The organism is Wohlfahrtiimonas sp. G9077, assembly GCF_002252155.1.
Lineage (GTDB): Bacteria > Pseudomonadota > Gammaproteobacteria > Cardiobacteriales > Wohlfahrtiimonadaceae > Wohlfahrtiimonas.
On the sequence record NZ_NEFD01000005.1, the window covers coordinates 115343 to 173013 of the forward strand.

The 57671-nt window shown below is 44.4% G+C and carries 39 protein-coding genes (2 of these 39 running past the window's edge); 13 read left to right on the forward strand and 26 right to left on the reverse strand.

The features are described from left to right. The 4 genes from infB to B9T20_RS07815 all read left to right on the forward strand — a co-directional run. Positions 1-2677 carry the 3' portion of a translation initiation factor IF-2 gene (gene infB / locus B9T20_RS07800; protein WP_094490530.1) on the forward strand. It extends 17 nt beyond the left edge of the window, so 2677 of the gene's 2694 nt are visible here — the last part of the coding sequence; the start codon falls outside the window, past its left edge; its stop codon occupies positions 2675-2677. 15 nt (positions 2678-2692) lie between these two features. Next, positions 2693-3070 carry a 30S ribosome-binding factor RbfA gene (rbfA, locus tag B9T20_RS07805; protein WP_094490531.1) on the forward strand — a complete coding sequence of 126 codons (378 nt, stop codon included), beginning with the start codon at positions 2693-2695 and terminating at the stop codon, positions 3068-3070. Then, positions 3063-3977: a tRNA pseudouridine(55) synthase TruB gene (truB, locus tag B9T20_RS07810; protein WP_094490532.1), complete on the forward strand. Its 915-nt coding sequence runs from the start codon at positions 3063-3065 to the stop codon at positions 3975-3977. Before rbfA ends, truB begins: the two co-directional genes overlap by 8 nt. Positions 3978-4058: 81 nt before the next feature. After that, entirely contained in the window at positions 4059-4355 is a 297-nt protein-coding gene (locus tag B9T20_RS07815; protein WP_094490533.1) for a hypothetical protein, read from the forward strand. Positions 4356-4466: 111 nt separating this feature from the next. Here B9T20_RS07815 and eno read toward each other — a convergent pair whose 3' ends face one another. The 14 genes from eno to B9T20_RS07885 all read right to left on the reverse strand — a co-directional run bounded on the left by eno (position 4467) and on the right by B9T20_RS07885 (position 16852). Further along, positions 4467-5753, reverse strand: coding sequence for a phosphopyruvate hydratase (eno, locus tag B9T20_RS07820; protein WP_094490534.1), 1287 nt, complete (start codon positions 5751-5753; stop codon positions 4467-4469). 79 nt (positions 5754-5832) lie between these two features. Beyond that, positions 5833-6852 (reverse strand): aspartate carbamoyltransferase, encoded by a 1020-nt coding sequence (gene pyrB, locus B9T20_RS07825; RefSeq protein WP_094490535.1) that lies wholly within the window; start codon positions 6850-6852, stop codon positions 5833-5835. A gap of 65 nt (positions 6853-6917) precedes the next feature. Beyond that, the gene (locus B9T20_RS07830; protein ID WP_094490536.1) at positions 6918-8195 is read right to left on the reverse strand and encodes a citrate synthase; all 1278 of its coding nucleotides are present in this window, start codon (positions 8193-8195) and stop codon (positions 6918-6920) included. Between the two features lie 159 nt (positions 8196-8354). Further along, positions 8355-8597, reverse strand: coding sequence for a type B 50S ribosomal protein L31 (locus B9T20_RS07835; protein WP_008315982.1), 243 nt, complete (start codon positions 8595-8597; stop codon positions 8355-8357). Positions 8598-8697: 100 nt separating this feature from the next. Beyond that, the gene (rho, locus tag B9T20_RS07840; RefSeq protein WP_094490537.1) at positions 8698-9954 is read right to left on the reverse strand and encodes a transcription termination factor Rho; all 1257 of its coding nucleotides are present in this window, start codon (positions 9952-9954) and stop codon (positions 8698-8700) included. 167 nt (positions 9955-10121) lie between these two features. Continuing rightward, positions 10122-10793, reverse strand: a complete 672-nt coding sequence (locus B9T20_RS07845; RefSeq protein WP_094490538.1) for a DedA family protein — start codon at positions 10791-10793, stop codon at positions 10122-10124. A 15-nt stretch (positions 10794-10808) separates the two neighbouring features. After that, on the reverse strand, positions 10809-11492 hold the full coding sequence (lolD, locus tag B9T20_RS07850; RefSeq protein ID WP_094490539.1) for a lipoprotein-releasing ABC transporter ATP-binding protein LolD: 684 nt from the start codon (positions 11490-11492) through the stop codon (positions 10809-10811). Then, the gene (locus tag B9T20_RS07855; RefSeq protein ID WP_094490540.1) at positions 11485-12738 is read right to left on the reverse strand and encodes a lipoprotein-releasing ABC transporter permease subunit; all 1254 of its coding nucleotides are present in this window, start codon (positions 12736-12738) and stop codon (positions 11485-11487) included. The genes lolD and B9T20_RS07855 overlap by 8 nt, the downstream gene beginning before the upstream one ends. After that, a complete protein-coding gene (locus tag B9T20_RS07860; RefSeq protein ID WP_094490541.1) occupies positions 12731-13996 on the reverse strand; it encodes a lipoprotein-releasing ABC transporter permease subunit in 1266 nt (421 codons plus the stop codon). Before B9T20_RS07860 ends, B9T20_RS07855 begins: the two co-directional genes overlap by 8 nt. After that, positions 13996-14574 carry an SMC-Scp complex subunit ScpB gene (gene scpB / locus B9T20_RS07865; protein WP_094490542.1) on the reverse strand — a complete coding sequence of 193 codons (579 nt, stop codon included), beginning with the start codon at positions 14572-14574 and terminating at the stop codon, positions 13996-13998. The genes B9T20_RS07860 and scpB overlap by 1 nt, the downstream gene beginning before the upstream one ends. After that, positions 14571-15602 (reverse strand): DNA polymerase III subunit delta, encoded by a 1032-nt coding sequence (gene holA, locus B9T20_RS07870; protein WP_094490543.1) that lies wholly within the window; start codon positions 15600-15602, stop codon positions 14571-14573. Before holA ends, scpB begins: the two co-directional genes overlap by 4 nt. A 63-nt stretch (positions 15603-15665) precedes the next feature. After that, positions 15666-16133: a protein-export chaperone SecB gene (gene secB, locus B9T20_RS07875; protein WP_063455385.1), complete on the reverse strand. Its 468-nt coding sequence runs from the start codon at positions 16131-16133 to the stop codon at positions 15666-15668. Between the two features lie 25 nt (positions 16134-16158). Then, positions 16159-16410 carry a glutaredoxin 3 gene (gene grxC, locus B9T20_RS07880; protein ID WP_094490544.1) on the reverse strand — a complete coding sequence of 84 codons (252 nt, stop codon included), beginning with the start codon at positions 16408-16410 and terminating at the stop codon, positions 16159-16161. A gap of 10 nt (positions 16411-16420) precedes the next feature. Further along, positions 16421-16852 (reverse strand): rhodanese-like domain-containing protein, encoded by a 432-nt coding sequence (locus B9T20_RS07885; RefSeq protein WP_008315972.1) that lies wholly within the window; start codon positions 16850-16852, stop codon positions 16421-16423. A 162-nt stretch (positions 16853-17014) separates the two neighbouring features. Here B9T20_RS07885 and B9T20_RS07890 point away from each other — a divergent pair, with 162 nt between their 5' ends. Together B9T20_RS07890 and B9T20_RS07895 are read left to right on the forward strand one after the other, a co-directional pair. After that, on the forward strand, positions 17015-19978 hold the full coding sequence (locus tag B9T20_RS07890) for a sel1 repeat family protein (RefSeq protein WP_094490545.1): 2964 nt from the start codon (positions 17015-17017) through the stop codon (positions 19976-19978). A gap of 17 nt (positions 19979-19995) precedes the next feature. Next, positions 19996-20685 carry a DUF421 domain-containing protein gene (locus tag B9T20_RS07895; protein ID WP_094490546.1) on the forward strand — a complete coding sequence of 230 codons (690 nt, stop codon included), beginning with the start codon at positions 19996-19998 and terminating at the stop codon, positions 20683-20685. A 38-nt stretch (positions 20686-20723) separates the two neighbouring features. On the opposite strand, the gene B9T20_RS07900 is transcribed toward B9T20_RS07895, so the two are convergent. The 8 genes from B9T20_RS07900 to B9T20_RS07940 form a co-directional block, all read right to left on the reverse strand. Continuing rightward, entirely contained in the window at positions 20724-21446 is a 723-nt protein-coding gene (locus tag B9T20_RS07900) for an outer membrane protein (protein WP_094490547.1), read from the reverse strand. A 314-nt stretch (positions 21447-21760) separates the two neighbouring features. Beyond that, the gene (locus B9T20_RS07905; protein ID WP_094490548.1) at positions 21761-22612 is read right to left on the reverse strand and encodes a DMT family transporter; all 852 of its coding nucleotides are present in this window, start codon (positions 22610-22612) and stop codon (positions 21761-21763) included. A gap of 44 nt (positions 22613-22656) precedes the next feature. Then, on the reverse strand, positions 22657-23598 hold the full coding sequence (locus B9T20_RS07910) for a DMT family transporter (RefSeq protein ID WP_094490549.1): 942 nt from the start codon (positions 23596-23598) through the stop codon (positions 22657-22659). Between the two features lie 170 nt (positions 23599-23768). Beyond that, a complete protein-coding gene (locus B9T20_RS07920; RefSeq protein ID WP_094490551.1) occupies positions 23769-24986 on the reverse strand; it encodes an aminotransferase class V-fold PLP-dependent enzyme in 1218 nt (405 codons plus the stop codon). A 14-nt stretch (positions 24987-25000) separates the two neighbouring features. Next, the gene (locus tag B9T20_RS07925) at positions 25001-26092 is read right to left on the reverse strand and encodes a SufD family Fe-S cluster assembly protein (RefSeq protein ID WP_094490552.1); all 1092 of its coding nucleotides are present in this window, start codon (positions 26090-26092) and stop codon (positions 25001-25003) included. Between the two features lie 11 nt (positions 26093-26103). After that, positions 26104-26871, reverse strand: coding sequence for a Fe-S cluster assembly ATPase SufC (sufC, locus tag B9T20_RS07930; protein WP_094490553.1), 768 nt, complete (start codon positions 26869-26871; stop codon positions 26104-26106). Positions 26872-26893: 22 nt separating this feature from the next. After that, entirely contained in the window at positions 26894-28342 is a 1449-nt protein-coding gene (sufB, locus tag B9T20_RS07935; protein ID WP_094490554.1) for a Fe-S cluster assembly protein SufB, read from the reverse strand. A 10-nt stretch (positions 28343-28352) separates the two neighbouring features. After that, positions 28353-28805 carry an SUF system Fe-S cluster assembly regulator gene (locus B9T20_RS07940; protein WP_094490555.1) on the reverse strand — a complete coding sequence of 151 codons (453 nt, stop codon included), beginning with the start codon at positions 28803-28805 and terminating at the stop codon, positions 28353-28355. A 252-nt stretch (positions 28806-29057) separates the two neighbouring features. On the opposite strand from B9T20_RS07940, the gene B9T20_RS07945 reads away from it, so the two are divergent. After that, on the forward strand, positions 29058-29627 hold the full coding sequence (locus B9T20_RS07945) for a DUF1440 domain-containing protein (protein ID WP_094490571.1): 570 nt from the start codon (positions 29058-29060) through the stop codon (positions 29625-29627). Positions 29628-29845: 218 nt separating this feature from the next. Continuing rightward, positions 29846-43234 carry an ESPR-type extended signal peptide-containing protein gene (locus B9T20_RS07950; RefSeq protein WP_148138452.1) on the forward strand — a complete coding sequence of 4463 codons (13389 nt, stop codon included), beginning with the start codon at positions 29846-29848 and terminating at the stop codon, positions 43232-43234. 87 nt (positions 43235-43321) lie between these two features. On the opposite strand, the gene rlmKL is transcribed toward B9T20_RS07950, so the two are convergent. Next, a complete protein-coding gene (rlmKL, locus tag B9T20_RS07955) occupies positions 43322-45523 on the reverse strand; it encodes a bifunctional 23S rRNA (guanine(2069)-N(7))-methyltransferase RlmK/23S rRNA (guanine(2445)-N(2))-methyltransferase RlmL (RefSeq protein ID WP_094490556.1) in 2202 nt (733 codons plus the stop codon). A gap of 154 nt (positions 45524-45677) precedes the next feature. Between rlmKL and mfd the strand changes: the two genes are divergently transcribed. After that, positions 45678-49046, forward strand: a complete 3369-nt coding sequence (gene mfd, locus B9T20_RS07960) for a transcription-repair coupling factor (RefSeq protein WP_094490557.1) — start codon at positions 45678-45680, stop codon at positions 49044-49046. Positions 49047-49050: 4 nt separating this feature from the next. Here mfd and B9T20_RS07965 read toward each other — a convergent pair whose 3' ends face one another. Next, on the reverse strand, positions 49051-49893 hold the full coding sequence (locus B9T20_RS07965) for a hypothetical protein (RefSeq protein ID WP_094490558.1): 843 nt from the start codon (positions 49891-49893) through the stop codon (positions 49051-49053). Positions 49894-50018: 125 nt separating this feature from the next. Between B9T20_RS07965 and fbaA the strand changes: the two genes are divergently transcribed. Both fbaA and rlmB read left to right on the forward strand, forming a co-directional pair. Beyond that, on the forward strand, positions 50019-51095 hold the full coding sequence (fbaA, locus tag B9T20_RS07970; protein ID WP_094490559.1) for a class II fructose-bisphosphate aldolase: 1077 nt from the start codon (positions 50019-50021) through the stop codon (positions 51093-51095). A 73-nt stretch (positions 51096-51168) separates the two neighbouring features. Further along, on the forward strand, positions 51169-51915 hold the full coding sequence (gene rlmB / locus B9T20_RS07975) for a 23S rRNA (guanosine(2251)-2'-O)-methyltransferase RlmB (RefSeq protein ID WP_094490560.1): 747 nt from the start codon (positions 51169-51171) through the stop codon (positions 51913-51915). A gap of 29 nt (positions 51916-51944) precedes the next feature. Here rlmB and B9T20_RS07980 read toward each other — a convergent pair whose 3' ends face one another. Next, on the reverse strand, positions 51945-52205 hold the full coding sequence (locus B9T20_RS07980) for a hypothetical protein (protein WP_008315949.1): 261 nt from the start codon (positions 52203-52205) through the stop codon (positions 51945-51947). A 42-nt stretch (positions 52206-52247) separates the two neighbouring features. Then, positions 52248-53180, reverse strand: a complete 933-nt coding sequence (locus tag B9T20_RS07985; RefSeq protein WP_094490561.1) for a glyoxylate/hydroxypyruvate reductase A — start codon at positions 53178-53180, stop codon at positions 52248-52250. 219 nt (positions 53181-53399) lie between these two features. On the opposite strand from B9T20_RS07985, the gene B9T20_RS07990 reads away from it, so the two are divergent. Together B9T20_RS07990 and epmA are read left to right on the forward strand one after the other, a co-directional pair. Further along, a complete protein-coding gene (locus B9T20_RS07990; protein WP_094490562.1) occupies positions 53400-56684 on the forward strand; it encodes a FimV/HubP family polar landmark protein in 3285 nt (1094 codons plus the stop codon). Between the two features lie 55 nt (positions 56685-56739). Then, on the forward strand, positions 56740-57671 hold the 5' portion of the coding sequence (gene epmA, locus B9T20_RS07995) for an EF-P lysine aminoacylase EpmA (RefSeq protein ID WP_094490563.1). Its footprint extends 19 nt past the window's final position; the window shows 932 of its 951 coding nt (coding positions 1-932); it begins with the start codon at positions 56740-56742; its stop codon lies off the right edge, out of view.

Genomic DNA, 57671 nt, shown 5'->3' on the forward strand with positions numbered 1-57671 from the left:
AGAAAAAGCACCAAGCAAAATCACATTGAAACGCAAAACTCATACTGAATTGAAAGTTGCCAGTGCGCCCGGTCAAGCGCGCACGGTGGCCGTTGAAGTTCGTAAGAAAAGAACGTATGTAAAACGTGATGCAGCAGCAACTGTGGACTCAGAAGTTGAGAACACTAATGTTGAAACGATCGCAGAGCAAGAAAAACCTGAGGTGCAAGCACCAAAAGTTGCTCAAAAAGAGACACCAGTAACATCAGCGGCACCAGCCGCTGTTGCTCCATCTGCTGAACAAGTGGCCAAAGCGGCTGCAAAAGCAGAAGATGAAGCAAAACAACAAGAGCGTTTACGTATTGCAAAGGAACGTGCAGAAGCCGAAGAGCGTGCAGCTAAAGAAGCGGTTGAACGTCGTAAACAGCAAGAAGAACGTAAGCAAAACGAAGAAATTCAGAAAATTGCGGATGCAGCTCGTATGGCAAGTGAAAGTACAGTTTCTAAGGTACAAATTAGTTTTAACAATACCGATAAAACTGAAGATAAAAGTAAAAAGAAAGCATCAAATGCGCCGAAAGGACAAGGTCAACATCGACCAAAATCTGATGCCCGTTCACACAAAAGAGATGACAAGAAAGTCTCTAATGTTGTGGTAGAGAAAAAAGCGAAACCTGCTGCACCAACAAGTGCAGCCGCGCCTACAGCTGATGCTGTGGCCGATCGCGCAAAAGAAGCTGCGAAAGTGCATCGTAAGAGCCCTCGCGACTTAGATGATTTGCGTGAAGATGGCAAAAAAGCCTCAGGCAAGCGTGGTAAAGAGAAAGGTCGCACACATTTTGATTATGATGATGAAGATGGTGGTAATCGTCGTGGCGGTGGTAAAAAACGCAAAATGGCACAACCCACCAAGCATGGCTTTACGAAGCCTGTGGCCCCTCAGAAGGCTGAGGTTGTGTTAGGCGAAACCATCACTGTGGCTGATTTGGCACACAAAATGGCGGTGAAAGCTGCTGAAGTGATCAAAACCTTAATGAAAATGGGTTCAATGGTCACCATCAACCAAGTGTTAGACCAAGAAACTGCTGCGATTGTGGTGGAAGAAATGGGTCACTCTTACAAGCTTGTGAGTGAAAACGTGCTTGAAGAAGAGTTGATGCAAGGCTTTAATGAAAGTGATTTAGTGCCTGTTACGCGTCCTCCTGTGGTCACCATCATGGGGCACGTGGATCATGGTAAAACATCATTGCTTGACTACTTGCGTAAAGCACACGTTGTGAAAGGCGAAGCCGGTGGGATCACTCAGCACATTGGTGCGTATCATGTGACCACACCAAAAGGCGTCATTACTTTCTTAGATACACCAGGACACAGTGCGTTTACCGCAATGCGTGCCCGCGGTGCGAAAGTGACAGACATCGTTGTGCTTGTTGTGGCTTCTGATGATGGCGTAATGCCTCAAACCATCGAAGCAATCCAACATGCCCGCGCTGCGAATGTACCCATCATTGTGGCAGTGACAAAAATTGATAAGCCAACGGCGGATCGTGATCGCATTTTGTCTGAGCTCTCTCAACAAGGCATCATCTCTGAAGATTGGGGCGGTGAGAACTTATTTGCCTTTGTGTCTTCGAAATCCGGTGAAGGCATTGATCATTTGTTAGATCAAATCTTAGTGCAAGCTGAAATTTTAGAATTGACTGCTGTGGCAGAAGGTCCTGCACGTGGTGCAGTGGTTGAATCACGTTTAGATCGTGGTCGCGGTACCGTTGCAACAGTATTGGTTCAATCGGGTCTATTGAAAAAAGGCGACATCGTTTTAGCGGGCTTAGAGTACGGTAAAGTGCGTGCCTTGATCAATGAGAAAGGTCAGCAAGTGCCAGAAGCAGGTCCATCCATTCCTGTGGAAATCCTAGGTTTATCTGGGGTGCCAAATGCAGGTGATGAAGTGACTGTGGTGGCTGATGAGCGTAAAGCACGTGAAATTGCATTGTTCCGTCAAGGTAAATTCCGTGAAGTGAAATTGGCAAGACAACAAAAATCTAAATTAGAGAACTTGTTTGCCAACATCAGCGAAGGCGCAATGAATGTTGTGAACGTTGTGTTAAAAGCAGACGTACAAGGCTCTGTTGAAGCATTGATCAACGCATTAGAAGAGTTATCCACAGATGAAGTGTCTGTAAAAGTTGTGTCCAGTGGCGTAGGCGGTATCAACGAATCTGATGCACACTTAGCGGTGGCATCTGATGCGATTGTGATCGGCTTTAACGTCCGTGCGGATAACTCAGCGAAGAAAATCATCGAAGATGAAGGCTTAGCACTTCATTACTACAGCATCATTTATGATGTGATCGATGAGATCAAAACTGCCTTGATTGGTAAGTTAGCGCCTGAATTCAAAGAGAGCATCATCGGTATTGCCGAAGTGCGTGATGTGTTCAGATCACCGAAAATTGGTGCGATTGCAGGCTGTATGGTGACAGAAGGCTTGATCAAACGTAACAACCCAATTCGTGTATTGCGTGATAACATTGTGATCTATGAAGGTGCGTTAGAATCTCTCCGTCGCTTTAAAGACGATGTGAGCGAAGTGCGCATGGGCATGGAATGTGGTATTGGCGTTAAGAACTACAATGATGTTAAAGTGGGCGATCAGATCGAAGTTTATGAGCGCGTTCAAGTGGAGCGTACTCTCTAATTAGGAGGGAGAAACATGGCGAATATCTCAAGAACTCGTCGCATTGATGAGCAGCTAAAGCAAGAACTCTCTTTGTTGATTCGTAAAGAGATTGGTGATTCACGTGTCATGATGATCTCCATCACTTTAGTGAAAGTGGTGAGAGATCTCTCTCAAGCTAAAGTTTTGGTGACCTATTTAGGACCAACAGAAGAGCGCGCTGAAATGGTTGCGCTCCTCAATGAATATGCCTCGCTTTTCCAAAGAATGCTGGGCAAGGTCTTAAAATTGCGTAAGATCCCAAAATTTGAATTTGTATACGATGAACAGCTAGAGAAGGGCAATGAGTTATCAGCCTTGATCACAGAAGCTGTTCAAGAAGATGAAGCACGACACAAAGATCACGATGAGTAAAACAGCTAAAATCAAGCGCCGTCCATTGGATGGCGTTTTACTTTTAGATAAGCCAAAAGGCATATCAAGTAATAACATTCTGCAGAAGGTCAAATATTTATATCGCGCTGTGAAAGCCGGGCATGCGGGCACTTTAGATCCGATGGCCACAGGTTTATTGCCCATTTGTTTTGGGGAAGCGAGTAAATTTAACCATCAGCTTTTAAATAATCGCAAAACGTATCGTTTTACGTGTCGTTTAGGTGAGGCCACAAATACAGGCGATGCTGAAGGGGAAGTGATTGCCACTGCGGCCATTCCTGAGTTATCCACAGCCTTATTAGAAACGGCAATGGTGAACTTTACGGGTGACATTCAGCAAATTCCACCGATGGTTTCAGCATTGCATCATGAAGGTAAACGCCTGTATGAGCTTGCGCGTGAAGGCATTGAGGTGGCGCGCCCTGCTCGCGACATCACCATTGATGCATTGACGCTGATTGAGTTTGATGATCACAGCTTTACGGCTGAAGTGACCTGCTCAAAAGGGACATATGTGCGTGTGTTAGCCGAAGACATTGCCAAATCCATCGGTACGCTTGGACATTTAACGATGCTGCGCCGAACGGAAGTTGCGCCTTATTTTGCACCAACGTTGATTACGATGGAAGATTTAGAGGCTGCGCTTTTAGAGAATCGTGCAGATGAACTGTTATTGCCTGTTGATAGCGCGATTGCGGATTTTCCCATTTTGATTTTCAACGAGGAAGAGACGGCGCGCTTGAAAAATGGGCAAAAGATTGCGTTTCCCCATACGTTAGATGAGCAATTTTATCGTTTATATGCGTATGATCAGACCTTTTTAGGTTTAGGAGAACGTCATTTGCCCCATGTGATTAAGCCCTCACGCTTGATTCAAATACAATGACGGGACAGAATAATTTGTTATAATCGACGCCTATTGATTAATAATAACCGTTGCACGAGCGATGGAAACGAAGGAATAGATATGTATAAAAAATTATTCACCGTCGGCGCATTTTGTTTAGGTTTGACGACACTGGCATCAGCAGAAGATGCTGTGATTAATAAATGTGTGGCGAAAGATCACAAAACCATCGTATATACAGAGTTTGATTGCCCAGATCAGTATGAGAGTGCAACGGAGGGTTGGCTCAGTGAAACAAATGTCACAGATGCCAATCGCTTTGGGGATGAATCCCTCCTAGATTATGATTCAACAGGGACTGCCGCTCAGCGTTTAGAACAAGAGCCTGAGCCACCTCAATTACCGAAACCACAATAGGTAGTGTATGGGTCGCATTTTATGGGCGACTCAGCGCGAGCGTTTACTGGACATTTAAAGCCAATAAAAAAAACCTCTGAATTTTCAGAGGTTTTTTGTTTTTAAGTGAAATTAGAATTTCACGCTTTTAAATGCATCTTTACCTGCATAGACAGCGTTATCACCCAATTCATCTTCAATACAGATCAAACGATTGTATTTTGCAACGCGGTCAGAGCGGCACAATGAACCTGTTTTCAATTGTGTGCTAAGTGCTGCGGCAGCAAGATCTGCAATCGTTGTGTCAGCAGTTTCACCTGAGCGGTGAGACACAACAGAGGTGTAGTTTGCATCATCTGCCATTTTGATGGCATCTAATGTTTCTGTTAATGTACCGATTTGGTTGAATTTGATCAAAATAGAGTTGGCAATGTTTTTCTCAATGCCTTCTTTTAAGATTTTGGTATTTGTGACAAACAAATCATCGCCCACCAATTGGATTTTATCGCCCAATTTTTGTGTTAGGATGGCCCAACCTTCCCAGTCGGCTTCATCCATACCATCTTCGATGGTGATGATAGGGTAACGCGCAACCCAATCGGCTAAAAAGTCAGCAAATTCAGCAGAAGTAAAGGCTTTCCCTTCAGATTCTAAAACGTATTTACCATCTTTGTAGAACTCAGAAGATGCCACGTCTAAACCTAAAAATACATCTTTACCAGGTGTATAGCCTGCTTTTTCAATCGCAGCCATGATCACTTCTAAAGCTTCTTCGTTAGAAGATAAGTTCGGTGCAAATCCACCTTCATCACCCACTGTGGTTGCTAAACCACGCGCATTTAATACATCTTTAAGGGCATGGAAAATTTCAGCGCCACAACGCACAGCTTCTTTAAAAGAAGGTGCGCCCACTGGCAAAATCATGAATTCTTGTACATCCACAGAGTTATCAGCATGCGCACCACCATTTAAGATGTTCATCATTGGTACAGGCAATACATATTTTGTGGAGTCATTTAAATGGCGATATAAAGGTACGCCTTTTTCGTTAGCTGCAGCGTGTGCAACTGCTAAAGAAACGCCCAATAAAGCATTCGCACCTAAACGACCTTTGTTGTCTGTGCCATCTAATTCGATCAATACTTCGTCGATCGCTTTTTGATCATTGGCATCTAAACCTTTTAACGCAGATAAAATTTCGCCATTGATGTTTGCACAGGCTTTTAATACGCCTTTGCCACCGTAACGAGATTGATCACCATCACGCAATTCGATGGCTTCACGGGCACCTGTAGATGCACCACTTGGCACAGCGGCTGTGCCTTTGACACCTGATTCTAAGGTTGCTTCAACCCAGACAGTAGGATTACCACGAGAATCAATGATTTCGCGTGCCACTAAATTTTTAATCGCTGACATACCTTTTCTCCTAAGAAGTTTTCACTGATGAACGAATGCATTCGCGGCTAATTATAACCGATTCGACCATAAAACGTTATTAATGTAACGAATCGGCCGTGAACCAAGCTGTGGGCGTGATGGTTTTTTCAATCCCTTGATCCACCCCAAGCACCATGGCAAACAGTGCCATGCGCGCAGGCACGCCAGCATCCGATTGGCGGAAGATGGCCAAACGTGGATCACCATCTAAATCATTGCTCAGATCATTGGCATTTTCGCGGCTATCGCGGGGCAGTGGATGCATGATGATGGCATCTTTTAGGGCATATTCATCGATCAATGCTTGATTGATGCGAAAGCTCAACTCAGGTTGGCGCGTCTCTTCACCTTGGGTAAAACGCTCTTTTTGAATGCGTGTGGCATAAATCACATCATTGTTGTGGATACCATCTTTCAGTTGATCCGTCTCAATGACAGTGTGACCGCGTTCACGGGCAAATTCCACAATGTATTTTGGCATGCTTAAGAAATCAGGCGATGCAAAGGTAAACGTGATGTTTTGATAAAGGGACATGAGTTTAACCAATGAATGCACAGTGCGGCCATAACGTAAATCACCAATCATGGCAATGCGGCAATTGTCCATCGTTTTGCCATTGTGCTTGAACTCATTGTGAATGGTATAAGCATCTAACAGTGCTTGAGTAGGATGTTCACCTGCGCCATTGCCCGCATTGATGATGGGCGTATTGGTGGCACCTGCCATTTTATGAATGGCTTCTTCTTCAGGATGACGCACCACCACCACATCAAAGTAACCGGAGATGACACGCGCGGTATCCTCAATGGATTCACCTTTGACAATGGAGGAGAAGGAAACCCCAGTTGTGTTAGAAACTTTACCACCAAGGCGCATAAATGCTGCATCAAAGCTCAAACGCGTGCGCGTGCTGGCTTCAAAAAATAGACTGCCCATAATGGCGCCTTCTAAAACATTTGTGCGTGCTTTGCCTTGTGCCACAGGTTGTAAAATATCCGCAAGTTCAAACAAACGATTCAACGTTTGAAGATCAAATTGTTCGCAAGATAATACAGCCTGCCCGTATAGTGTGTTCATAGTTGTCCTTCTAAATATCACGTTTTCCAAAAAAAACCGCCATATCTGGCGGTTATTAAAATCAATTAAATGTGTCGGAGTGTGTGTCCGATGTAGCGTTGTCTTGGACGAGAGATTTTCATCTTCGGATCGGAGATCATTTCGTTCCAATGGGTGATCCAACCAACAGTACGCGCCAATGCAAAGAGCGGTGTGAACATGTGTGTTGGGAAACCTAACGCTTTGTAGATGATGCCTGAGTAGAAGTCGACGTTTGGATATAAGCGGCGTTCGATGAAGTATTCATCTTTCAATGCCATCTCTTCTAAACGTTTGGCCACTTCCATCAATGGATCATTACCATATTTTGCGAGCACTTCATCAGCAATGCCTTTGATTAAGCGTGCACGTGGGTCAAAGTTTTTATAAACGCGGTGACCAAAGCCCATCAAACGGAATGGATCTTCTTTATCTTTTGCTTTTGCCACGTATTTATTAACATTTTCAACCGTGCCAATTTCATTGAGCATGGTTAATACTGCTTCATTAGCACCACCGTGAGATGCACCCCATAAGCAAGAAATACCAGCAGAAATCGCGGCATATGGGTTCGCGCCAGAAGAGCCTGCCATACGTACGGTGGATGTTGATGCATTTTGTTCATGATCCGCATGTAAAATGAACAATACGTCCATTGCTTTTTCAGCAATTGGATCGATTTCATAAGGCGCACATGGGGAGCTGAACATCATGTTCAAGAAGTTACCGGCATATGACAATGAATTCGTTGGGTAAACAAGCGGCATACCGATTGAATGTTTGTATGCAGCCGCCACAATCGTTGGCATTTTTGAGATCAAGCGGTGCGCTGTGATCATGCGGTGCTCAGGATTGTGGATGTCTAATTTATCATGATAAAAGCCAGCCATTGATGCCACAGTACCGGCTAAAATTGCCATGGGATGTGAGTCATAACGGAAGCCTTGCAGGAAGACTTTTAAGTTTTCATGCATCATGCTGTGTGTCATGATGATGTTATGGAAGTCATTCGATTCTTTTGCATCTGGCAATTCGCCATTGAAGATCAAATAGCAAACGTCTAAGAAGTTTGATTTCTCAGCCAACTCTTCGATGGGGTAACCACGATAGAGTAATTCGCCTTTGTCACCATCTAAGTATGTGATGGCGCTTTCACAGCTTGCTGTCGATACAAAACCAGGATCGTAGCTGAATAAATTCAAGGTGCGATTCATAGCTGCAATATCAACAACATCATCACCATATACTGACTCGAGGATTGGAAATTCCCCTTGTTGTTGTGTACGGTTGTCAATATAGGTAACGCTATTTCTATTAGTTGTCATTTTTTCCTCCTTGTGATCTTAATTTTTTTAAGATCTAATCTATTTTAAACGTGTACTTGTGGTAACACATCCGACTAATATAAACGAGCTTGATCAACTTAGCAAAATTCTGATGCGCAAAAAAAAAGCATCGACTCGATGCTTTTCTTTTTGAACTGATTAACGACCGTATTTTTTACGGAAGCGATCAACACGACCTTCTGTATCCACGATGTTTTGTTTACCAGTGAAGAAAGGGTGTGATTGAGAAGAAACTTCAATTTTGTAAAGAGGGTATTCGTTACCATCTGTCCAAGTGATTGTTTCTTTAGTCGCGATTGTAGAACGCGTTAAAACTGCAAAGTCGCTAGAGCTGTCTTGGAAAACAACTGGGCGATAATTTGGATGACCTTCTGCTTTCATAATAAAAATCCAGTATAAGTAAAATAAAACGGCTGATCAAAAGCCTACTTAGTTTAAAATAGCACAATATTCTAACAAAAAGATATTTTTTGCGCAATACTTAGCGTTTCATTGCATCAAAAAATGCTTGATTTGTCTTCGTTTCTTTGAGTCGCTCTAACACGAATTCCATGGACTGAATTTCATCCATCGGATACAAGATTTTACGAAGAATCCACATTTTTGTTAAGTCGTCAGGATCGGTTAAGAGTTCTTCTTTACGCGTGCCTGAACGGTTGATGTCAATGGCAGGGAAAATGCGTTTTTCTGCCACTGAACGGTCTAAGTGCAATTCAGAGTTACCTGTGCCTTTGAACTCTTCATAAATCACTTCGTCCATTTTTGAACCGGTGTCCACAAGGGCTGTGGCGATGATGGTTAAGCTGCCGCCATTTTCGATGTTACGCGCCGCACCAAAGAAGCGTTTTGGGCGATGCAATGCATTGGCATCAACACCACCTGATAATACTTTACCCGATGATGGCACCACAGCGTTGTAAGCGCGGGCTAAACGCGTGATGGAGTCTAATAAAATCACCACATCGCGGTTGTGTTCCACTAAACGACGCGCTTTTTCGATGACCATTTCTGCCACTTGTACATGGCGCACAGCAGGTTCATCGAAGGTTGAGGCAATCACATCACCACGCACTAAGCGACGCATTTCTGTGACCTCTTCAGGACGCTCATCGATTAACAAGACAATCAAATAACATTCAGGATGATTGCTTTCGATGGATTGAGCAATGTTTTGTAGCATCACTGTTTTACCAGTTTTTGGCGGTGCCACGATTAAGCTACGTTGACCTTTACCGATGGGTGCGACCATGTCAATGAGGCGCGCTGTGATGTCTTCACTTGAACCATTGCCGCGCTCCATTTTCAGGAGTTCATTTGGATGAATCGGTGTTAAGTTCTCAAAGGCGACTTTGCGTGTGGAGTTTTCCACAGGCTCATAGTTGATGGTGTCGACTTTTGCTAAAGAGAAATATTTTTCATTGTCTTTAGGGGGACGAATTTTGCCTGAAACCGTATCGCCTGTGCGCAAGTTAAACTTACGAATTTGCGATGGACTGATGTAAACATCATCAGGACCCGCCATATAGGAGCTGTCTGCGCCACGCAAAAAGCCGTAACCGTCGTTAAGAATTTCTAACACGCCGTCACCGGTGATCTCGTCGCCATTTTTTGCGTGTGCTTTTAAAATGGAGAAGATCAAGTCATGCTTTTTAGCACGGGCTAAGCCTTCTAGCTGCATTTCTTGAGCGATGCGAATCAGCTCAGCAGCAGGCATTTGTTTCAATTCAGTTAAGTTCATAGAGTATTTTTTGAGGTAAACAATAAAAGATAAGGAATACAGTCGCTTAGCGAAGAATGAGGGCTAAGGACATCAATCTTGGGGATTATTCAGTTCAGAAAGGAAAACTGTTATTTTTTAGTGCTGCGAATTTTATAAGTTTTACAGCAACTTTGCAAATAATCTCATCAACTTTTCTGCTTTTCATCCGCCCGTCCATTGCGATGTTCTATGTAGGCTTTGCCGATTTCATAGAGCATCGGTAAAATCGAAATGAAGATAATGCCAAGGACAATGATGGAGAAATTTTGTTTGATCCATGGAATGGTACCAAATAAATAGCCCGCACCGAGCATTAAGAACATCCATAATAGCGCACCTAAAATATTAAAGGTGGCAAAAGTTTTATAAGTCATTTTGCTCGCCCCTGCAACAAAAGGTGCAAATGTGCGCACGATTGGCACAAATCTTGCGATCACAATAGTCTTACTGCCATATTTTTCATAAAAATGGTGGGTTTTTTCTAAATATTGTAATTTGAAAATTTTCGCCTCTTTTTTAAAGACTTTTAAACCAAAATAGTGGCCGATCTGATAATTGAGGGCATCGCCTAAAATCGCTGCCACCAACAGTGTGCCAAAGAGAATATAAATGTTTAATAATCCCATCGCCGCTAATGCACCGGCTGCGAACAATAATGAATCCCCCGGTAAAATGGGTGTGACCACCAAGCCTGTTTCACAAAAGATGATGGCGATTAAAATTAAATAGATCCAAAAGCCATATTGCTGCACAGCCACTTCGAGGTATTGATCTAAGTGCAAAAAAAGATCCACAAACTGCATGAAAAAATCGTACATGATGAGTCCTGTTATTTATTGTTCTTGAATGAGTTGATGATTCGCTAAACGAAAACGATGATCCATTTTATGGGCAAGGGTTAAATCGTGTGTGACCACCACAAGGGCAGTGCCGATCTCTTCATTGATCTCGCACATTAAATCAAACACAGCATGTGCATTGTCACTGTCAAGATTGCCGGTGGGTTCATCGGCTAAGACGGCCAAAGGCTCTGTGACCAATGCGCGTGCAATCGCCACACGTTGGCGCTCACCGCCCGATAGGGCAGAGGGCTTATGTGATAAACGGTGCGATAATCCCACGCGATTAAGCATTGATTTGGCGCGTTCTGTGGCCTCTTTGACACTCATGCCGCCAATGATGCAGGGAATGGCAACATTATCAACGGCTGTAAACTCCGGCAATAAATGGTGAAATTGATAAATGAAGCCTAAATAGCGGTTGCGCCAAACACCGCGGGCTTTTTCTGAGCCACGACTTAAGCAATGGCCATTGAGCCAAACTTCGCCTGATGTCGGTTGATCAAGCCCGGACAAAACATGCAGCAATGTACTTTTCCCTGAGCCGGATGCCCCAACAATCGCCACGCGATCTTTGGGGGCTAAGGTAAAATTTAGGGATTCAAAAATTTTGACCTCATTTTTATGGTCAATGTAGGATTTGGCCAAGTTTTTGGCCTCTAAAATCGGATCACTCATAACGTAATGCCTCAGCAGGTTGAGTTCTAGCGGCGCTCCATGCAGGATAGAGGGTGGCTAAACTGGCCAATAAAAATGCGATCAATGCGATCAATGCAATGTCGCCCACATTGATCACGGTGGGGATGTGGGAAAGCGGATAAACGCTCGGCTCAAACACAGTGTAACCCAAGAAAGATTCCAACCAACCGATCAAGCGATTGACATTGTTGGTGATGAGCAATCCCAAGCTTGTGCCAATGAATACGCCCCAAAAACCTATCACAATGCCTTGCACCATAAAAATGGCGAGGATTGAGCGAGGTGCCAATCCTAAGGTTCTTAAAATGGCAATTTCTGAGCGCTTATCATTGACCACCATCACAAGCGTTGAAACTACATTGAACACAGCCACTGCAATGATCAAGCTCATGATGACAAAAATGGTGCGTTTTTCTGTGTCGATCATTTTGGCAAGGGTGGCAAATTGATCCACCCAACTGTAGATGAGGATATCATTGTCCGCAAAATGATCCACAAGGTTCAATGCCGTTGGCCGCGCGATGCTTGGGTCTTTGAGTTTTAAACGAATGCCTTGGACTTCATTGCTTGGGATTTTAAAGATCTGATTGGCATCATCAATGTGAATGATGGCCATATTCGCATCATACTCATACATGCCAACGCTGAAAATATCCACTACGGTAAAGGCTTTTGTGCGCGGGATCACGGTTTCTGAATGGGGAGACACTTCAGGCGTAATCAGCATCACTTGCTCGCCGATGTGGGCATCTAACAGTTCGGCTAAATCTTTACCGAGGATGACATTGGCGCTGTCGCCATTTAAGGCATCAAAGTTTGGCAAGATGTCAGAAACTGCCGATTGATATGTGGGATTGATGCCCTCAATGCGCACAGGGCGCATTAAGCCATTGGCATTCATGAGCCCTTCACCATTGGTAAATGGCGCGCCTGCGATCACATTGTCATCGAATGTAGCGGTTTGATACAACGTTTCCCAATCATCAAAATGGCCACGCTCTGCCCGTTTGACGATTTTAAGATCATACGCCATCGATGCGCTCACCTCTTGAATGCCTTGCTGAAAGCCATTCATCACAGAGAGCACCACAATGATCGCCGTGAGCCCAAGGGCAATGCCGCCAATGGACACAAGGGAGATGAAGGAGATGAAGTTATTTTTGCGTTTTGCACCGGTGTAGCGCAGCCCGATGGCGAGACTTAAAGGTTTAAAGAGCTTAATCATAACGCAGTGCCTCCGCCGGTTGAGTTTGCGCCGCTTTCCATGCTGGATATAAAGTGGCTAAGCTTGCCAACCCAAAAGCGATGCCCGCCACAATGTAAATGTCGCTCCACACCACTTGTGAGGGGATTTCAAGCACATAAAACGCTTCGCCCACATTGCTGCCAAAAAAGGATTCCACAGCGCTGACGATGTGATTAACATTAAAGGCAATGAGTAAACCGAGCCCCATGCCAATCAGCGCACCAAAAAATCCAATGAACGTGCCTTGCACCATAAAGATTACCATGATCTGCATCGGAGACATGCCAAGGGTACGCAAAATGGCAATTTCGGGGCGTTTTTCTGTCACCACCATCACTAAAGTCGACACCACATTAAAGACTGCCACCGCCACAATGAGGCTCATGATGGTGAACATGGTGAGTTTTTCAATTTCGATCATTTTAAAGAGGGTTTTGAACTCATCAATCCATGTGCTGACGCGGTAATCATCCCCCAGTTTTTGTGCTAAGCGCTCGGCAGTTTCTCTAGCCATCATCGGATCAGTGAGTTTAAGGCGCACGCCTGAGACACTGTTTTTCGGGATCTGATAAATGCGTCCGCTGTCGAATGCATTCATGATGCCCATCGTGGAATCATATTCATATTGTCCTAAGCGAAAAATGCCCACCACCGTTAAGCGCTTCATGCGTGGAATGGCGCCGGCAGCAGTCACTTGGATTTTGGGCGTGATCAATGTGACATGATCGCCCACACTGGCACCTAAAGACAATGCTAAATCTGTGCCCAAAATGATGCCAAATTCACCAGGTTGCAAAATGGAAAAATCGCTTGCGGTGATGAAATCTGCGGTGATTTTATCGCTGATGGTGGAGACTTCATCCTCATAATTAGGATCAATTCCTTGGATTTTAATCGGGGCAAATTGTCCATTGGCTGCTAAAAGCCCTTCGCCATTATTAAAAGGTGCGCCGGCAATGATATTAGGCTCATAGCGTACAGCGTCATACACTTTCTCCCAATCTTTCACAAAACCTTGTGGCTGAGGATTGGTGATGGCAATGTCATAGGCCATTGCTAAATTGCGCGCTTTGACTTCATTTTGAAAGCCATTCATGACAGAGAGCACCACAATCATGGTCATCATGCCTAAGGCAATGCCACCGATGGAGATGAACGAGATAAACGAGATGAAATTTTTTTTGCGTTTAGCCCGCGTGTAACGCAGGCCAATGTACAGCGACAAAGGGCGAAACATCATTCCTCCTCAGCATCGAGTGATAACGCCATGTGTTCAGCGGTGGATTCTAATTTTTCAAGCTCGATGAGCGGTGGCAGCTCACTCAATTGCTTGAGATTAAAGTCATCCAAAAATTGTTTGGTGGTGCCATATAGATTTGGGCGCCCCGGCACTTCACGTTGACCGAGCACTTTAATCCATTCGCGTTCAAGCAGCGTTTTGATGATGTGACTGCTGACGGCAACGCCGCGAATCTCTTCGATGTCTCCGCGGCTGATGGGTTGACGATAAGCGATTAAGGCGAGCGTTTCGAGCAAAGCTCTGCTGTAGCGTTGAGGCTTTTCATCAAATAAGCGGGAAACCCACGGTGAGAATTGTTGTGGCACTTGGATGCGATAACCTGAAGCAACTTCAACGAGCTCAACGCCGCGACCTTCTAATTGGTATTTCAGCGCGGTTAGGGCTTCTTTAATGGCCTCAGTGCTGGGCTGCTCATGCAATTCAAAAAGAGCTTGAATATCTGTGATTTTTAACGGGGTGCAAGCGGCGCTTAAAATGGCCTCAAGCAGTACATTTAATGGCGGTAATGCATTCATAGATTGATCTCTGCACTTAACGGAAGAAGACGTTTGCCGGCAAAGGCAAAGGCGGTGCGCATGATGGCATTCCAAGGATTTTCATTCAATTGACCTTTTGTGGCCAAATCAATTTGAACCACCATGCGGGTTAAATGGCGGATGCGCTGTGGACTTAAACGATTGAGGGCTTGGCGATACATGGCTTTTTGGCTGCCCCAAACGTCATTGAGTGCCATCTCCATTGTGGCGCCTTGTGCCATTTTGCTTTGCATGCGATGGATGAGGCTGATCTCTTTATGCAGCACCCAATTGACTAAAATGGGCGCATCACCCTCTGAGCGTAAACTCTGCAAAATTCGATAGATGCGGGCAATGTCTGCCGTCAGTAGTGCAGAACTTAAATCAAATGCCACAAAGTTTGAGTTCTCGCTGCTAAGCTCAATGATCATCTCATGGGAAATGGGCGCATTGCCATATAAAAATTGTAACTGCGTTAGCAATTGTTCAATGGCTAAAAAGTTGCCTTCATTGTGGGCGCTGATAAATTGCACCGATTCAGGCAGCAAATTGACCTGCAATTGACGGGCGCGCTCTTGAATCCATTGTGGTAATTTGGTGTGATCTGGCGGAAATACTGTGATCAAGCAACCATTGCGCTCCACCATTTGCACCGTTTTATTTTTTTGGGCATTGCGATCAAGCTTTGGCATGGTGATGAGGTAAAAAAGATCCGAATGGGTTTGATCTAAACACTCATAGAGCTGCTTGAAAGTTTTGGCATCGGACTTTTGGGTAAAGCGTAATTGGATGAGTTTTTCTGTCGAAAAAAGGGACAAACTTTGGCCGGTGGTTAAAATGTGCGACCAATCAAATTTATTGTCCACATCAAACACTTCACGTTCATAGCGCCCTAAACTCATGATGGCATTTTTGATGGTCTGCTCTGTGTTGAGCATCAACGCCGGTTCATCGCCTGTGATGAGACAATAGGGCAGGCGAATGATTTTGGGTAATTCTTTGGTAACGAAGTCCTGAGCAATCCGCATAATTTTTCATTCTCAAATAAAGAAAAACCCTCAAAAAGAGGGTTTTTGTGAATGCATGATGGCTTATGCATTCCCTTCAGCTTGCATCTGTTCTAAACGTTGTGCATAGAGCAAATCAAAGTTCACAGGGGCTAAAGTCAATGGCGGGAAGCCTGCTTTTAACACCATAGAATCTAATGTTTCACGCGCGTATGGGAACAAAATGTTCGGGCAAAATGCGCCTTCCATGTGGCTGCGTTGTTCATCGCTAAAGCCTTCAATGGTGAATACGCCTGCTTGCTCGATTTCCACTAAGTACAATACATCATCGCCGACTTTAGCAGTCACAGTTAAACGTAAGGCAACTTCTGTCAAACCATCGTCGATTTGTGTGGCTAAGTTTGCTAACTGCACAGAGATCTCTGGCGCGGTTTCATTTTTAAAACACGCAGGTGCATTTGGCACTTCAACAGAGATGTTTTTATTGTATAACTTATGAACGTTAAAGATTGGACCTTCGTTCGCTGCTGCGTTTGCTGCATTCTCAGACATACGTTTTCCTTTATAAAATGGTGAATTATTTTGCTAAGAGTGGATCTAAGCCGCCTTTGGCATTTAAGGCAACAAGGTCATCACAACCGCCAATGTGTTGATCATTGATGAAGATTTGTGGCACTGTGTCACGGCCTGAGCGAGATTTGCTCTCTTCCCATAATTTAGCATCTTGATTCACATCATAGATGGTCACATCCGCGCCTTTGCTTTTTAATAACTCTAATGCACGTTTGCAATATGGGCAAGAAGGCATGTAATACATTTCAACTGACATTGTTCAACTCCTATTTTTTAGATGATTCAACAGGTAAATTTGCTTGTGTCCAAGCATTGATACCACCTTGAAGTGAAAAGAGGCTCACATCAGGATGCTCTTTACGTAATTTTTCCACAGCCGCTGTTGAGGCAGATGCAGAGTCACAATATAAAACGATCACTTTATTTTTCAATGCGCTGCTGGTGGTGACTTTTGTGGATAATTGGTCCACTGGCATGTGTACTGCGCTTGGAATGTGGGCTCTTTTATAGGCATCAGCATCACGGATGTCTACAAATACCGCTTGATCGTCATTAGACAATTGTAACGCTTTCACAGAAGAGATCAAAAATGCTTTGGTTTTGATTGATTTTAATTCATTTAAAATGATCAGGACAAATACGATGGTTAAGCCTGCAAACCAGATCAATTCAGCACGAAAGAATTCCAAAAAAGTCATAATGGTGAGATATCCTTAAGATCATACAAAAGTTATAAATGCCTTATTCTATCAGTAAACTTTATAAAAGAGTGAGAATAAATCGCAAAGCGCGCGATTTCAATTTGCGCAAAATGTGCCACAATGGCAGCTGTTTTTTATGAAATTTTAAGGCTTTGATTTATGATCCGTTCGATGACGCAGTATGCCGCATTGTGTTCGCTTTTGAGCGTTCCTTATATGACGCTCAATCTAGCAGTGGCCGATCATGGTTCGGTGCCCACGCTTTTACATGCATCAAGCCTTGCGATCTCTGCGTTAATTTTAGAGGATGCATCCATGGAAAAAACATTGCGCCGTGCGGACAATGGCCATTTAAAGTCTATGTTAAAGGCTGCGCGCATTTATCATTTTGGTGATTTTGATCAGGACATTGAGTCCGACATAATGATGGCACAATATTGGTATGAGCGCGCGATCACAGAACATCCTAAAGATTATCGTGCATATTATGAACTCGCTGAATTGCTGCGCATCTCATCACCAAATGATCCTAATTTACTGTCCTATTATCAAAAAGCCACACAATTGACGGATACGGACATCGATGTCTTGTTATTTGCTGCGCGCTTTTTTGCAGAGCGTGGCTTAGATCAGCAAGCTTTGACGCAATATGAACGGGTCATTGCCCTCAATACCAGTGAATCGAGCACCTATTATGCCAAGCTCCGCAGCGCCCATCTCCTTAAATATGGCGGGCAGGGCATTCAAAAAAATCCTGTCAAAGCCCATCAATATTATCTAGAGATCGTTGCCAATAATTTTAATGATGCCGAGAGTTTTTATGAACTTGGGGATGATTATCAGCATGGCATTGGCACGGCTGTGGATCTGACGCAAGCAAAAAATTATTATCAGCGCTCATTTGATGGGCGGGCACGTTTGCCGCTCGGTCAATTATTGCTGCAATCTACGGATGAAGCACAGCGCGCAGAAGGGGTTGAGCAGGTGATTGCTGCAATGGCATTGCCAGAAAATCGCCAAGCGGTGACGGACATTTTATTGCCATTACGCACCGAATATCCAAAAGTGGCGGCATGGCTGTATGATCAAGCCGTTTATTCAGATCATCGCAATGGTTTTGATGCCCGTGCAGTGTTAAAAGAGGGCTGTGCGGCAAATGATCCGGATCACTGTTTTTATGAAGCACTGTGGCAACTTGGCAACCGCGTGTATGAAAAAGAGGGCTTTGCCCGCATGCTCGCGTTTGCAACAGCGAATGATGCGCGCGCAATGGCAAAGTTGATTGAGCATTATCATGATCAAAATGATGCACGCAATGAACTCAAATGGCTGAAAGCACGCGCAGAGCTGTTACAGACAGAAGAAGCCTATGAAGCGGTGGCCTATTTTTATGTCAATGAAATGGATTACGATGAAGCCGTAATTTGGTATGGCAAAATTGATGCGCCATCTGAGGACATTGCCAGGAACTTTCAGCATGCCAAAAATGAAGCGGCATATTTTAAGCAGCGCGCCATTGCCGCAAAAACTGATTGGGAAGATGCAGAATTTATGGCAAGCATTTATCAGCGTCAAGGGCGATTTGATCAAGCCATTGCCATGCTTGAGCCTTGGGCACAGACGAAAGAGACCGCAGGGTACTTATTGGTAGATGCGCTTGATCGCTCGCAAATCCCTGAAAACTTACAGCGCGCCACACAACATCATTTAAAGCGTGCAAAAGCAGGGGAAGACGCTGCATATTATGAGTTGTATCAGCGATATGTACAAAACATTGATCCTACCATTACGCGGGAAGATGTGGTGGCATGGATGCAAGATTGGCAAGCGCTCGATGCGGATCAAAGCCGCTATTATATTGAGGAGCTTGAAGCTTATGATGAAGCCCTCAAACAGCAAGATTTAGAAACATTGGCCAAAGCGTATCAATTTGGCTCTGGCATCCGAAAAGATGAGGCAAAATATTGGGCGCTCCTTGAAGAACTCAGTGCCCAAAACAATCAATGGGCATTGCAAACCTTGGCCTATGCTTACTATTATGGCGAGATTGAACCCCATGATTGGTCTAAAGCGGTGGCGCTGTATCAAAAGCTCAACGAACCTGATGAGGAAGCGACAGCGATCATGGCAGATTATGAGCGTTATTTTGTGCCTGCCGAACAAGGTGATGATGCAGCAAAGACAGCGTTAGGGCGCTATTATGTCACCACTGAACCCTTTAAAAGTCGCCCAGCGGATGTTAAAAAAGGATTGGCATTACTCAATCAAGCGGCAGCGGCTGGTAATGGTGATGCGATGCTGAGTTTGGCGGATTATTATGGTTATGAAGATTATGCGCCTTATTTACAATTAAAATGGTTGGAAGCTGCGGTGGATGCAGGCAATCACGAAGCAGCATTGAAATTGGCACAGCTTAAAATCATGCGCATGATGTATCCATTGGTCAATGAGGCTGAGCAAACGGGCATTGAAGATTTATTGACCTTTGCTGCACAAAAGCTTGAGGCGGCCAATGAAGCTTTGGTGGATTTTTATCTGTTGATGCATCAAGATGAACGAGCAGAAGCGCTGCTCGACACATTGCCATTAGCGACACAGCAATCATTGTATCCGAAGCTTGGAGAGTTTCATGCCACCGATACAGATGAACATGCGAGTCACTTTAACAAAGCGGCGCTCTATTATGAGAAGGCCTATCAAGGCGGCGATTTATTGTATGGCATTAAACTTGCTGAACTCTATTGGCAAGGGGATCAAACATTGGTGCGCAACCAGCAACATGCAACGGCACTGATGAATGAGGTGTTCAGCGCCATTATTGATGCAAAAGATCCTGAAACATTGTATTTATCGGACAATATTGTAGAGTCATTGTTACGCCTGAATCGCGAAGATGCTTTTGCACGTGCATGGCTTAAGCGTTTATCCATTGAGGGCAACAGTTATGCAGCATCGCAATTGGCACAACTGTATGCCAAAGAGAAAGATTATGCGAGCGCTTATCTTTATGCCAAAGTGGCCGACCATTGGTTTGCCGATGATTTGGCCAGCCATTTAACGATGGATGTGATTGAGGCTTTAAATGAGCGTGCAGCACAATTGGCCAAAGCAAGAGATTATTAAGCTTTAGAAGGAGCATCATGTTTGATTTGAGTTTACATATGCAAAGTTCCATGGTCATTAAATTGGTGGTGGGCATGATTTGCGTGTTGGCATTTTTACGGATTTCCGGTAAATCGCAAATGTCACAAATGACGCCCACCGATGTGGTGAACTCTTTTGTCATTGGTGCCATTGTGGGCGGCACCATTTATGCGCCTGCATTGTCTGTGTGGCACATGGTGTTTGGCATTGTGGTGTGGACAATCATCAACCTTTTCATTCATAAACTTACGAAAATCCGCTTTTTCAGTGATCTGTTTTATGGTCGCGTGGTGTTTTTGGTGAAAGATGGCAAGCTTGATGTTAAAGCGATGAAGCAAAATAAAATCAATGCAGAGCAATTGACGGCTAAGCTTCGCGAGCAGCGGATTTTTAGCCTATTAGATGTGGATGATGTGCGCTTAGAAACCGATGGGCAGTTTACTGTATTTTTGAAAACAGAAGCATGTTTAGGCTTTTTACTCATCAATCAAGGCAGCATTTTAGAAGATAATTTGAAAGACGCGCAGCGCTCAAGCACCTGGCTTAAACAGGAAATGTTGAAATTAGGCTATGCCAATATTGAGGATTTATACTGCGTGGAATGGACACCTAACCGCGGATTTTTTGTGGTGGACAATGAAGGCAATTCTTCTGGTATTACTGCCAAATCTGTGGATTTGAAATAAAAAAAGCACCCAATGGGTGCTTTTTTATGGTGATTCAATTAGAAGTTGTAAGTGATGCCAAGCATGATGTCATGAGATTTTGCACGTGTTTTAAAGGTTGTGCTGCTATTGTCTTCACGGAAGGAAACTTTAGATTTCCCTGCATCCACATAACGGTAGCTTAAATCTAATGCTAAATCAGAATTCAATGCATATTGAACACCAGCACCAACGCTCCATGCAAAGTTGTTAGAGCGGTGAGATTGAGAGGCATTGAAAACATCAAGTCCCGCGGCATTAAGATTCAATTTAACGGTTTGCTTCACATTTGCATAACCAATACCAGCAGACACGTAAGGCGTGAATGCGGACTCATTGGTAAAATCATAGTAAACATTGGCCATCATAGTATTGATGTTCAATTGATTAGAGCTGTTGACGGTTGCAGGTTCACCAGGAATATTGAATGTTTCATTCGCTTTTGCTTTACCGCGTGCGGTGAAATCTAATTCAGCACGAATCGGTAAGCCAAAGGCTTGAGAGAAGTTGTAACCAAAGGCAACGCCGCCTGCAAATACGCTTTTGTTTTTGCTGCCTTTGCTGATTGATTCATTGTCTGCAGCATCGTCGCCATCAATGTATTCAGCTTTTTGTTTAGACATGTGAGTGATGGATGTGCCGATTTTACCGGTGACATAAAAACCAGTTTTGTCATTGTTTTGCGCATAAGCTGCGGAGGAAAGAGCGCCAACTAAGGAAACTGCAAGGATGATTTTTTTCATATAAATACCTTAATGATCAATAAAGTGATGGGCTTAACCCTTAACGCGCTAAAAAAAGCGGAGGCGATTATAAGACAATTTTTTTTTCAAACGCACGAATTTTTTCATGAGCATTAAAAAATTTTATAAAGCATTGTTCTGATGCATGATCAATATGATTGGCATTATGTTTTTTAAGGCCAGAAAAAATGGCTGCTCAAGTTGAATGAGCAGCCACTGAAATATTTAGAATCTTTTAGATTGCATAAAAATTTTTTATGAAAAAAAGGGTGAGATTACGTCATGTTATCAATGATATCGCGATGAAAAGATGATCATTTTCGCTTAAAGACCAATAACAAACCACCACTGATGATCAGTACAGCACCCAGCCAACCCCAAACGCCTAAGCGTTCATGCCAAAAGAAGTGGGAGAGAATCGCGCCAAAGACGGCATTGAGATAATAAAAGGGCGCTAAAAGGGATGCATCCGTCATTTGATTGGCCTTTGTCACCCACACTTGTCCAAGGGAACCAAAAAATCCCATCAGTACAATGATGCCCCAAATGCGTAAATCCGTGGGTAAATTAAACTCTGTGAATGCTGCAAAAATCATGGCAGAGATGCAGCCGGTGAAAGAGAAATAGAAGACAATTTCTGAGCTGCCGGCCACTTTACTCACGCGCTTGATGGCCACCATGGCAAGGGCGACAAAAATGCCGGCGATGATTGGAATAAAAGAGAGGATGGAAAATTGTGGTTTATCGGCGCTTGCCAGCATCCATGAGCCGATCATGGCCAAAATAAAGCTTGGAATCAAAACCCATGTGAGTTTTTCTTTGAGCCAAATTGCTGCCAGCAATGGCACAAATAAAGGTGTTAATGAGCGCAGTACTGTGGCGTCAGAGAGCGGTAAAACAGCCAATGATGTGAAAATGAGAATCATGCCAATTTGTCCTGAGAGAGAGCGAATGGCATGGAGCGGCAGGCGTTTAAAGGAGTTTTTCACTTCTCCTGTCAGCCAAAAAGCGGGCGCCACCCAAAGGAGCGTGACAAGGTTACGAAAAAAGACAATGGTGGCTGTCGATAACTCGCTGCCCAGCCATTTGATTGAGCTGTCCATCAGCGCAAAGGCCAATTGTGAAAGCACCACAAACAGGATGCCAACGAGCACTTTTTGATTCATGATTGATCCTAACGGTGAAAAAGGTTTTCAGTATAGCCCCAAAATCAAGCGCGCTTGATCACTTTGAAGATCGATCCGCCAATCACCATGAACATTGCACCAAAAACCACCACAAAAACGCCAATGTAACCCAAAAGATTTAAATTCGGGTGCGTAAAAATTTGTGGCCACAAGGTGGCAAAGAGCTCTGAAAAGCCAAGGGTAAATAGCGGCGTTAAGGTGATCATGGCACTGACTTTTGACACATCCCAATGTCGCATGGCTTCTGCCAATGCACCATAACCAAGCACCGTATTGAGCCCGCAATAGAGCAGTAAACACAGTTGCAATGTGGAGAGGTTAACAATGGCAGAAAAATCTGCAAATGGCATTAAAAATAGGATGCCAAGGGCATTGAGAATAAAGAGAATTTGTAGCGCATTGAATTGTTTGAGGGCGACTTTTTGTGCCATGGCAAACATCACCCAAGAGAGTGCAGACAAAGCAGCCAAAACAACGCCAAACGCATAAGCATTGAACGATGAGATCATCTCGATTAAATTGCGATTAAAAAAGAGCAATAAGCCTGAGATGAGGATGCTGACCCCAATCATTTGTATGATTGAAAGGCGTTCTTTAAAGAAAATGACACCGGCAAAGAGCAACCCAACGCTCGATAATTGCATCACGATTTGTGACACCGTTGGCGTGGTATAACTTAAAGATGCGCTGAATAAAACAAAATTGCCGATAATTCCAAGGGTCAGCACAGACAATAAGAGGAGGGATTTTGGGTTTTTTGTGATCATTTGCATGGGCAATGATTTTTTGATGGCAAGGATGGGCCATAAAATGGCCAGCGAGATCAAAAAACGATACCAAACCAATGTTGGTGCATCGAGTGATTGCATGATCTCTTTGATGGCGATCGGTACATTGCCCCAAATGAACGCGGTGAATAAGGATAGGAAAAAACCAAGTTTAGCGCTTTTGATGGGAGTGCTCATGACGGATGCTCGAAGAAGGGAGTGCTTTATTATACGAGCGAATGGTGAGCGGGTCAGTAGGAATCTTTTGAATGAGGTTCTGAGAAATGTTCTATTGGTATTCAATGTCAGATTAAAAAACAAAACCCCAATCATAGATTGGGGGTTTTTTATCGTTTGGAAAATTGGATTTAGCTGAACATCTCAATGATTTTCTTTAAGCCATCAATCAATTGATCCACTTCTTCTTTGGTGTTGTACATGCCAAAGGACATGCGCGCCGTTGCCGGAACACCAAAGCGGCGCATGATGGGTTGAGCACAGTGATGACCCACGCGAACGGCAACGCCAAAGTGATCAAGCATCGTGCCAATGTCATGAGGATGCACGCCTTTGACCACAAAAGAGATCACGCCCACTTTATTCGGCGCGGTGCCGATGATGCGTACTTCAGGAATGTTTGACAATTCTGCAGTGGCATAATCAAGCAACTCTTTTTCATGGGCAGCGATGTAATCAAAGCCAATCTCTTGGACAAATTTAATGGCCGCTTCAAAGGCAATCACGCCTGCAATGTTCGGCGTACCGGCTTCAAACTTATTGGGCAATGGCGCAAATGTGGTTTTTTCAAATGTCACTTCATCAATCATGTCGCCACCTGTTTGATAAGGTGGCATGGCATTGAGGAGATCTTTTTTACCATACACCACGCCAACGCCCGTTGGGCCATAGAGTTTGTGGGCAGAAAAGACGTAAAAATCCACATCTAATTGCGACACATTCAATGGCTCATGCACGATTCCTTGCGCGCCATCCACCAAAATTTTTGCACCCACAGCATGGGCTTTTTGTGTGATGGTGGCAATGTCATTGATGGTGCCAAGCACGTTGGAAATTTGTGTGACGGCCACAATCTTAACGCGTTCGGTTAAGTTTGCATCCAAAAATGCCATGTCTAAACTGCCATCATCGAGCACAGGCACCACCAATAAATGGGCACCTTTAAGCTGACAAATCATCTGCCAAGGCACGATGTTCGCATGGTGCTCCATTTCAGTGATCATCACCTGATCCCCTTCTTTAAGCAATAAATTGCCTAAACTGTGCGCCACTAAGTTGATGCTTTCAGTGGTACCTTTCGTGAAGATGATTTCACGCGGATCATGGCTGCCGATTAAGTTGCACACCACTTTACGTACATTTTCATAACGCTCAGTGGATTCCTGACTGAAGAAGTATACGCCACGATGAATGTTGGCGTAATACTTCTCATAGACATTTTTTTCTGCTTCGATGACACATGTCGGCTTTTGCGCGGACGCGCCCGTATCTAAAAATACCACAGGTTTATTGTGAACTTTTTCCGATAAAATCGGAAAGGCTTGGCGAATTGTGTCGATCTTTGACATAAAAAAATCCTCTATTATGCAGGGCGAACTGATGTTAAATCATTTTCCAATTGTTTATGCATCCACTCTTTGACGGTGTCATGCTCGATCATGCCAAGGAACTCTGCGGCATAAGAGAGCAATAACATCGCTTGTGCTTCTTGTAACTCAATCCCGCGTGAGCGCAGATAAAAGAGTGACTCAGGCTCTAAGAAACCCACCGTTGCACCATGTGTACAGCGCACATCATCGGCATAGATTTCTAAACGTGGAATGGTCATGGCACGGGCTTTATCGCTCAATAAAATAGAGCGCGTGAGCTGATTGGCATCGGTTTTTTGCGCATCTTGATGCACATTGATCATGCCATCAAAAAGTGCATTGGCATTGTCTGCCAATAGATTTTTGATGCTTTGCTCACTGGTACAATGTGGCACTTCGTGGTGAAGGGTCATCACATTTTCAAGCGATTGCTTGCCGCTGCCTAAGTTTAAGGCAATGAAATTTGAGTGAGACAATTCACCTTTTAAATGCACCGTGATGTCTGAGCGAACCACGTCACCGCCAGCTTGATAATGCAAAATGCTTGTGGCGCTTTGTGCCGCTTGATCACACTCAAACTCATAAAAGCTTGAAGCCATATCAGGGTTTAAGCTCATTTTTAACCAATTGAGCGTTGCAGCTTGCCCAACTTTAGCCGCCACTTTCGGGCTGGATAAATATTGGCCTTTACCCGCTTCGACAAACAAGACAGTGAGTTTGGACTCATCGCCCACTTCCACGGAAATGTCTAAATCAGCTGTGCGTGCGCCCTCTTCAGATACGGTGTAATTGTGGATCACAAAAGGGGTTGTGATGTCCGTATTGGGGATCACTTTTAATTGAATCTTGCCTTTTTCAAGGGTGATCAATACGCCTTCTGGCACTAAGTTTTCGTTGAACCATTGCGGGTTCACTTCACCATTGACGACGGTGAGCACAAAGCACTTTTCAGGCATTGTGTGATCCGTTGGCATCAACTGTGGATAAGCTGCCACAGCACCTTGCCATTCGGTGGATAAAACTCGTTTTAAAGGCGTCTCTCTCCAGCGTTCTAAGCGGAGGTTATCCGTTAATGTTTGAAGCATGTTCAATTCCTTTATTCTTTACGAGAACCGCCTGCATTATCACCGCGGTAAGAGATGTAACCATTTTTTTCTAACTCAAGGGCCAAAGATTTATCACCTGTGGCCACCAATTCGCCATCGACTAAAACGTGGACAACATCTGGGGATACATAGTTCAATAAACGTTGATAGTGCGTGATGAGTAAGAATGAACGTTGATCATCGCGAAGTGTGTTGATGCCATCTGAAATCACTTTAAGGGCATCGATGTCTAAGCCTGAATCCGTTTCATCTAATACAATCATGCTCGGTTCAAGCACGAGCATTTGTAGAATTTCGTTACGTTTTTTCTCACCGCCAGAGAAGCCTTCATTGACAAAGCGCTTTAAGAACGCAGGGTCCATTTTGACCTTTTTCATGCGATCTTGTAAAAATTCGTAGAATTCTAAGGCATCCATCTCTTCTTGGCCGCGTGCTTTACGAATGCTGTTCACAGCACTTTTTAAGAAGTACATGTTGTTCACGCCAGGCAATTCAGCGGGGTGTTGGAAGCCTAAAAATAGACCTTTGTGCGCGCGCTCTTCAGGATCTAATTCTAAAATGTTCTCGCCATTTAACCAGATTTCGCCTTCTAAGATGTCATAGCCATCTTTACCTGCGATGATGTTGGATAATGTACTTTTACCTGAACCATTTGGTCCCATGATGGCGTGGATTTCGCCCGTTTTAACAGTTAAGCTCACGCCTTTTAAAATGATGTGATCTTCAACAGCTACTTTTAAATTTTTAATTTCTAACATTGCTTTGTTTCCCAATAACGATTTAACCAACGCTGCCTTCGAGTTTAAGCTCGATGAGTTTTTGCGCTTCAACAGCGAACTCCATCGGCAACTCTTGGAAAATTTCTTTACAGAAGCCATTCACAATCAAGCTGATGGCATCTTCCTGCGACAAACCTCTTTGTTGACAGTAGAACAATTGCTCTTCAGAGATTTTTGAGGTGGACGCTTCATGCTCAACTTTAGATTGTGAGTTACGCACATCAATATAAGGGAATGTGTGCGCGCCACAACGATCACCCATCAACATTGAATCACATTGTGAATAGTTGTGTGAACCGGTTGCGCCTGGATTGATACGCACTTGGCCACGATAGATGTTTTGTGCAGTGCCTGCTGAAATCCCTTTTGAGATGATGGTGGAACGTGTGTTCTTACCAATGTGAATCATCTTCGTGCCGGTGTCTGCTTGTTGGCAATCGCGTGCAACGGCCACAGAATAGAATTCACCGACTGATTCATCACCTTTTAAGATGCAGCTTGGGTATTTCCATGTGATGGAAGAACCGGTTTCTACTTGTGTCCAAGAGATTTTCGATTTTCTGCCTTGGCATAAACCGCGTTTGGTCACAAAGTTATAAATGCCGCCCACGCCATTTTTATCACCTGGATACCAGTTTTGAACCGTTGAATATTTGATGTTGGCTTCTTCAAGGGCAACAAGCTCAACCACCGCCGCATGCAGCTGGTTTTCATCGCGTTGAGGTGCTGTACAGCCTTCTAAATAAGAGACATAGCTTTGATCATCGGCCACAATCAATGTGCGTTCAAATTGTCCGGTATTGGCCGCATTGATGCGAAAATATGTGGACAATTCCATTGGGCAGCGCACGCCTTTGGGAATGTAAACAAATGAGCCATCTGTGAAGACGGCCGCATTTAACGCAGCAAAGAAGTTGTCTTTATAAGAGACCACTGTGCCTAAGTATTTTTTCACAAGCTCAGGATACTCTTGTACCGCTTCGCTAAATGAACAGAAGATGATGCCTTGTTCAAGCAATTTGCCTTTATAGCTTGTGGCCACAGATACGGAGTCAAACACCGCATCAACGGCAACGCCGGCCAAAACCTCTTGTTCTTCTAATGGGATGCCTAAGCGCTCATAAGTGCGCAATAATTCAGGATCAACTTCATCTAAACTTTTGGGTGCTTCTTCTTTTAACTCAGATAAAGATTTTGGCGCAGAATAGTAAGAGATCGCTTGGTAATCAATTGGGTCAATGTTTAGATGCGCCCAATCTGGCATTTCCATCTCAAGCCATGCTGCATACGCTTTTAAGCGATAGTCTAACAACCATTGTGGTTCTTTTTTCATTGCTGAAATTTTACGAATCACATCTTCATCTAAACCTGGTGGCAAGGTTTCCTGAGGGATTTCTGTGACGAATCCGTACGCGTACTCTTCCTCAGTTAATTTGTGAATTTGTTCCATAAATAACTCTCTAAACAGTAACTTTTGTGATGGGAATGACAACTTCTTTTTGACGCTCTCTATGAGGCAGTGCTGCCAAAGATGCCAAGGATATGTTTGAAAACTCACGCAGTAGAATCTGATTGATCAATGCCCAATGAGAGGTGAGTTCACAATGCTGTGATCGCTCACAGACAGAGTGATCACCCACGCAATCATTGATGGACATCGGTCCTTCAATGGCCACTAAAATCTCAAGGAGGGAAATGTCTTCTGGTTTTTTATTCAAAAGATAACCGCCTTGTGAGCCTCGAATGGATGCAAGTAATGATTCTTTTGTGAGAATTTTCAAAATCTTACTGGTGAACGCAGGGCTCAAATGACACTCACTAGAAATCTGTGAGGCACTTTTTGCATCATCATGTTTTGCTAGGTGGGTCATGATGAGCAGAGCATAATCTGTTTCCCGTGTGATTTTTAACATTGAAATTTATAAATTCCCGCTTAAAGATTAAGATGCCAATAATATAGCACTGTTTCCGTTCTATTTGTACTCTAATAATGACAATCGGGATCATTAACAAACGCAATGAAGGTCTGTGTGATGTCAACCGCATTGCTTTGAGCATTATATACAAATTCATTGAGCATAGAAAAAATTGATTGGTACTGGCTAAAAAAGAGGCGCGATAATGGCATGGCAGCAACATTAACGATGAATGAAGAGGAGATCTCTATGAAAAATTGTGACGTGTTACGCAACAAAACCAATCAAAAAGTGATCATTTGGACAACATTGGTCGGTGGTTTCATGAGCTCGTTGGTCAAATGGGGTTCTGAAGTGAATATGCCGCCGCGCATGCCAGGGGAGATTTCACCGCCCGGTGCGCACATTGATGCTTGGTTCAGTTGGATGGGCTTTAATTCCCATTCGTTGGATTATGTCTATCAAGGCGTCCAAGTGCCCGGCGCTGTGACGCTCTATCATTGGCTCTTTAGCTTTGCTTTTGCTTTTGTTTATGTGTTGATTTCAGCATATTGGCCACGCATTCGTCTTTGGTATGGTGCCATGTATGGCTTGGTGATCACCATTGTGATGCATGGCTTTTTCATTCCATTGTTGGGATTTAGAAATCCTGCTTATGCCAATGGCCAAGTGGGTTGGCTGTGGCATTTAAATGGTTATGAGTTGTGGAGTGAAATTTTAGGGCATGTATATTGGTCAGTTTCCATTGAAATCTGTTTGATTGCCGTACTTGCCGTGCTTGCTCGACCCATTAAAGGCATGTGGATAGAGCGTACTTAAACCTTATGATCATGAGCCGCTGTGATGGCGGCTTTTTTATGGATAATTAATATAATTAATTAAATATATCGAGATATAGATATTAATAATAAATTTTAATATAAGAAAATTATTGGAAAAGCTTTTAGTTTTATTATAAATATAATACCCTTGTTAATATACGTTCGAATAATAATAAAACTGTACTTTGTAATTTCATTAATTAATGGGTATTAAGCATGAATAAAATATTTAAGGTTATCTGGAGTGTAAAATTACAGCGTAAAGTTGTGGCGAGTGAATACGCAAAAAGTTCGGGGGGCGTGAGCAGTGTGACAGTCAATGACGCATTGCCAGCACAAGGATTTAAATTAAGTGCCTTATGTAAAATGCTGTTGTTATCAGGGGCGCTGATTTTTTCTAGTAATGTCAGTACAGCAAAGGTTGTATATGATAAAAATCATCAAGTTTCATTTACAACAGATGCTAATAATATTAATAAAGGCGTGGTTATACTAGGTAACAATAATTTAAATAATAACGTGTTGGCCGATCCTTCTAAACTGTTAATACCAGGGGCAACTGCAAAAGATAAATATCAATATGACTATGTCACATTTTTATTTCGTCCAGAGTTTGTTTCCACTTCAGAGAAAGATATCGCCGCACAGTATGCATTTTTAGTGACTCAAGCACATGCTGATGTCAATATGATTTTGTATCATGGTAAATATAATCCGGATGATCCACAGTATGGGGCAATTGTGGGGAATGATGACCATGAATCAACATTATGGGAAGATCTAGGCCTAGAAAGTGGATATGATGACAGCATGAAACGTTATTGTGCTGGTGATGCGGATGTATGCCCAGGCTTAAAAACGACCGTCAATAATGGGGATGTTTATACAGTGGTTATTTCTACGTATAGTCCAGGTACATCGGGCTTAACAGATCATAACACTTTATTTGTTGGTACCTTACAAGATGGTGCAGGTCCTAATGGTGTCATTGGTGAGTTCTCGAGCTATAAGCAGATGGTGGACATCTTAAAAGGCGCCACATGGGACAGCTATGATTTAGATTTTAAGGTCAATCCTAATTTTAGAGGCGGTACGTTGGTGCTTAATAAGCCTGCGAAATTGGGCGAGGCTGCCAATGTATTTAATTATGCACAAAAATTCACTTTGTCACATGATGCCACCAATACATTAGACACCAATGGTAAAAATGGTACGTTCACAGGTGTTTGGAGTGATGTGAGCAACCAAAAAGGTGTTTTAAACATTGTGAATAAAGGGCAAGCGGCTTCTGATGTAACCTTTACAGCACAAAATACATTTTCCGGCGGCGTGACAATTGGCCCGAATGTGAATGTCATTTTGAAAAATGGCGTGATGGTTGGTGATTCATCGAAGCAAACGAATGCTCAATTGGGTACAGGCTACATCGATGTCCAAAAAGATGGCCAATACACCATTGCAAAAGACACCAATACAACATTTAATAATGTCTTAAAAGGCAGTGGCCATGTTGTGATTGATTTAACAGATCCTGCGTTAACATTCTCCGTGGTGAAAACAAGCGGCCATGATTTTACCGGTCAAGTGCAGTTAAAATCCGGCACGATGGATGCCTCAAAAAGCAACTTATCATTGGTGAATAAAGCCGGTGCCGCATTGGTGATGCAAGATAATGGTACCTTGAATCTCAATAAAGGCTCACAAAGCATTGCAGGTAATCTTCAATTGCAAGGCGGCACGATTAATGCTGGCTTAGGCTCACAATTGTCAGTCAATACGTTAAGCGTTAGCAATCAGCCAAAATTAGCAGTGACGCTGGATGCCCAAAGTTTGGGTCAATCCGGTAATTTGGTGGCGCAAAGCAACAGTGCACAGCCCATTGACATCATTAAAGCCACAACCGTTGAAAAAAGCAGCATTGGCCAAGCGCTAGAGGTTGCACTGTATGGTTCAGATGGCAAAGCGGTCACGGGCAATAAAATAACCACGATTTTAGACAATGGTTATGGCACCAAAGATTTAACGGCCAATTATGGCCTTGGTGATGTGAAGGTCAATGATCGCGGCATTAACTTAGCTGTGGGCTTAGAATCCCTCAACAGTGGTTCGAATGCAAAAATCAGTGCCGAAGGTTTAACGGGCGCACAAGCGATGAATGCGTTACTCACGGGTAAAGATTTCTCATTTTTTGGCAATAGTGCGGGTTTAACCATTGCAAAAGCAAACACCTATACTGGTGTAACGAACATTGCAGCAGGCAAAGTGATCAGTGGTGCGCAGCAAAGTTTCGGTAAAACGTCAAAGTTGAACATTGCCGCAGGTGCCACTTTAGATTTAGCCGGTCATCAGCAGACTGTGTCAACGGGCGGAACGATTGATGGGCAATTGGTTGGACAAAAAGGTGTGCTCACACTCACAAGTGGTGCATTGGTGTTTGCCAATCAAGGCAGTGCCAGCGATATCACCATTGGCAGTAAAAATAATAAGGCATCGGTCAATTTCACCGGTGGCGACACCACATTTAAAGGCAATATTGTCGATGCCATTGGCATCACACGCGATGGCACAAAAGGCACCACCACAACATTGGTGGGCGGCATTACAACTTCTGGCACATTGAAGATCAACAAAGGTAATGTGCGCATTGGTGATGGTCAAGCAGGCACGAAATTTTCCAGCAACGTTAACATTAGCAGTGCAGACAGCCAATTGATTCTTGATTTGGGTCAAGGCACAGAGACAACGTTAACCAAGATAATCAGTGGTCAAGGTCAATTGGTCAATCAATCCGGTAATTTAACGGTGACCAGCCCTCAAAATTATTCAGGTGGCACACAGATTAATCACGGTACGATCAGCTTAGAAAATGGCCTGACGTTAGGCACTGGCGGTATTTATGTGGCAAAAGATGCAGGCCTTTCACTTGTAAATACGCAAGGCTTGAATCAAGCATTAACGGGTGCAGGTTTGGTGTCCATTGATTCTACGAATCAAGAATTTAAGTTTGGTGCGGGCATTGGCACGGGCTTTAAAGGCGAGTTTGCCATCAAGCAATCAGAGATTGAGATGAATGATGCGAATCATCAAGTCTTTGCACAATCTTCTGTGACGTTAAACAATGATGCAAATTTAACCGTTGCATCGGATACTTCTGCAAAAACCGTTACCTTAAACGAAGGCTCAAGCTTAAATTTAAGTGGTGATGCGACTACGCTGAAGGCCAATGGCACATTATCGGTGGATGCATTGAATTTAAAGGCGGGTCAAATCAACATTGATTTAGCCAATCAATTTACATCTGGCACACAAATGACCGATGGCCAAGAAATGGATGCTTCGACAGTGTTTGATCAAGGCACCGGTCGCGTGGACAGTATGAATTTAATTACATCCAAGCAAGCGGTGATGCTCGATCAAACCAAAGTGATGCTCGATGGCAAAACTGTGGATGTCGCCAAAGGTGACAAGATTGATGTGACAAAATCATTGAAGCAAAGTGGTGATGTGGTGGCCAAAGTGCATTATGGTGAGGGCATCAGTACTCAGCAAGGTGCTCAGCATGGTCTGTTTGTCACACAAGGTTTACATTCAGTAGAAGCATTGCAAGATAAGACCGTACACATTGCGGTCACGGAAAAATCTAAAGATAAAGTGTTCAATACATTGGTCACCGGTGAAGGTGGTGTGTCATTAGATGCTTCAAAAGGCACCATGAATTTTGGTCATGAAGGCAACAGCTATCAAGGCGGCACAACAGTGACGGCAGGCACAGTGAAGCTCGCTGAAAAAGAGGGCTTTGGTGTGGGTGCCATGACAGTGGCTAAAGATGCTGCGGTGGATTTGAATGGTCAGCAGCAAACCATCACCACATTGAACAACGAAGGCAGCCTAAATTTAAATCAGGGGGCATTGACAATCACGGGCAATACTGACATTGCGGGTGTGACGGGTGCGGGTCAATTGGCCATTCAAGGCGTCAGTACAGTGAAGACGGTGAATGAAGGACTCACGGCAAACATCGCCATTGATCAAACCGGTACGTTAAATCTAGATGTTGACAATGGTTTGGGGCAAGGGCAAATGGCACTTGCCGGTACACTCAATGCGAACAGTGATTTAACGCTTGCTAACCAGCTCAGTGGTGCCGGGCAGTTGAACATCAATAAAGCAGTGACTTTGACCTCTAATAATGCGGCATTCACAGGTAACATCAACATTGATCAAGCGGGTACATTGACGGTGTCGGGTTTGCCACAATTGGGCAATGGTCAGAAGATTGAGATTGCCAAAGAAGGCGATTTGGTGCTCAATAAAATCAGTGATGCTCTCAAGCAGGCGCTCAGTGGCGGCGGTGATGTGGTGATTGCTGATGGCAGTCAGATTACACTCACAGGTAATAACGCAGATTTTAGCGGCGTTTATAAAGTGCAAGGTGTGCATCAAGTGCCAAGCACATTGACGGTCACTGATGCTAAAAAATTGGGCAAAGGCAGCATTTATTTAAATGATGCGGGCATGGTCAATGCGCAATACACAGGTAATTGGCAGACAAATGTGACCGGTACGGGCATTGTGAATGTTGCCGATCATCATCAAATCACCCTCACAGATCCTAGCAAATTAGCAGACACTTTGACGGTGAATGTCAGTGAACATGGGCAATTGAATCTGAATGATGATGCCTTTAATTCCGCATTGACCGGTAACGGCGTTGTGAAAGTGGATGCAGGGAAGAACGATTTCACCTTTGGTGATCAAGTGGGTACAAAATTTGCCGGCACCTTTGACATCAACAATGCAAACTTCACGCTTTACCCAACGAATCATGCCATCGTGCAAAATGCGAACATCATCGCCAATGCAGGTTCTGTGATCAGCGTGGAAAGTCAAGGCGTGACTAAAACGAAAAACTTTACCTTAAATGATAGGGGTGTGCTCCATTTTACCGGTAAGATCAATGATCACTCGACAGAAAGTGGCACACTTGAGGTTAAAAATTTAACCTTAAATAAAGGCGGCTTGGTGAAAGTGGAAGCGGAAGGTTATCAGCCAGGGAAGCCAGATATTCCCTATGATGGCGGTAATTTGAGTGCAGAAGAGCTCTTTAGCCGCAGCATTAAAGATCGCACCTTACAGTTGGTGTTTGCAGATCAAGTGACAAAAGCAGAGGGTTTGGCGATTGAAATCAATGGTGAAAAAGTCCTGTTAGACGATGATCAAAACACGGCGAGCACGCGCGTGAATGTTCAGCAAAACAATGAAGTGGTGGGCGTTGTGGATTACATCAGCAATGCTGCGACACAAAGTGGTGATCAAAAAGGTTTATTCATCACTTCAGGTTTGCATCAAGTGGACATTGCCGCAGGAAAGAGTTTGCAAATGGCATCCACAGCAGGATCAGAGCAAGATAAAGTTGAATTATTGGTTGTGGGCGCAGGTGGCTTGGTGTTAAATGCTGCAAAGGCGAACATGCAGTTTGGTAACATTGGTAATACCTATAAAGGTGATACTAAAGTGACGGCCGGCACGGTCACTTTAATTGCAGACAATGCTTTTGGTGAAGCTGCGCATTTAGATGTTGCTCAAGGTGCGGTGGTGAATCTTGGCGGTAAAACACAAGAGATCAATCAGCTGAACAATAATGGCACGGTTGCCCTCGAAAAAGGGACGTTAAACGTTACAGATAGCAGTACTTTGCAAGGTTTAACCGGTGAAGGTCAATTGCTCGTTTCAGGCGGTGAAGCCACGGTGAATGCTGTCAATCAGGGTTTAGCGGCAAAAGTGGCTGTGAAAAATGCAGGCGCATTGAATTTGAATGTTCAAGATGGCTTAGGTCAAGGTGATTTTGCCATCGATGGCACTTTGAATGTGGGCAACGTTGAAACATTGCGCAATAACCTCAGTGGTCAAGGCAGCGTTAACATTAATGAATCTTTGGCGTTATCCGGCACAAATACCGATTTTACTGGCAAGATGAATGTGCAAGCACAAAAAGCGGTGAGCATTGCCAGCGCGGGGAACTTAGGGAAGTCAGAATTAACCTTAGGTGATCAAAGTGCATTGAACATCAACGGTACAGTGGGTGAATTGAGTGGCACTGTTAAAGGCAATGGCCGTGTGAATATTCAAGGCAATGGCCAGTTGATGATTAAAAATCAAGATCAGTTCAGTGGGACGGTGGGCATGAATGTGGATAAAAATGCCACATTGAACCTTGAAACGACAGGGTTTGACTCAGCGTTAACCGGTGAAGGTTTAGTAAGCATCAATGCGCAACAGGGTGATTTTGCTTTAGGTAAGAATGTGGGCAATGCCTTTGCCGGTACCGTAGCGATTGCCAATGGTCAGGTGGCATTGAACCAAGAGAATGCACAAACCTTATCAAATGCGAATGTTGCATTAGATGCTGAGGGTCAACTGACCGTGGCAGCAGATGCGTCTGCAAAAACCATTGCTGTGAAAAAAGGTTCGTTAGCGTTAAGTGGAGATGCGGCAACTGGTAAAGCTGATGGCTTACTCACCACAGATGCGCTCACCATTGATGGTGGCACAATTGATTTGACGGTCAAAGGCTTTGGCGATGGTACAGGGGCGATTGATGCAGACACCGAATCGCTCTTTAATTTAGCATCAGATGGTAAACAGTTGCAGTTCATTGCCACAAAAGATGCGCTCGACATCAGTCAAGCGGACATTGCATTAAATGGTCGAAACATGGTCAATGGCAGCGAAACGGCGACCAACACAGCCATCAATGCCTCAGGTGAACAAGTTGCGAATGCGGTTTATAGTAATCGCATCAGCACGGCACAGAAAAATCAAAATGGCCTTTTCCTAGATTCACATTTATCGAGCATCGATATTTTAGATCAGAAAAACCTCACCATTCGTGGTGAACAAGGTCAAACGCAAGCTTTTGCCACAACGATGACAGGTCAAGGGGCAGCAACTTTTGATGCAACAAAACAAGCGCTGACCATCAGCGGGCAAAATAGCTACACCGGTGGCACCACTGTAAAAGGCGGTGTTGTGACGGCGCAAAATGGTCAAGCTTTTGGTGATCAAGGTGCGTTAGACATTCAAGCAGGTGCCACTTTGGCACTTGGTGCTGATCTAACCGTGGGTCAAACCACAGCAAATGGTGATGTGTCATTGCAAGATCATGCATTGAGCTTTACAAAAGGCGATTCAACATTAAATGGCAAAGTCAGCGGCAATGGGCAATTGAATGTGATGGCAAACAGCACATTGAATGTGTCAGATCAAGCAGATTTGGGCACTGCAAAATTGCAGATTGCCAAAGATGGTCGCACGAACATTGATAAAACGGCCGATTATACCTTTAACCAAGCACTCTCTGGTGAGGGTGAATTAAAACTCAGTGCTGACGGTAATCAATTGTCGATCGGTGATCAAGTGGGCAATGATTTTAAAGGCACACTATTGGTTGAATCTGGCAAATTATCTGTGGATGGCACAAAACTACAAGGCAGCAGCTTAAGTGTAGAGAAAGGTTCTGAAGTGACCATTCTTAAAGACACCACGCATAAAAATGTGACGGTCAATGGTGGTGACTTGATTTTTGAAGAAGGCAATTCACCTGAACGCGCTGATGGCATCATCACTGCGGAGAACCTTAACTTGAACAACGGCACGGTTTCCATTGAAGTGAAAAAGGATTGGACAACCACAACGCCCACAGATGGTATCACGCTAGATGAGTTGTTAAAGCCGACGCATGTGTATCAATTAGGCCAAGCGTCGGGCAATATCAGCATCAGTCAAAAAGATATGATACTTGATTTGATCATTGATGGTCAGCACATCGATGACATGACAAAACCTGTGCAACATACGGTGACATTAAAGGATGGCCGTAAGGTATTGGTGGATCAAAACTATTTCCTAGGTCATGATCAATTGATCACACAAAATGGCCAAGGGGGTAAAGGTTTATACGCCAAATACGGTAATCAAAAATTGACGTTTGTTGAAGGTTTAGATAATGACAAAGATCACAACATTGATACGGGCGGCAGCACAGTGTCAGGTGGTAATGGCGGTGTTGACAATAAAGGCACCATTAATACTGGCGGCGGCAACACTGAAACCAATCAAGGTGACATTAACAATAAGCCAGACGGCACCATTAACACAGGTGGCGGTGATGTGACCAATAACGGTGATGGCAATACCAACAATGGTGGCACCATCAATACCGGCGGTGGTGATGTGACCAATAAAGGCAAGGGCGACATTAATAATAATCCCGATGGCACCATCATCACAGATGGCGGTAATGTCGGCACCAATGATGGCAACATCAACAATAAAGGTGAGATCGACACATCGAAGCCAAACGATAAGGGCGGCGATGTGACGGCAGGTAAAGACATCAATAACACGAAGCCTGGTACAAACAATCCAAATGATGGCACCATCACCACAGGCGGCGGAAAAGTTGAAGCCGGCGGTGACTTGAACAACAAAGGTGACATTGATACATCCTCACCGAAAGATGATCAAGGCCACACCATTGTGGATAACAATGGCAAGCCAATTCCAGGTGGTAATGTGGATGTGGGCGGTGTTTTGGTCAATGGTGATAAAGATGGTCAGCCAAATACGGGCACCATTCACACCGGTGGCGGTGATGTGACGGTTACAGGTAACAAGAATGGTACAGATTTGAAACCTGGTGACAATGCCTTAACGAACAACAAAGGCAGTGACATCAACACAGGTGGCATGACGGATCCACAAGGCAAACCATTGCCTGGCGGTGATGTTGTGGTGAAAAATGGTGACATTGATAACCACGGCACCATCACAACAGAAGGCGGTAAAGTTGGCACCGACAATGGCAACATCAAAAACCATGACACAGGTACCATTACAACAGGTGGCGGTGATGTGACTGTGGGCGGTAAAGACACAACCCTCACCAATGATGGCAGCATTCATACCGGTGGCGGGAATGCCACAACCAATGACGGTGACATCAATAACAACCCAGGTGGTACCATCATTACAGATGGCGGAAAAGTTGAAGCCGGCGGTGATCACAACATCAATAACAAAGGTGAAATCGATACCTCTAAACCGAATGAAAAAGGTGGTGATGTCATCGCAGGAAAAGACATCAATAACACTGATCCAGGCACAGGGAATTCGAAAGATGGCACCATCACCACAGGCGGTGGTCAAGTGGTTGCAGGCGGTGACTTGAACAACAAAGGTGACATTGATACATCCTCACCGAAAGATGATCAAGGCCACACCATTGTGGATAACAATGGCAAGCCAATTCCAGGTGGTAATGTGGATGTGGGCGGTGTTTTGGTCAATGGTGATAAAGATGGTCAGCCAAATACGGGCACCATTCACACCGGTGGCGGTGATGTGACGGTTACAGGTAACAAGAATGGTACAGATTTGAAACCTGGTGACAATGCCTTAACGAACAACAAAGGTAGTGACATCAATACAGGTGGCATGACAGATCCACAAGGCAAACCATTGCCTGGCGGTGATGTTGTGGTGAAAAATGGTGACATTGATAACCACGGCACCATCACAACAGAAGGCGGTAAAGTTGGCACCGACAATGGCAACATTAAAAACCACGAAACAGGCACCATCACCACAGGTGGCGGTGAAGTGGTATCGAGCGGTAATGTAGAGAACACAGGTCAAGTGGACACTGCAGCACCGAAAGATGATCAAGGCCACACCATTGTGGATAACAACGGTCAACCTGTAAAAGGCGGTGACGTTAATGTGGGCGGCATCTTAATCAATGGTGATAAAGATGGCAAACCAACTGGCACCATTCACACCGGTGGCGGTAATGTGACTGTAACAGGAACAAATCCAGATGGTACACCTGTGCAGCCTGGTGACAATGCCTTAACGAACAACAAAGGCAGTGACATCAATACAGGTGGCATGACAGATCCACAAGGCAAACCATTGCCTGGCGGTGATGTTGTGGTGAATAATGGCGACCTTGATAACCACGGCACCATCACAACGGAAGGCGGCAACCTCTCTGTCGATAATGGCAGCATCAAAAACCATGACACAGGTACCATCACTACAGGGGGCGGTAACATTGCTGTAAATAAAGATGTGAACAATGATGGCCTGATTGATTTGGGCGGCGGTGAAATGAACGTTGAAGGCAACTTCAATAACAATGCACCGAAAGGCACCCTCATCATTGGTCAAAAAGAGGATGGTTCAGCAGGTAAAGTTGAGGTGGATAAAAACTTCAATAATACCGGTAAAGTGGACTTTGGCGGTGGTGAGTTGGTGATTAAAGACACCGGTTCAACCTCTTCAGACGGCGGCTTAACCGGTGATGGTACATTGACGATTGATCCAAATGCCGGCTTTACCGTAAAAGGTAAAAATGATGATTTAGGCAAAGGCACGAACGTCAACATTGCGGATCAAGGTAAAGTGACCATTGAGCAAGGCGGTAGCTTAGGTGGTGCGACGATTGATAACAGCGGCGAATTAACGTTGCAAGGTGATAAAGTTGATGACAATGCTGTGAAAAATAGCATTAAAGGCAACGGCCACATCACCATTGAAGCGGCACCAAACACCACACAAGGTAAAGTGGAATTGGCCGGTGGCAATCAAGACTTTGGTGGTGAAATTACTGTAACCAAACATGGCGATCTCATCATTCGTAATGATATGAATCGTTTAGGTGGTAAAGATACGGTGGTGGATTTATCAGGTGACCCATCTAATCTGACCATCATTGATGTACCAAAAGGTGACAATGCCAGCCATGAGATGAATCAAACCATCAAAGGCACGGGCAACATGAACTTTGACAACAGCAAAGTGAACATCACCTCAGAAAACAAAGACTTTAAAGGTCAAGTGAACTTAAATAACGGCAGTGAAGTGAGCATTACAGACAATGCACGCTTAGGATCGCCCACAGAAGTGATGATTGATGGCGCCAGTGGTTTGGTGTTAGATGGCTTTAAGGATGATCAATTGACTGCAAAAGTGGGTGGCAGTGGTGATCTGATCTTCACAAACGGCACCAAGCTTGACAGTGATAAAGTGACCATCGGTGAAGACATTGGCTTTAACTTACGCGATAAAGATACCGTCTTAAATAATCAAGATGGTGACTTTAACCATCGCTTGAAAGGTGAAGGTTCATTCAATGTGATGGGTAATGGTGGTGATTTCACGTTTGGTGAGCACGTGGGCAATGAATTTGCAGGGACTGTGAATTTAGAGAACACAAATTTCACCATCACAGATGGCAGCGCCGATGCTTTAAGTCATGCCACTTTGAACATCAACAAAGATGCCACAATGAACTTTGGGGATCATCAAGGCGATGTGCATTTAGATCAATTGCATCTACAAGGTGGTTCAGTGGTGTTCAACAATGGTGTACACCAAGATTGGGCTGTGATTGAATCAAACAACGTTGTGCATGTGGACGCGTTAGATTTAAGTCAGCAAAAAGGTGGCATCACGGTTGAGAAGTTCTTGCATGAGTTAGATCCATCGGTCAAAGGCAACAGCCTCATCGAGTTGAATGTTGGCGAGCCTGCATTCCAATTATTGGCCACAAAAAATGGTGTGAAAGGTACATTGACGGGTGATTTAGCATTGACGCTCAAAGATGATCAAGGCCAAGCAATCAGCACGCCAAACATCTTGAATTTAACCAACAAAGGCACTGTGGCTGCAGGCAATGAAAAAGTGGTGGCAGAAGGTTCATTTGATTATGGCTTGAGCACAGGTGCTCATGAAGATGGCTTATATGTCAGCTATCAAATGAAAGACCTCACCATTTTAGATGGCAATACAGTGGCGATTGAAGGCGTTCAAGGTCGCAACAATACATTGACGGCCAATATTGGTGAGCGTGGCGGCAAAGGTGGCATTGAAGTTTATAATGACAATGCCAACAATGCAGTGACATTGTCCGGCCAGAACACTTTCAGTGGCGATGCTTTTGTCCGCTCAGGTGGCTTAAAAGTGGTGGGTGATCAAGCATTGGGGCAAGCCAATCGCCTAGTATTGGATCAAGGTTCATTCTTTGATCTCAATGGCACCACACAAAAAGTGACCTCAGTTGAGATTGCTGATAATGCACGTTTCTTCGGTACCGGTACCATGCATGGTGACTTTATGAACCAAGGCTTGGTGCAAGTGGGTAATCCATGGGCAAACAATGGCAAAATGCGTATGAAAGCAGCATCGCCATCACCTGTGACGTTAGAGATCCAAGGCAACTTCACGAATGCGAACACGATTGATCTCCGTGGTCAAGCAGTGGGCAATGCTTTGGTCATTCATGGTAACTATGTGGGTCAAAATGGCTTAGTGAACATGAATGTGGCACGCAATGGTCAAACAGTGGATGCGGATCAATTGGTGATCACAGGTCATGCGAGCGGTCAAACGAAAGTGACGGTGTATGACGTTTCAGGTTTGCTCGGTAAAGTGGACGATGCCGGCGTGAAACTCATCAGCACAGGTGGCTCGGATGCCAATGCCTTTACTTTAGGCAATTTGGTGACCAAAGGTGCTTATCAGTATCAATTGACGCAAGCGGATAAAGATTGGTTCTTAAAATCTTTAACCACGCGCCCAGATACAGGTAACAACTTGTCCAACACAGGATCAACAACACAATCGCAAGTGCCTGGTTTAGGTGGCCCTGGCTTTGGTGGCGGATTGATCAACGGTGCAGGTGGTTTGCGCTCATTGTCACGCTTACAAGCAGGTGGTTCATCGAGTGAAGATGCTGTGTTCTTAGACAGTAGTTTATGGAACACAACCGCAGGCGGTAAACACAAAGGCCGCACATCCGGTGGCACTGTGCATTATGATTATGATTACTACAACACAACCTTCGGTGGTGATCAGCTCATGCGTGCGGGCAATAGTTTAGTGCAGCTCGGTGTGTTCATCGGTACGATGGAAGCGAAGTCTGATTCTCATAGCATCATTTCAGGCAGCCATGGTAAAGGTAAAGTGACCGGTCAAACCTACGGTATTTACGGTTCATGGTATGCAGATGGTAATAATCCATTGACACCTTATGTGGATGGCATTCTCTCTTATGGTAGCTATCAGAATAAGATCACTACAGAAGGCAATCCGCAGAACTCGTATCGTTCACATGTGTGGAGCTTTACATTGCAAGGTGGTTACCCAATTGATTTAGGCAACAACCTTGTGATCGAGCCACAGGCACAAATCACGTACTTAGATTTCAGCGCGAAGGATTATGTGGATGTTGGTGGCACGCGCGTCTCACAATCCTTGAAAGGGGATGTGGTCGGCCGAGTGGGCGCATTCATCTATCCAAAAGATGGTGACATCAGACCGTATGCGGGTATGAACCTTTGGTATGACGACACTCGAGCAGTTGTGTATCACAATAATGATCGCAATGAAGGCTATAAAGGTGGCTTGATGTATGAAGCAAAAGCGGGTGTGGGTGCACGTTTAGATAAAAACTTCTCCCTCTCTGTGGATGCGAATTATCGTCAAGGTAAGCACAAAGCAAAAGATTATGGTGCAAGCCTCACCTTGAAATACACTTTCTAATCGGTGAACAAAAAGCCCCTCAAATGAGGGGCTTTTTTTAATGGCTGTGATTTGGGCATTTAGCAATGCCGAGTAGTTTCTATTCTCTTATGCGTTTTTATGGCGAATCAAATAGCACTGTCTGATTTTTGGATCACGGGCAAAATCCATGGGTAAGGTTTCACGTGAAACATCTTGAATGTCATACGCTTCAAACAGCTCAGGTTCCATTTTAAAGTTACGCAAATTCGTTGAGAAGATGAGCAAACCCTCTTTAGTCAGCAATGTCATCGCGTCATTGATGAGGCGAATGTGATCGCGCTGAATGTCTAATACATCGCTCATGCGCTTTGAGTTAGAGAACGAAGGCGGATCCATAAAGATCAAATCATAACGTGCATCACGCTTTTTCATCAAAGGTAAGGCTTCGATGTGGGCAGCTGTTTGCGTGAGCCACTCTAAGACATCTTTTTGAATGAACTGATACGCTTTGCCATTAAAACCATTGAGGGCAAAGTTATTTTCCGCCCATTTTAAATAGGTTTTAGACATATCCACTGTGGTCACTGCTTTTGCACCGCCCGCCGCTGCAAAAATGCTGGCACTGCCGGTATAAGCAAACAGATTCAGGAAATTGGTGTTTTTGGCTTTCTCTTGGATCATTTTGCGCACATTGCGGTGATCTAAGAATAAACCGGTGTCTAAATAATTGACCAAATTGACCCAGAATTTAGAGCCATTTTCTTCCACAGCAAAGAAATCACCTTGGGCATTCTCTTTTTCATACTGCTCTGTGCCTTTTTTGCGTTCACGCAGTTTAAAGTGAATATTTTCAGGTTTTAAATCACTAAAAACGATCGGCACAATCGCTTTGATCTTCTCTAAGCGTTTGGCCGCTTTTTCAGGATCAATGCTTTTTGGGGCTTTGTATTCATAAATCACAAGGGATTGATCATAGCGATCGATCGCGACATTGAATTCAGGTAAGTCAGAATCATATGTGCGATAACACATGACATGATTTTGCTTGGCCCATTTTTCCCATTTTTTACGGTTTTTGGTGAGGCGATTGAAAAAGTCGATGCCGCCTTCGCTCATGATCTCTTCATGATCACGTTTTTCTTGGCGTGCTTCTGCCGCTTTGCGATCCACGAAATATTGTGGCTCAATGGCAAATTGTAAATACACGCACTCTAAAGCGCCGTTGTAGAATTTATTGACTTTACGAGCACGCAATCCCATCTGTTTACCGAGTTCCACATCTGAGGTAATGATGCCAGCTTCATAGCCTTCATACGCACGCAGCCAATCGCCCAGGGCAACATAAGTGGGTTTGAGTTCCTCTTTTTCGCCTAAACGCTCACCGTATGGCGGATTGGTGACGATCAAACCTTTGTCAGACATGTCCGCAGGTTTTTTAAAGTGTTCAAACATTTGATGGGCAAAAGACATGTTTTTCAAAACGCCTGCGCGATCGGCATTTGCTTTGGTGATGCCAATCATGCGCGCATTGCGCTCAACGCCGTAGAGTTTACCTTGATAAGTGTTTGCGCCCACTTCTGCACGGTGTTTGGCAATCTTCACGCATTCGCCCCAAGTGTGTTCATTGTGGCCGCGCCAGTTTTCAAAGCCAAAGCTACGACGGAAAAGTCCTGGTGCAATGTCACGCGCCATTAAAGCCGCTTCAATCAAAATCGTGCCCGCACCGCACAATGGATCAATGAAATCTTGATGTTCTTTGGCTTTTTCTGGCCACTTTGAGCGATACAACAGGGCAGCGGCTAAATTTTCTTTGATCGGCGCAACGCCTTGCTCAGTACGAAAGCCGCGCTTATGTAAAGGTTCGCCACTTAAATCTAAATAGAGAGTATAAGCAGTATCTTGAATGTGCACATAAAAGCGCAAGTCAGGATCCGTTTTTTCCACCGATGGGCGGCCGCCTGTGGTCATGTCAAAATAATCCACAATTGCATCTTTCACGCGCTGCGCGGCATATTGTGTGTGGATGTGCTGCGCACGTTTTGTGGTCACTTGAATCACAAATGTGCTTTGATCCGACATGTGGGTGGACCACGGAAAACCTGAGAGCTGACGATGCAGATCGTCTAAATCTTTCATCGAGCCTGCTTTGAGCTGCAATAACACACGAGAGCCGCAGCGCGTCCAGAGCAGTGCTTGATAAGCCTCTTTGAGTCCACCTTCAAAGCGCACGCCAGTTGCATCGCTTGTCGATTCGATGCCTAAAGCTGCGAGTTCATCGATAACATAGGGCGCTAAACCTTGTGCGCAAGTAATAAAAAAAGAGGACATGTATCAATCACCATAAATTTTTGTATTCAACAAATTATTATAACGAAAGATTGGGCAGCTTGTCTGATTTAACGTGCAGAATCATCAGTTTTTCGCTTGTATTCATGGGGCAATTGGCTGACAATGATGCTTTCATCACATTTCAAAAAAGATTATGGCTAAACAAAAAGCATTTGTGGTTGATTCAGCATCGATACCATCAACGATCAAAACGGTGGATTGGTCAGTGGCCAATGGCGCCGCATTTGCCCATCAGTTGCAAAACGCTGCTAAAAATAGCAAGCAATCGATGGTGGTGATTGTGGAAAATATGCAGCAGGCAGAAAACTTGGTGCAGGATTTGGCATTCTTTGATCATCATGCGGTGCTCTTTCCAGATACGGAAACATTGCCTTATGATGCCTTTTCTCCGCAGCTTGACATCATCTCTGCACGTTTATCGACACTTGCACGCCTACGTCAAGGATCGATTGAGACCTTGATTGTCACCATGCCAACATTGATGCAGCGTTTAGCGCCACCAAGTTTTTTAGATGGCCACAGCGTATTGTTAAAACCGCAAGATCGCATTGATCGCGATCAGTGGCGCTTAGTGTTAGAAGCGAGCGGCTATCGAGCCGTCAAGCAAGTGATGGAGCCCGGCGAATTTGCCATGCGCGGCAGTATCATTGATCTTTTTCCGATGGGCATTCAAGCGCCGATCCGCATTGATTTTTTTGATGATGAGGTGGAAAGCATTCGCACCTTTGATCCAGAAACACAGCGCACGCTTGAGGCATTGCCTGAGCTCTCAATTTTGCCGGCGCGTGAATTTGAGATGAGTCAAAGTGCCCTTGAGCGCTTTGAGAAAAAATTTAAAGAAGCCTTCAATGTTGATACCACCAAATGCGCCTTGTATCAGGAGATCATTCAGGGCAATTTACCGGCCGGCATTGAAAATTATCTGCCCCTATTTTTTGAGCAAACGGCAACATTGTTTGATTACTTCACAGAACACACAACATTGGTGCTTTATCCGAATCTCTTTAAAAGTGGGGCACAATTTCAACAGATGATTGATCACCGTTATGAGCGTTACCGCCATGATGTGGAAAAACCGCTGTTGTCGCCGATACGACTGTATCTCAATGTTCTTGGCATTGAAGCACTGTTAAAGCAGCGCCCGATCATTGAGCTTTCATTCACCCATGAAGCGCCCGTTGTGAGTCAAATGGGGCAAATGAGTGAGTGGCTGGTGCAGCATCCTGAGATGTCATTGATCATCACCACAGAAACTCATGGCCGCCGTGAAATGTTATTAGAGCGTTTGAAAGCGCTCAATCTGTCGCCAAAAATTGCGGATGATTTTGTGACGTTCGCCAAAACACCCGCACCTTTTGCTGTGATGATCGGCGCATTGAGTGAAGGCTTTCGTTATGATCATCAGTTTGCCATTGTGACGGAAAATGCGCTCCTTGGCATACCGATGCAAACGGGGCGTAAAAAGCAGCAAAAAACGGTGGATGTCAAATCGATGCTCACGAGCATCGATCACTTGAAAGCCGGCGATCCGATTGTGCATTTAAAGCATGGCGTTGGTCGCTATGTCGGGCTTGATAACATTGATGACAATGAACTTTTGGTGATCGAATACAAGGGCAACGGCCGCTTATACATTCCAATCACCGATTTAAATGATCTTTCTTTATATACAGGCGGTTCAAAAGAGAGCGCGCCGTGGCACAAATTGGGTTCGGATCAATGGGAGAAAATTTGTAAAAAAGCCTCTGAGAAGATTCATGACACCGCCGCGGAATTGTTGGACATTTATTCCCGCAGAGAATTACAAAAAGCGCGCGGCATGGCGATTGTGCCGGAATATGATGATTTTGCCAAAAGCTTTCCATTTCAAACCACGCCCGATCAGCAGCGCGCCATTGATGATGTTTTAAGTGATTTAACCGTTGGCAAAATGGATCGCATCATCTGTGGAGATGTGGGTTTTGGGAAAACAGAAGTGGCGATGCGCGCGGCATTTATGGCGGTGATGAATGGTTATCAAGTGGCAGTATTGGCGCCGACCACTTTATTGGCCGAGCAGCATGTACAAGATTTTGTGGATCGCTTTGCCGATTGGCCGGTGAAAATTGCCGGTTTATCACGCTTTCGAAGCACCAAAGAGACCAAGCAAACCTTAGCACTTTTGGCAGAAGGCCAAATTGACATTGTGATCGGTACGCACAAAATTCTCTCAAAAGATGTGCATTTTAAAAATCTTGGGCTCATTGTCATCGATGAAGAGCATCGTTTTGGCGTCAAACATAAAGAGCAGCTCAAATCTTTGCGCACTGAAGTGAATCTATTGACCATGACAGCAACGCCCATTCCTCGAACCCTTAACATGGGATTGTCGGGGCTTCGTGAGTTGTCCATCATCGCAACGCCACCTGTGGAGCGCATTGCTGTCAAAACCTTTGTCAATCAATGGAATGATGAGTTGATGATTGAGGCGATGAATCGTGAATTAAAACGCGGTGGGCAATTGTATGTATTACACAATGAAGTGGATACGATTGAGTTGATGCAAGCCACGATTGAACGCTTAATGCCGGGAATTACCATTGGCATTGCGCACGGGCAGATGAAGGAAGCGGAACTAGAACAAGTGATGCTCGATTTTTATCACCATCGCATTCAGGTGTTATTGTGCACCACGATTGTTGAATCCGGCATTGATGTACCCAATGCCAATACGATGATCATCAATCGCGCCGATAAGCTTGGGCTTGCGCAGCTGCATCAATTGCGTGGCCGCGTTGGGCGCTCTCATCAGCGCGCGTACTGCTATTTGATTGTGCCGCCCGCGCGTGAGATGACCAAAGATGCCATTAAACGCATTGAGGCATTGACGGAAACAGAAACATTGGGTGCAGGCTTTATGATTGCCAATCATGATTTGGAGATTCGTGGCGCCGGTGAATTGCTTGGGGAATCACAAAGCGGACAGATCACGGAGATGGGCTTTTCATTGTATATGGAGCTGTTAACCCGTGCCGTTGAGGCCATTAAACGTGGTGAAACGCTCGACATCAATCAACCCTTTAAACAAGGCATGACGGTGACGCTTGGTGTGCCGGCATTGATTCCTGAAGATTATATGATGGACATTCCGATGCGCTTGTCGCTCTATAAGCGCATTGCCAGCGCAACGGACATGAGTGCATTAAATGAGATTCAAATTGAGATGATTGACCGCTTTGGCCCATTGCCTGAGCAAGCGAAACGCTTATTTAAAATCGCGGAAATTAAATTAAAAGCCGCGCCATTGAATTTGGAAAAAATTGAGGCAAATCAGGATGGCATTCGTATTGTTTTTGGGGCAAAGCCTAACATCAATTTGCGCACATTGGTGGATTTAATTCAGCAAAAGCCCGATTTTTACCAATTGCAAGGGCAGGAAGTTTTGCGTTACCGTTTTCCATTGGAAGATGAGACGCTGCGCATCAATAGCATCTTACATTTGATTGAAAGCCTTGCGCCATGATGTGTTAATAGACTTCAGGATTGATGAAATCAATCTCATAGACTGTGAAAAATCGCGGTTGAATCACGGTTTGCTTCCCATCTGTGATGGCTTGATAACCGAGGCATTTACGTGCATCGCACGCTTCTAAATAGAGTGAAGTGCCGTTGACTTTAATATGCTGCGGCAAATGGTCAAAAGATGTGGATAACATGGTGCTTTCCACCGCTTTGGCATGATAAGTACCAAGGTGGCCGGCCACCGATTCCATCAATAAAATAAAAATGATGAAGATGACAAATAAATAGGTGATGCCAAGAATGATGAAGGCCACATCATGGAGCACCGCTTTTTCTTTTTTTTGCATGTGAAATTTTGGGGGCAATAAGCGACTTAAATGGTGCAATGTGATGTGAAAATGCTTGGTGAATAAAAAAGGAATCAGCAGCGCATAGAGCACAATCATGACAACTTGGGTGCTCAAAGATAAACCATGCAGGCTAAAGATGAAGGGGCTGAGCAATACAAAAGTGGCAATGAACAGCGACCATGAAAATTCTTGATTGGCGATTTTCTCTAAACTGTGTCGAAATAAAAAGATGCCCGCTGTGATGATGCCAATGGCAAAAAAGAGCAGGGTGAGCAGTAAAATGACTAAGGTTTTGTTCTCCACCACATCAAGCCACAAGGATGATTCGATCGGAATGAAGGGCAGATGAAAGGTGGAAAAATAGGCCATTTTGTAAGCATAAATGGCAATGTTAAACAAAAATAGCGCCGCCGCGGGGATCACCAATACAGAGATCGCTTTGAGTGCATTGATGATGTCAGAGTGGATTTTCTTTGGATGATCGAGATAGTCATTCATGGCATGCCCAATGGTTTTTTTATCGGATTATGTTGTGGATTAAGTTTAGATTATCATGACGAAAAAATCTTCTGTTGTGCTAGAATGTGGCGAGAAATGATTAGTAATTTTAGGAGATCGATCAAATGGCTAAAATTTTAGATGCAGTAAAACCAGGTGTATTATTTGGTGATGATGTACAAAAAGTATTTGAAATCGCAAAAGCAGAAGGTTTTGCATTGCCAGCTGTGAACGTGGTGAACACAGAATCCATCAATGGTGTATTAGAAGCGGCTGCAAAAGCTCAGTCACCTGTGATCATTCAGTTCTCTAACGGCGGCGCACAATTCTTTATTGGTAAAGGATTGAAATTAGAAGGCCATGAGGCGGCGATTCGTGGTGCAGTTGCGGGTGCTAAATATGTACACGCAGTGGCAGAAGCGTACGGCGTGCCTGTCATTTTACACACAGACCATGCGGCAAGAAAATTGTTGCCATGGATCGATGGTTTATTAGATGCCGGTGAAGCATTCTTTAAAGAAACGGGCAAACCATTATTCTCCTCTCACATGATCGATTTATCTGAAGAGTCATTAGAAGAGAACATTGCAACGTCTGCAAAATATTTAGAGCGCATGGAAAAATTAGGCATGACGCTTGAAATCGAATTAGGTTGTACAGGCGGTGAAGAAGATGGCGTGGATAACACAGACATCGACAATGCATTGCTGTACACACAACCTGCAGATGTGGCGTATGCGTATGAGCAATTGATTAAAATCAGCCCACGTTTTACGATTGCAGCATCTTTTGGTAATGTGCATGGTGTTTATAAGCCAGGCAACGTACGTTTGACGCCTGCAATTTTAGACAACTCACAAAAATATGTGTCTGAAAAATTCAATTTACCTGCAAAAAGCTTGGATTTTGTATTCCACGGCGGTTCAGGTTCTGACTTACAAGACATCCGCGATGCGATCTCTTTTGGTGTGATCAAAATGAACATCGATACAGATACACAGTGGGCAACTTGGAAAGGCGTTTTAGGCTACTACAACGAATACAAAGATTATTTACAAGGTCAATTGGGCAATCCTGAAGGTGCCGATAAACCAAATAAAAAATATTATGATCCACGTGCTTGGTTACGTGCTGGTCAAGTCTCTTTGGTTGAGCGTGTGCTTGAAGCGTATGAAGCGTTAAATGCGATGAACCGCAACTAATTGACAATAATGCCAATGAAAAACCGCACTGTGTGCGGTTTTTTTGCTGATGATAATGGAATAAGGTGACAAAATGAGCAATGCAACAATGTGGATTCATGGCTTTCATGCAGTGGAGGCGGCGTTTGATGAGGGCTCTGTCGTACAAGTTTGGCTCAATGATCAACGTTTAGATAAACGTGCCCAAGCGTTTTTAAATCGCATTCAGGATAAAAAAATCCCTGTGAACATGGTGAACCAAAAGATGTTGGAAACAAAAGTTGGGGAAGCGCGTCATCAGGGCATTGCCGCAGAAGTGCGTGTGCAGCCGGCTAAAAATGAAAACCATTTATATGATTTGTTAGAGGCCAACTCTGCCCCATTTTTATTGATTTTAGATGGTGTGACCGATCCACATAATGTGGGTGCATGTTTGCGAAGTGCAGAAGCCTTTGGGGTGGATGCGGTGATCGTGCCAAAAGATCGTGCCTGTGGATTGACGCCGATTGTGCGTAAAATTTCAAGTGGCAGTTCTGAACGTGTGCCATTCATTGAGGTGACCAACTTAGCGCGCACCATCGATGATTTAAAAGAGCGCGGCGTTTGGTTGGCAGGTTTAGCGGGTGAAGCGACAGAAACCATTTATCAAGCGAATTTAACGGGTGCATTGGCCATCATCATGGGCTCAGAAGGGGAAGGCATGCGTCGTTTAACGCGTGAAGCGTGTGATTTTCTCTTAAAAATTCCGATGGAAGGACGCATTGAAAGCTTGAATGTTTCCGTGGCAACCGGTGCTGTGTTGTCTGAAAGCCATCGTCAACGCATCACAAAACGCAAATAACAAAAAACCGCCAATGGGGCGGTTTTTGATTAATCTGGCACTGTTCGCTGGTACTTTTCTGCTTTTTGACGAGATTCTACATCAGATTTGATGCGTTCTTCATGGGGACGCAATGCCACCGCGCCAATGAAGCCTGTGAAAAAGAGTAAAAAGCCAAGGGGCGCGATCATGGTGGTCAAATACATGCCCACATCTTGATAGCCAATGATGATGAGCGGCAAGCCCACTACAAGCCCTAAGCCTGTTAAAAAGATGCCAAGATAAAAGATGAACGTGTTAAATTTAAGCATGAATGACCTCGCAATGGTTTAACCCGTTCATCATATCATAAGTTAATATCCGCGGTTCAAATCCACTAAGTTATTCGGCAGCTTCCCTTCGCGCACTAAGCGAAAATTCTCAGCGACTTGTTCGCTGGCCGTGATTGGGTTGGTCATCGCGGCAACATGTGGCGTGATTTCAATGGCTGCTTCATTCCAAAACGGATGATCTTGCGGCAATGGCTCTGTGTCAAACACATCTAAAAGTGCACCGCTGATTTGACCATTTTCAATGGCTTCAAGTAAATCTGCCTCTTTAACATGTCCGCCACGCGCAGGATTGATGAGGTAAGCGCCTTTTGGCAATTGGGCAAAGGTCTCACGGTTTAAAATGTGTTGTGTCTCAGGCGTTAATGGCAATAAGCACACAAGGATTTTGCATTGGCTCAAAAATTCTGGCAACTGATCTTGGCCATGATAAATACTGGCATCTTCCATTTTAGGTGGCGTGTTTTTCCAACCGATGACGTTGAAACCATGCGCTTTTAAAGTGTTGGCCACATAACTGCCAAGCTCGCCTAAACCAAGAACGCCTACGGTTAAATCTTTCGGTAAGATGCGGCTACGCATGTGCCACACTTTATTGACTTGATCACGATTGTAATACTGCACATTACGGCAGGCTTTTAAGGCGCCATAGAGCGCATATTCTGCCATTTGCTCTTTCATGTCATGATCGACAATGCGAGCGATCAAGGTGCCTTGAGGAATGCTTTTGCATTCTAAAATGTGGTCAATGCCCATGCCGGTGGATTGCACAAACTTGAGGTTTGGCAGTTGTTTAAAATCCTCATCGTTCGCTTTCCATGCTAAAACAGATGTGATTTCAGATAAATCTCCGGGATTATCCTTCGTGCGAAGGTCTAATGTTGGGTCAATGGCATGTAAATTTTTAATCCATTGGTTAAAATTTGGCAATACTGTACTGAGACATAAAATGGCCATCCGCTTCTCCTCCTCTGTTGTGGTTATATTTTTGTTATTGTCCGAACACTATAGTAGTGTATGGAAATGATACCGACATTAAATTGATCTTAGTTAGCTATAATATGGCATTTTTTACAACAGATTTTCAAAATTTTCGTTAGAATGTCGGTTATTTAAAATTTTAAAACTCGCTCTAATGTGTTAGAGACGAATCATATTGAGTACTCGGAACAAACTATGATAAGAAAAAATATTTTGGCCATCGCATTGTTAGGTGTCTTTGGGCTATCGCATGCGGCAGATGTTGAGAACTTAAGAACCATCTCCTATTTGAATGAGCCTTTGCGCTTACAGGCAGATGTGATCGGGGAAGGGGATGTGATACTCGCTGAGCGCACGGAGTATTTAAGATTAAATCACCCGATTCCCACTTATGATTTATCTGTCAATGTGATTGAGGAAGCGGATAAAAAGCAGTTGGTGGTCACCACAACAGAAGCGGTGGAAACCCCTGCGCTGACATTGTTGCTGGAAAGCCGTGATGATCATAATCGTCGCCAGTTGTTTGAGTTGCCGATTTTATTAGACATTCGCCCAGAGCCTTTAGCCGATGCAGCTGAGATTGAAATCGATGGCGTGCGCATTGATGATCATGCGGTGGCTGAATCAACAGAACAAGTGACATTGGCAGATGTTCCTGTGGTTGCGCCAGTTGTGGCACCTAAAGTTGCCAACGCCAAAGCGGTGGATGCACAGCCAAAAGTGGCCGAAGCGAAAAAGCCTGTGGAAAAAGCGGCACCTAAACTGGATAAAGCCCCCAAACCGGCTGAAAAGACATCGGTAGAGAAAAAAGCGGACAAGCCCGCTAAAGCTGAGGCAAAAGCACCCAAAACTCAAAGTCACTTAAAAAATACAGTGGATCCTGCGCTTGTGAAGCGTTATGGGCCCGTTGAAGCGGGTGAAACCATGTGGAGCATTGCCAATAAAGTGCGCCCGGCTCACATCTCACCGCAAAAGATGATTGAAATCATCAAAAAACACAATCCATCTGCCTTTACGCCTGCTGGTGTATTGCGCGCAGATGTGACATTGATCATTCCTGTCGAAACACCTAAAAAACAACACAACTTTGTCAAAGCAGAAGCCACAACAGAAGCTGTGGGCTTTATTTATGAGTTGCCTTCGCCACCAGCCACATCCAATGATGGCACTGCGAAATCGGCGGCAGTTGCAGCGCCTGCAATTGCCGGCGTGGCAGCGGAAGTGGCAAATACAGCCGATGGCGTGACAGAAACCGCTGTCATTGACGAAGTACCGGTAAAAGTGGTGCATCCGGTCAATGGGCTTGCCAATGATGCCACTCAGAATGATGCCAATGACATGACGGTGATCTCGCCAAGCGAGCCTTCGATTGCACCTGTGGAAGATGATGCCATGAGTGCATCGGTCGCTGCGCAAACAGAAACACAAACGGTTCAAGAACCTTTACAAGGTGATGTGGTAGATGCAAGTGTGGCACAAGTGACAGAATCAGTGGCAAATGTTGCACCAGCTAAGCCCAAAGTATTTATGGTGGAGGAGCCTGAAGAGGAACCTGGCATCATTGAGATCATCTTTGACAACATTATGTATGTGGGCGGCGGTGTTTTAATTTTATTGTTGGCTATTTTAGCAATGGTGGCGATGCGTCGTCGTCAAGCCGCCGATGGTCAAGTGGAGAAAGCACCTAAAGCGCCGAAAGAGAAAAAAGCGAAAAAAGGTAAAAAAACAGAAACGTCTGATCAAGAAGTGATGGTTGAAGAAGGCGTTGAGGCAACACCTAAAAAAGATGCGCCTCAAGTGAAATCAGCGGCTGCTAAAGCTGCTGCAGTTGCTGCGCCTGTCGCTGCGGCTGTTTTAAGTTCAGAAGGTGCAAGCCCTGCGAAAGATGGCACAGAGATTCAAAGCTTAGATTTTGATTTTTCCTTTACCGAGGCAAAAGATGAGTCAAAAGAAGCAGAAGCTTCTAAAAATACAGACGATGAGATGGCGGCACTTGATTTTGATCTCTCTTTTGCACCACCTGCTGCGGCAGCCGTCACGGCAGCTGCGGTGGCAACAGCATCAAAAGCAGATGATAAGCCACAAGACAATGAATTTGATACGTTAGATTTTGATTTCTCATTTGATGCGCCAAGCGAAGCGGCACCACAAGCTGTTGAAACAGCGGTGGCAGATGAGCCAGAAATGGGTGGTTTAGACTTTGACTTATCCGGTTTTGAAGCACCAAAAACTGAAACAGTTGAAGCGCCGATTGAAGAGATGCCCACATTTGACACATTAGAATTTGATGGTGTGTTGGATTTTACGGGACGCAATACAGATCAAACCTCTGAAGTCATCGAAGACAATGCCATTGCGGTGGATGCCATTGATGATGTTGAGATTGAAGCACAAGAAACGATGGCCTTTGAACCAATTGATTTTGAGCCCATCAATATTGAAAATGTCGCCATCGATGTGCCTGAGATGGAAACGGCCACCGAAGAGGCCATGAGCTTTGGTGAAAACAATCCATTGTTTGTCTCGCAAGATTCAGACAGCGGCGCCATCGAAGCGATTGCCAGCGAAGAGAACAATGATCCAACCGCTGAGATCACAGAATATGTGAGCTTTGGGGATTTGATCGACACAGCACAAACCACATTGGAAAATGATGAGCAAGTTGCAGGCATTGCAGAGATCGATTTGGCAAAATTTGAAGAAGATGATGCCATTGAGTTTGCTGATTTAATGGAAGTTTCTACAGAAGAAGTGGATCACAACTTAGATTTAAGCTTTGTTGCGGATGTTGATGACAATGAAGCGGGACATGACTTTTTAGATTCATTGGATTTCAGTGCACCTGCAGACATTGATCCGATTGGTGACTCTGTCAAAGACAATGTGGCAAAAGCCGAAGAGTCTTTAGAGCACATTCGTGCGGTAGAAACGGTAGAAGCACCTGAGGTTTCTGAAGTCTCTGACATCATCACAGATGAAATTGTGGCACCCGAAATGACGGCGGCGGTTGATGAGATGGATTTCCCAAGCTTTGATTTATCGGAATTTGAAGCGCCGATGGCTGAAGTGGTGGAAACGGTTGAACCCTTTGAAGGTATGACGCCCATTGAAGAAATCGAATTGATCGACATTCCCGCGGTAGAAGCTGTGCCTGAACCGGTGATCATCACAGAACCTGTGGTGGAAACGCCTAAAGCACCAATTGCTGAAACGGTTGTGGAAGCTGTTGCACCCGCGATGGTTGCACCAACGGTGATTGAAAAAGAGGTGATCGTTGAAAAACCTGTGATTAAAGTGGTGGAAGTGCCAGTGGCTGAAGCATCAGAAGATGATGAGTCGGAGCAAATTAAGTTAGAATTGGCAGAGGCTTACATTGATTTTGATCCAAGTTTGGCCAAGCCGCTTTTAGAGGAAGTGGTACGAGACGGCAATCCATCTCAAGTGGCTAGAGCCCAAGCGCTCCTTGAAAAGATCAGCTAACACATTCACAACAAACAAAGCCTAGAGGATTCTAGGCTTTTTTATTGAGGTCATTATGCAAGAAAAGGTGATGCGCCGCGCAAAGATGCTGCGCGCCATTCGTGAATATTTTTATCAAACGGCGGCGCTTGAGGTTGATACGCCCATCATGAGTCAATTTGGCAACAGTGATCCTGCGCTGTTGAACTTTATGAGTCTCTTCAATGGCTCCGGCAAGCTCTATCAGCACACCACTTATTTAATCACATCGCCTGAATATCATATGAAGCGTTTGCTCGCCCATCAATCAGGCTCAATCTATTATTTGGGCAAAGTGTTTCGCGATGGCGAGTTAAGTCCGCGGCATACGCCAGAATTTACGATGCTCGAATGGTATCGCGTGGATGATGATCTGTGTGAATTGATCAAAGAGGTGATTCATTTGATTCGCATGCTCGCTGAGCAACAGATTGAAGTGGTTGAGTACAGTTATTTATCCCTATTTATGGAAAAGCTGTCCATGAATCCTTTTATGGCCATGGAAGCTGAGCTTGATGAGGTGCTAAAAGCGCATGGCGTTTCCCTTGCGTTTACGCCACAAACAAAAGATGAATATCTAGATTTGATCATGAGCCATTTGATTGAGCCAACGCTTGATCCGAATGTGATCACAGTGCTTCACAGTTATCCCGCTTCCCAAGCTTCTTTAGCAAAGATCACACAAGATTGCGCGGGCAATGCGATTGGCAAACGCTTTGAAGTGTATTGGCGTGGGTTGGAGTTGGCCAATGGTTATGAGGAATTAACGGATCCCATCGAACAGCGCGCCCGTTTTGAAGCAGAAAATCAGGTGCGCACGCAATATGGTTTAGCACCCGTGGCGATCGATGAACTCTTTTTACAAGAGATGGCCAGCATGCCGCCATTGGTCAGCGGTGTTGCCATGGGGATTGATCGCCTCTTGATGGCAGCGACAAATACACATAACATCAATGATGTGATCTTATT

What these genes read in the sequence shown, in the direction of transcription:
- B9T20_RS07905 (WP_094490548.1), bottom strand. Translation starts at nt 22,612, where the DNA reads ATGAATCAAAAAGTGCTCGTTGGCATCCTGTTTGTGGTGCTTTCACAA.
- B9T20_RS07945 (WP_094490571.1), top strand. Translation starts at nt 29,058, where the DNA reads ATGAAAAATTGTGACGTGTTACGCAACAAAACCAATCAAAAAGTGATC.
- B9T20_RS07815 (WP_094490533.1), top strand. Translation starts at nt 4,059, where the DNA reads ATGTATAAAAAATTATTCACCGTCGGCGCATTTTGTTTAGGTTTGACG.
- lolD (WP_094490539.1), bottom strand. Translation starts at nt 11,492, where the DNA reads ATGAGTGATCCGATTTTAGAGGCCAAAAACTTGGCCAAATCCTACATT.
- B9T20_RS07900 (WP_094490547.1), bottom strand. Translation starts at nt 21,446, where the DNA reads ATGAAAAAAATCATCCTTGCAGTTTCCTTAGTTGGCGCTCTTTCCTCC.
- holA (WP_094490543.1), bottom strand. Translation starts at nt 15,602, where the DNA reads ATGCGGATTGCTCAGGACTTCGTTACCAAAGAATTACCCAAAATCATT.
- sufC (WP_094490553.1), bottom strand. Translation starts at nt 26,871, where the DNA reads ATGTTAGAAATTAAAAATTTAAAAGTAGCTGTTGAAGATCACATCATT.
- rbfA (WP_094490531.1), top strand. Translation starts at nt 2,693, where the DNA reads ATGGCGAATATCTCAAGAACTCGTCGCATTGATGAGCAGCTAAAGCAA.
- pyrB (WP_094490535.1), bottom strand. Translation starts at nt 6,852, where the DNA reads ATGAACACACTATACGGGCAGGCTGTATTATCTTGCGAACAATTTGAT.
- B9T20_RS07845 (WP_094490538.1), bottom strand. Translation starts at nt 10,793, where the DNA reads ATGTACGATTTTTTCATGCAGTTTGTGGATCTTTTTTTGCACTTAGAT.
- secB (WP_063455385.1), bottom strand. Translation starts at nt 16,133, where the DNA reads ATGTCTGAGAATGCAGCAAACGCAGCAGCGAACGAAGGTCCAATCTTT.
- B9T20_RS07835 (WP_008315982.1), bottom strand. Translation starts at nt 8,597, where the DNA reads ATGAAAGCAGAAGGTCATCCAAATTATCGCCCAGTTGTTTTCCAAGAC.
- B9T20_RS07890 (WP_094490545.1), top strand. Translation starts at nt 17,015, where the DNA reads ATGATCCGTTCGATGACGCAGTATGCCGCATTGTGTTCGCTTTTGAGC.
- rlmKL (WP_094490556.1), bottom strand. Translation starts at nt 45,523, where the DNA reads ATGTCCTCTTTTTTTATTACTTGCGCACAAGGTTTAGCGCCCTATGTT.
- truB (WP_094490532.1), top strand. Translation starts at nt 3,063, where the DNA reads ATGAGTAAAACAGCTAAAATCAAGCGCCGTCCATTGGATGGCGTTTTA.
- sufB (WP_094490554.1), bottom strand. Translation starts at nt 28,342, where the DNA reads ATGGAACAAATTCACAAATTAACTGAGGAAGAGTACGCGTACGGATTC.
- rho (WP_094490537.1), bottom strand. Translation starts at nt 9,954, where the DNA reads ATGAACTTAACTGAATTGAAACAAATGCCTGCTGCTGAGCTGATTCGC.
- B9T20_RS07895 (WP_094490546.1), top strand. Translation starts at nt 19,996, where the DNA reads ATGTTTGATTTGAGTTTACATATGCAAAGTTCCATGGTCATTAAATTG.
- B9T20_RS07980 (WP_008315949.1), bottom strand. Translation starts at nt 52,205, where the DNA reads ATGCTTAAATTTAACACGTTCATCTTTTATCTTGGCATCTTTTTAACA.
- fbaA (WP_094490559.1), top strand. Translation starts at nt 50,019, where the DNA reads ATGGCTAAAATTTTAGATGCAGTAAAACCAGGTGTATTATTTGGTGAT.
- B9T20_RS07920 (WP_094490551.1), bottom strand. Translation starts at nt 24,986, where the DNA reads ATGTCAAAGATCGACACAATTCGCCAAGCCTTTCCGATTTTATCGGAA.
- B9T20_RS07985 (WP_094490561.1), bottom strand. Translation starts at nt 53,180, where the DNA reads ATGGCCATTTTATGTCTCAGTACAGTATTGCCAAATTTTAACCAATGG.
- B9T20_RS07940 (WP_094490555.1), bottom strand. Translation starts at nt 28,805, where the DNA reads ATGTTAAAAATCACACGGGAAACAGATTATGCTCTGCTCATCATGACC.
- scpB (WP_094490542.1), bottom strand. Translation starts at nt 14,574, where the DNA reads ATGAATGCATTACCGCCATTAAATGTACTGCTTGAGGCCATTTTAAGC.
- grxC (WP_094490544.1), bottom strand. Translation starts at nt 16,410, where the DNA reads ATGTCAGTTGAAATGTATTACATGCCTTCTTGCCCATATTGCAAACGT.
- B9T20_RS07925 (WP_094490552.1), bottom strand. Translation starts at nt 26,092, where the DNA reads ATGCTTCAAACATTAACGGATAACCTCCGCTTAGAACGCTGGAGAGAG.
- B9T20_RS07855 (WP_094490540.1), bottom strand. Translation starts at nt 12,738, where the DNA reads ATGATTAAGCTCTTTAAACCTTTAAGTCTCGCCATCGGGCTGCGCTAC.
- mfd (WP_094490557.1), top strand. Translation starts at nt 45,678, where the DNA reads ATGGCTAAACAAAAAGCATTTGTGGTTGATTCAGCATCGATACCATCA.
- B9T20_RS07830 (WP_094490536.1), bottom strand. Translation starts at nt 8,195, where the DNA reads ATGACAACTAATAGAAATAGCGTTACCTATATTGACAACCGTACACAA.
- rlmB (WP_094490560.1), top strand. Translation starts at nt 51,169, where the DNA reads ATGAGCAATGCAACAATGTGGATTCATGGCTTTCATGCAGTGGAGGCG.
- B9T20_RS07860 (WP_094490541.1), bottom strand. Translation starts at nt 13,996, where the DNA reads ATGTTTCGCCCTTTGTCGCTGTACATTGGCCTGCGTTACACGCGGGCT.
- B9T20_RS07950 (WP_148138452.1), top strand. Translation starts at nt 29,846, where the DNA reads ATGAATAAAATATTTAAGGTTATCTGGAGTGTAAAATTACAGCGTAAA.
- B9T20_RS07990 (WP_094490562.1), top strand. Translation starts at nt 53,400, where the DNA reads ATGATAAGAAAAAATATTTTGGCCATCGCATTGTTAGGTGTCTTTGGG.
- B9T20_RS07965 (WP_094490558.1), bottom strand. Translation starts at nt 49,893, where the DNA reads ATGAATGACTATCTCGATCATCCAAAGAAAATCCACTCTGACATCATC.
- B9T20_RS07910 (WP_094490549.1), bottom strand. Translation starts at nt 23,598, where the DNA reads ATGAGCACTCCCATCAAAAGCGCTAAACTTGGTTTTTTCCTATCCTTA.
- eno (WP_094490534.1), bottom strand. Translation starts at nt 5,753, where the DNA reads ATGTCAGCGATTAAAAATTTAGTGGCACGCGAAATCATTGATTCTCGT.
- B9T20_RS07885 (WP_008315972.1), bottom strand. Translation starts at nt 16,852, where the DNA reads ATGACTTTTTTGGAATTCTTTCGTGCTGAATTGATCTGGTTTGCAGGC.